This is a genomic window from Cellulophaga fucicola (genome assembly GCF_900119145.1).
Taxonomy (GTDB): domain Bacteria; phylum Bacteroidota; class Bacteroidia; order Flavobacteriales; family Flavobacteriaceae; genus Cellulophaga; species Cellulophaga fucicola.
Window position 1 is genome coordinate 115343 of the sequence record NZ_FPIY01000002.1, and the last position, 57671, is coordinate 173013.

A 57671-nucleotide genomic window follows, 5' to 3' on the forward strand; every position below is an offset into this window, starting at 1 on the left:
TTATAATGGTTTTCTTATATTTAACTTAGAACTATTGTAAAAAACCTTAAAACAGCCTAGTCAATAAATCCCAAAAATTTATGAGTAATAGCCCCAATGTTACTGTAGTAGATTTAGAAACATACAGATCTAATCCCGACTTATACACTAACAAACATTATTATAAAGTCTGCATTATACATCCAAAAAGCATATTGCATTACCCTAATAAATCTGTAACAATAGATAAAACAGCACTAGTATTTACAAACCCTTTATTAGTATATAACTGGGAACCTGTTTCTAAAAAACAGATTGGTTACTCTTGCTTATTTAATCCTACTTTTTTAGCAACTAACACAACAGAGTTAGAGAAAAACAACCCATTATTTAAGGTTGATGCAAATAATGTTATTTATTTAAATCCTGATCAAGAAAAACATATAACCAGTTTATATCTAAAAATTAAAGAAGAATTAAATAGTAGTTACAAAAATAAAGAAGCCGTAGTAAGCAACTATATTAGCCTAATACTGCACGAAGCTCTTAAAATAAATTCTGATTTTGGCACAAATTCTCCAAAATGCGCAGCAAGTAGAATTACCTCTTTATTTATAGAGCAATTAAACAGACAGTTTCCTATAAAAGATGCAAACAAGACAATTTCTCTAAAAACGCCTAATGATTTTTCTACGTTTTTATCTGTACATATAAATCATTTAAACGACTCCGTAAAAAGCATAACAGGGAAATCCACATCTACCCACATAAAAGAAAAAATTATTGTTGAAGCAGAAAATATGCTCTACAATACAGATTTAAATATATCCGAAATTGCATTTTGCCTTGGATTTAAATACCCAAATAACTTTAGCAAGTTTTTTAAAACAAATACAGGTAAATCTCCTTTAGAGTTTAGAACTGTTACCCTTTGATATGCATATATTATAGTTTGATTTAGATACCTTTTTACGGATATGATTAAATAAATTTACTTTACAAACCAAAGTAAACCTATTTATGATTAACAAAATTAAGCTTGAAGGAAAAAGTAAAGACGAAATACTTAATCTTTTTGGCCAACCAACAAAAGGAGGTATTACTGATGTATGGACTTATAAAATTTCATCTAAACTAGCAAATGAAAATATAGATTCTACAGTTGTTATCTATTTTGACCCAGAAAATGGAGAAGTTGTTTTATCTGAAACCGAAGAAATAGCATCTTAAAATTAAAAAACCCGGGAACAACCCCGGGTTTAACGCACTAATATAACTAAGATGTTAGGTTTAACGCAAACGATCAACAGATTTTACAAGATCTTCATCCTTTTTAATGAACCTATTGGCTAGCACTAAAAATACGATAGAAAATAGTGGAATCAACATCCCAATACCCTTCTCAGAAACAACAGTTCCTCCGGATAAGTTTAGCGATCTGGAAACGAAAAATCCTAGTATAAAAAGATTACATATCATATTCAACCTGTTTACTACAAATTGATTTTTTCTACTTTTAAACAATAAAATGGCAATAAAAGCCAATGCTGCGGAAACATAAAACGCGATTGAAATATACGTTTCATTTTTGGCAAAAACAACAGTTCCGTCGTCTAATGTCCATAAACTTGCAAAAAAAGGAAGTACAGCTGCTAGTATAGCAACTATTAATAAAAACACAGTTTGTACTCTCTGAATCATATTTCTTTTTTCTTCTGACAAAAATAGCGTCTTTTTAAGATTTATCAATGAAATATTAAAAATAATTTGTAATATTGTCATATAATATTAGTAATATCGCTTACCGACAGGGACTTTCAAGTCCAAATAAGTACCCAAATTACACACTTCATTATTACATATTTTTTCAAAAAAGTATAACTTATTCAACATTACATGTTTGAGATTTCCGATTTAAAAGCAAAAAAGCTTCCTGAGTTACAGGATATTGCAAAAGGTTTAAATGTTCCTAAGTTTAAAACATTAAAAAAACTAGATTTAGTATACCAAATTCTAGACGTTCAAGCAGCTAACCCTAAAGCGGTAGAAGAAGTTGTTATAAAGGAACCAAAACTAAAAGAACAAGCACCTACAGCTAAAGTTAAACCTTCTGACAAGCCTAAACCACGTCCTGTAAAAAGAGAACGCGTTTTAAGAGAAAAGCCAAAACCAAAGGCTAAAGAAGAAACCACCACTACCTCTTCTACCGAAGAAGTTCAAAAAAAACAACCTGTTGCTAAAAAAGCTCCTATTGCAAGTAAAGCTCCAGAGGCTAAATCTGAAAAAGTAGCTTCAGCACCAGAAAAAAAGCCTATACACAAGAATAACAACACACAACAAGGGCAAAAAAATAATCAGCATAAAAATCAGCCTAAAAAACCACAACATCAAAAAACTCCAAGAGACAAAAGTAATTTTGACAAGGATTTAAAAAATAGATACAGAGAGCCTGAATTTGAGTTCGACAGTATTATTGCTAGTGAAGGTGTTTTAGACATTATGCAAGACGGTTATGGTTTCTTAAGATCGTCAGATTACAATTACCTTTCTTCTCCTGATGATATATATGTATCTCAGTCTCAAATTAGATTATTTGGATTAAAAACTGGCGATACAGTATTAGGAAATATTCGTCCACCAAAAGAAGGTGAAAAATATTTTCCTCTTATTAAAGTAAATAAAATTAATGGTATAGATCCACAAGTAGTACGTGATCGTGTTTCTTTTGAGCATTTAACACCATTATTTCCTCAAGAAAAATTCAATTTATCAGGTAGACAGGGTACTATATCAACAAGAATAATAGATTTATTCTCACCTATAGGAAAAGGACAGCGTGGTATGATTGTTTCTCAGCCTAAGTCTGGTAAAACTATGCTACTTAAAGATATTGCAAACGGCATAGCAGCAAACCATCCAGAAGTTTATCAAATTATATTATTAATTGATGAACGACCTGAAGAAGTTACAGACATGCAACGTAATGTTCGTGGAGAAGTTGTTGCTTCTACTTTTGACAAAGAACCAACAGAACACGTAAGAGTTGCAAATATCGTTTTAGAAAAAGCAAAAAGATTGGTGGAATGTGGCCATGATGTAGTTATCTTATTAGATTCTATTACACGTTTAGCACGTGCATACAACACTGTACAACCTCCTTCTGGAAAAGTGTTAAGTGGTGGTGTAGATGCCAATGCACTACACAAACCAAAACGTTTCTTTGGAGCTGCCCGTAACATAGAAGGCGGTGGTTCTTTATCTATTATTGCAACTGCATTAACAGAGACAGGCTCTAAAATGGATGAAGTAATCTTTGAGGAATTTAAAGGTACAGGTAACATGGAACTACAACTAGATCGTAAAATTGCTAACCGTAGAATATTCCCTGCTATTGACCTTACTTCTTCTAGTACACGTAGAGATGATCTTTTATTAGATGAGTCTACTATACAACGTATGTGGATTATGCGTAAATACCTTGCCGATATGAACCCTGTAGAGGCTATGGAGTTTATAGAACAACGTATTAAACAAACTAAAAACAATGAAGAGTTTTTACTAACAATGAACCAGTAATACAAACTTCTTGTACATATAAAAAAAATCCTGCTAATTAATTTTTAGCAGGATTTTTTATTTCCTGATTTTCAAATTAGTACAAAAAAGTGACTATATTTATGCGACCGTAAAATCCTATTAATATGACAACCTCCAAAAAAAAAATACTTCACTTTATTTTTCCTCTAGCACTTTTAGCAATTATCAGTAGCTGTAATGAACAAAAAAAAGAGCATGAAGAACAACCAGAACCAGTAACTGAAGTAAAACCACCGGCTCAAATAATTAGCACAAAAAAGGCGCAAGTACTTTTTGACACTTATTCCGAAAGAAGAGCTCCGCTAATACAAGAATATGAAGACAAACTAGATCCTAGTACAACTTTTGATGTTGCCAGATATGGTTATTACGACCTTGAAACTTTAAAAAACTACATCACTTTTATAGAGCAAGAAGCCAAAAAAGCAAATGTAAAAATTAGCAACTTACGTTTTTACCTGGCTAATTACCCAGATAGCAAAGAATACAAGCACCCTAAACAAAATACATTTTTTATAGCACCTACAACTACTGTAGACGGTAAAGACTACGCGTTTTCCGTAGTTACAGATGGCAAAACATACAAACCAAAGCTTTTAAAAGATAACTTTATTATAAAACCATTTAAGAAAACCACAACAGAAGAGGCTTCATTTTTTCCTAAAATTTCATTTTTTAATGACGATAATGAACAGAGTTTAATTCTGAACGAAACTCATATGGTCCCTCCTCCTTATCAAGAATAAAAACAATAAAACAACCTCAAAACTATTCTTTTTGAAGTTGTTTTATTTTTAAACCAAACTTATGCCAACATGGATTTCATTTATCATATTTTCCTCATATAGCATCACCCTAATTCTAGCACTTTGGCGATACCCTAAATATTATGACACAGAGTTAAAATATTATCCTGCATTAATTGCATATACCCTATTTACAGAGATTTTAGGCGCATTTTTCATGAAGTATCCAGATGCTTTTACCCTACCTATATCCAATTTTTACAACAACTACAACATCGTTATCTATAACATTTACAATATTGTGTTTTTCTTATACTTTTTTAATTTATACAAAAAATTTACATTAAACAAAACTCACAAAAAACTTATAAAGGCAGGAATAGTACTTTTTATTTCTTTAAGCATCATAAATATTTTTACACAAAATATACTTAAAGAAGGCCAAATTCTAACCTACATAACGGGAGGTATAATTCTAGTTATCATAATCTTAAATTATTTAAATCAAATAGACTGGCATCAAAACAAAAAAGAACCCATTAAAAATTTTATGTTTTGGTTAAGCTGGGGGTTACTTATTTTTTACTCCGGATATATGCCCATAAAATTATCTTATCATTTCAGAATAATACACAACCAAGAGAGCTATCTATTAATTAGAACATTACACTTATCTTTAGCTCCAATAATGTATCTCTGCTTTATTATCGGCTTTCTAAAAATGAGACGAAAATTAGTTAAAGGCTAAATTTATAAATGTAATATTGATCAATTACCGTATTCATTTTTTTACAGCGGAAGATTTGCAGTAACACTATACAGATATAGCAAATACTACAATACATAATTAAAGCATTACCCCATTTTAAATGCATTCAGCTTATCAATAGAAGATCTAGGTTGGCTTATAAAATACTATCCAGGCTTTTAACCTAACCATTACCATCATCTAACAATACTACAATATCTTTATTTACTACATATATAATATTGTGTTTTTTCTATACAAGCTCTACATTAAAAATAAAAGCAATATAAAAATAGGCATAACACCATTTTGCGCAGTCAGTATTTTAAATGTTTTTTTTTAATATTAGATAGTCAAACAATAACCTTGACCACTAGAAGTACAATACTTACACTAACCACACTTAGTTATTTAAAACAAATAAATTGGTAGCAAAACAAAAGAGCCTATTAAGAATATCTTGTTTTAGCTAAGCTGAGGATTGTTTATTTTTCTTATACAGGCTACTTACTAACAAAACCAACCTATTAGTTTTAGATCGATAAAAGATAAAGAGAGTTGTGAAATAATTAGAAACCTATACTATATCTCAAAAAGCATTAATGTACACTTGTTTTATTTATCGTTTTATTAAAATGAAGAAAAAATAAAAAAGAATAAAACACAAAAAGCGCTCTATAAAAGAGCGCTTTTTAATATGATTACTAAAAACTACAACTTATAAAGCTGCTATTTGCTTAGTTAATTTACTTTTAAGGTTAGAAGCCTTGTTAGCGTGTATAATGTTACGTTTAGCTAACCTATCTAACATACTAATAACTGTAGGCAACATAGTTTCGGCAGATTTTTTATCTTCCTCAGCACGTAATTTTCTCAATGCATTACGCATTGTTTTGTGCTGGTACTTGTTACGTACACGTGCTGCTTCGTTTCTTCTAATTCTTTTTAATGCTGACTTGTGATTTGCCATTTTATTTTTGTTATTATGTTTTTAACGGGCTTTCACCCAAAAATTGTAGTCCGTAGGGGAATCGAACCCCTGTTACCAGGATGAAAACCTGGCGTCCTAACCCCTAGACGAACGGACCATTATTACTATCTGCATAGTGGCTTGCAAAATAAAGAAAACTTTATGTAACTACCAAAACTATACTTGCTTAAAAAACTTGTAGTCCGTAGGGGAATCGAACCCCTGTTACCAGGATGAAAACCTGGCGTCCTAACCCCTAGACGAACGGACCATTAACTTTTTGCGTATTGCGGATGCAAAAATACAACTATTTTTAATTATTGCAATACCTAAGTCAATTTTTTTTGAAAATTAATACGCTTTAGCAAACAACACCCTATATTTAGAGGGCTTACCCGTTACCATACAGCTTCCATTTTCTTCTTTTGCATCTATAGGAATACACCTAATAGTTGCTTTTGTATCGTTTTTAATCTTTTCCTCTGTCTCTTCTGTACCATCCCAATGAGCAGATATAAATCCGCCTTTGTTTTCTAAAACATCTTTAAACTCTTCATAAGAGTTTACTTCTGTCATATGAGACGCTCTGTGCTCTATTGCTTTGTTATAAATATTTTTCTGAATATCTTCTAATAAAAATTCAATTTTAGCAACAACATCATCTGCATTAACAATTTGCTTCTCTAGAGTATCTCTACGCGCAACTTCGTAAGTACCATTTTCTAGGTCTCTTTTTCCTATTGCAATACGTACAGGAACACCTTTTAGCTCGTACTCGTTAAACTTAAATCCTGGTTTATGTGTATCTCTATTATCATACTTAACAGAAATTCCTTTAGCTCTTAACTCCTTTACTAATGGATTTACTCTTTCAGAAATAGCATCTAATTGCTCATCTCCTTTATAGATAGGCACAATAACAACTTGTATTGGTGCTAATTTAGGAGGCAGTACTAAACCGTTATCATCACTATGTGTCATTACCAAAGCTCCCATTAAACGAGTAGACACACCCCAAGAAGTTGCCCATACGTGCTCTTGCTTACCTTCTTTAGTAGCAAACTTTACATCAAAAGCTTTTGCAAAATTTTGACCTAAAAAGTGAGATGTACCCGCCTGTAAAGCTTTACCATCTTGCATTAATGCCTCTATACAATAAGTTTCTACTGCACCTGCAAAACGTTCACTAGCTGTTTTAACACCTTTAATTACAGGCATAGCCATAAACGTTTCTGTAAATTCAGCATAAACATTCATCATTAGCTCCGCTTCAGTTATTGCCTCTTGCTCTGTTGCATGTGCTGTATGGCCTTCTTGCCATAAAAATTCTGCTGTACGTAAAAATAAACGTGTACGCATTTCCCAACGTACTACATTAGCCCATTGGTTAATTAATAATGGTAAATCTCTGTAAGATTGTATCCAACCTTTGTATGTATTCCAAATAATAGCCTCACTAGTAGGTCGCACAACTAGCTCTTCCTCTAATTTAGCATTAGGATCTACTCTTAATTTACCAGGTTTATCTGGATCGTTTTGAAGTCTATAGTGTGTAACTACTGCGCACTCTTTTGCAAAGCCTTCTGCATTTTTCTCTTCAGCTTCAAACAAGCTTTTAGGTACAAATAATGGAAAATAGGCATTCTCATGTCCTGTTTCCTTAAACATCCTATCTAACTCGGCTTGCATCTTCTCCCATATTGCATAACCGTATGGTTTAATAACCATACAACCACGCACTGCTGAATTTTCTGCAAGATCTGCTTTTACAACCAACTCATTATACCATTTGGAATAATCTTCGTCTCTTTTAGTTAACTTCTTGCTCATTATTAGTAGTTTGGCACAAATATTGTGTTTTTATCAATTAAAAAGTATTAGTTCGACAAAACTAACTATTTTTACATTGTACAACAATTAAATTTAATATGATGATACATTCCCAATCCATCCAGAAAATTAAAAAAGTTGCTTTTAGTCTACTAGTAGGCTCATTAATTGTTTCTTGTGGTTCTTACCAAGAGGCTTCTTATTACGATAATGACGGTATTTATTCTACTGGCACTAGACAACAAGTCACAGAAGCTGAAGCTGCACCTAACAACCAAGCTAACGAGTACCAAGATTACTTTAGCCAACAGGCAAATGAGTATGGTGCTATTTTAGATGGTGAGGTTTTTACAGATGTAGACGAATATTATAGTGATGCAGATGTACAAGATGACAATATAGCAAATAATTACAACGGAAATCCAGGATGGGGAGATAACCCAACACAAATAAGCATTAACATACACGACAACGGTTGGAATAATTACGGTGGTTTTTATGATCCATGGGGATATGGGTACGGAAACTTCGGGTATTACAATTCATGGAGAAGTCCTTGGGGATGGAACAACTGGGGATATAGAGGATACAACAACTTTGGTTGGGGTGGATTTGGTTACAGCTACGGATGGGGCAACCACTACTACAATAGAAGATTTTACAACCCTTACTACGGGGGTAGATATTATAATAACTACGGTAGAAACTCTTATACCTATAACAATAGCAGAAGAGGTCGTTATGACAACGTTATTTACGCAAACAACAGAAACACATATGCACGTTCTAGTAGATCTAACTTAAACACAAGTACATCTAGATCTAATGTAAGTTACAGATCTGGGAAGTCTGCAACATCATCAAGAAGCAACACAAGCTACAGAAATTCTGGAACATACAGTAACCGATCTAATGTTAGCGCAGATGGCATAGACCGTAATAGATCTTACAGAACTAGCCGAAGCACAAGAACACAACCTAGATATAGCTCATCTAGAAGTAACACATATAACAGAGGAACATCTACTTCTGCTAACAGAGGCTCAACATACAGTCGCAGCAACTCTAGCAGCACTAGACCAACATACAGAACATCTTCTAGCTCATCTAGATCTAATTCTACGTACTCTAAACCATCATCATCTAGAAGCACTGGAACTAGCACAAGAAGCTCTGGAACAACAACTACAAGAAGTAGTAGTTCTTCTTCTAGATCATCATCTGCAGGTAGATCTTCTTCATCTAGTAGTAGGTCATCTTCTAGCGGAAGGTCATCTTCTAGTAGTAGATCTTCAGGCGGTAGATCATCTGGCGGTAGAGGGTAAACTATAAAATTTAATAAAGAAATAACTAAAAACTCAAAGGATGAAAAATTACATCGTCTTAGCGTTTGGGCTGGTATGCTCTATGGCTACTGCTCAAAATATAAATGACGCATTACTATATAGTCAGCAAAACACACAGGGAACAGCGCGTTATCAAGGAATGAGTGGTGCTTTTGGAGCTTTAGGAGGAGATTTATCTGCCCTAAATATTAACCCTGCTGGTGCTGCAGTTTTTAACAATCACTTGTTCTCTGCAACCCTATCTAACTACAATAAAAAAAATAGTTCTAATTATTTTGGAACCAATAGAGAGTCTAAGGAAAATTACTTAGAAATTAATCAAGTTGGTGGAGTTATGGTTTTTAAAGCCAACAACTCTAACTGGAAAAAAATTGCTATTGCTGCCAATTACGATTTAGTTCAGAATTTTGATAATAATTTTACTATTTCTGGAAATAGCAATCAAGGTATAGACCAGTACTTTTTAAGCTATGCAGACGAAACTCCTTATGGACCTTTAAAAGTAAGAAGTGGCGAATACCTAGAAGAAGCTTATTTAGACATTGGTAACTCTTTAGGATTTAGAGATCAGCAAGCATTTTTAGGTATTGAAGGAGGCATTATAAGCCCCGTAAGTACTAATGACAATAATAATTCTTATGTTAAAAACGCAGATTACACTACAGTAGACCAAAATTATTTTGAAAACACAACTGGTTATAACAGTAAATTTATTTTAGATTTTGCAACACAATACCAAGACAATTTATACTTAGGAGCATCTTTAAATTTTCACAGTATAAATTACGACAAATACACTGAGTTTACAGAAACAGGCTATGCTTCTGGATCTCCTATTTCTAGAACTACTTTTGATAATTATTTACACACAGAGGGTAACGGTTTTTCTTTTGCTTTAGGAGCAATTGCTAAAGTAAACGAATTTGTAAGAATTGGAGCAAGTTACGAATCTCCTACTTGGTACAGGTTAACTGATGATACTGCACAACGTATTTCTTCAGACTTAGCTAACCCCGACATTAATTTTATCAACTTTAATATTGTAAATCTATATGAAGAATACAAAATTAAAACTCCAGCTAAAGCTACAGGTAGTTTAGCTGTAATTTTTGGAAAATCTGGATTATTGAGTTTAGATTACGGTTACCAAGATATGAGTAATGCAGAAATAAGACCAACAAATGATCCTGGCTTCGCAAGTGCTAATGAAGATATTTCTAATGAGTTAGGAGCTGTATCCACACTAAGATTTGGTGGTGAGTACAGAATTGATGACGTAAGCCTTAGAGCTGGTTACAGATACGAACAAAGTCCTTACCTAGACGAAGAAACTATTGGAGATTTAAATGGTTTTTCTTTAGGGTTTGGATATTCTTTTGGTCCTAACAGAATAGATTTAGCATATAACAGAGTAGAACAAGATGTTAACAAACAATTATTTAATACTGGTTTAAATACACCTGCATTTGTAAATAACGTAAACACTAATATTACTGTAGGCTATACAGTAAACTTCTAAGTCATATTTTTTCAACAATAAACAAAAAAGCTATCCTGTTGGATAGCTTTTTTTGTTTAATATATCTTTTTTTTGATTTTCTATTCACTCTTTTTACTTCATCTATCTCTTTAAAGTAAAATGATTCTGCAATGTCTTAGCTACAATAACACCACCCTCTGTTTCCGCATATTCCATACGAAACCAATAATCAGATTCTGGCATATCCTTACCATTAAAAGTACCGTTCCAGGTTACGCCGGCAGCCAACTGCTTCAATAACTTTCCATACCTATCATAAATATATACTCTTGCATCTACTAATTCTTCAATTCCAAGAACATTCCAACCATCATGAAAACCATCTCCATTAGGTGTAAAAAACTTTGGATATCCTATTACTAAAAAAGGAATCTCTTCTGTAATACCGCAACCATTTTTATCATTTACAATTAATGTATTTTGTCCTGGTGGCACATCATGAAAAAGTGTTTCATCTTGAAATTCTCCCCCGTTAATTGCATACTCATAATCGCTATTACCATTAACAAGAACTTCTATCTTATTTCTATCTACCAGATAATCTACAACTGTAATTTCTATATCTGATACAATTGGTGCTGCGTGAAAATATATTAAAATATCATCTACAACAGTAGTTGGAGTTCCTGATATTGTTGTAATTTCTACAAAGTATCTTCCTGTGTTTGGACTAGTAACCGTATATTCTGTACCTGTTGCTAAGTTTGCATTATCAATTACTCCATCATCTTCATAATCTACAGACCAAACTACACTAGCAACATCTGGACCAACTGGAGAACGAAAAGCACTTAAAACTACATCTGGATCACCTTCGCAACCAACAATATCTAACCCCAAAAACTCATCTCTAAAAGTACAATCTAAAGCATCTACATCACCTGTAAAAGTTAAAGTAAAAGGCTCTGGATCACCATCAAAATTTGTATTGTAATTATTTATAAGAATATAGTAAATTTCACCTGCCGCAATATCTAATAACTCGTCGTACGTATTTTTACTTCCTTTAACAAATTCAAAACCATCTTGCCCAGATTCAGGATTTGTACCTAAACCAGTAAAAGATGTATTATTAGCCTCATAGTTACATCGCAAAGGTTGCGCCGTACCATTACTTATACTTGCACAATCTGTATCTGGTCCATAAATAGCAAAATCCCACTCGGCCGTATCCGTAGTGGCCTCAATATCAAAACCAATACTACCATCTTCTAATGCCCTAAAAGCATACCAAGAGGTGTTATTTTCTATATTTGCAGAACTATTACTGCCCTTTTCTAAACAACCAGTTTGACGTATATCATCAGGGTCAAAATCGTCTATATCTCCACGGCCATCTGCTATACCAGAGATAGGAGCATCACCACAAACGGGTATTGCCGATCTACAATCTGGAGTAAACTGCGCGTTGCTAATTAGAGTAAAAAAAAGAAATCCTACTACTATTTTATATTGTAATCGCATAAATTTTATTACTGTATGGAATGTTACATAACCATATTATAAGCGTCAAGTAATAAAATTTATTGCATTACATCGAATATTTTTTTTTATAATCGACGAAATACCCTTTTGACTTCTAGTTAAAAATTTATCGTTTTAAGGTAAAGTGACTCCTTATATGTTTTGCATACACTTTATCTCCTGTAGTATTTATGTAGCTTAACTTAAACCAATAGTCTGACTCTGGAAGCAATTTACCTCCGTAAGCACCGTTCCAACCTTGATTACCGCTCAGTTGCTTTAATAACTTCCCATATCTATCAAAAATATGTACAACTGGTTCTTGTAAAGAAGACATTCCTTTTATTTGCCAAGTATCATTTATTCCGTCTCCATTTGGAGTAAAATAATTATCAAAACCAACCACAACAATATCTTCTGTCACAAAACCACAACCATTTTTATCTATAATAGAAACGGTATGCGCACCAGCAGAAACGTCTGCAAAAACATTACTATCCTGCACAGGCATACCATCAATTTGGTATTCAAAATTACCAATAATATCAGTCTCAACCGTTACCTTATTATTTGCATTAAAATCTTCTATAACAACATTAGATATTGTTGGCGTCTGCCAAACTACAACAGAAATTTCCACCGTATTTACACAAGTTAAACCTGCATTAGTAAACATAATATCTAAGACATATGTACCCGCAGAAAACACTTCTATAGCTGGAGTGGTTTCTCCACTACTCCAACTGTAACTATAATTTACATTTGGACTTGTTTCTCCTATTGTTTCAGACGTAGTTCCTTCACACAAAAACACTTCTGTTTCTGCAGTTGTTGTTGGCGTTTCAATTACAGTAAATTCAAATTCCTCAGAAACATCAAAGCATTTTGGATTTTTTGCTGATGTGGTTCTTACATATACAGTATGTACTCCAGAAGGAGGACTGTATTGCATTGGCAAACTAGCTGTATTATTAACTGCATCTATTGGGGTTGCGTGGTAGCTAATAATAAAATCGTCTGGAGATTGCGCACCCAAAGCTTCACTATTTTTAGATTCTAAGTTAAAAGGAAGAGTTTCTTCACATAAAGCAACATCGGTAACAACACTAGTTGTTGGCGCAGCTGAAAAAGCAACTTGTACATCACTAATTAAAACATCTGCTGTAATAGAAATAACCTCTGCTCTATACATAGCACCTGTGGTAACATCTATAGTTGCATTTGTTTCTCCTAAAATTTCTGTATATCCCAAGCCAATATCTCTATACCAAGTGTATGATGCTGTGTTTGGCGTAGTTGCATCTAACCGAACTATATCACCATCACAAGCAGCAATTGGCGGACCTAATAAATTACTTATTATAGAACAATCTAATGCCGTATTTGGATAATCTATAAATATTTGTCCAGAAAACTGAATTGAAAAACCTGAATTTAAATTACTAAAATTATTTATTAGCAAGTAATACTCTTCGCCTGCCTCTACATCTAACCAATCTTCATACTGTACATTTGTTGCTCCAGTTGGGTCTTCTCCTATTCCTGTAAACGAATTACTATCTCCGTTATCAAAAAAATTACAACGGACAGGATCACCTAAACTACTACAATCCGTAGCTCTATAAAGTGCAAAATCCCAATCTTCATTAACATCAAAACTAATATTAAATCCTAATTGCCCCGCTTCACCCGTTTTAAACCTATACCAAGCAGAATTAGATTCTATTGCTCCAGACAAGGTTTTTTCTAGACAACCAGTTTCATCTGCTCCTCCAAAATCATCTACTCCATAACCATCTGTACCACCATTAGTTGGCGTATTATTACAAATAGGTATAGCAGTGCTACAATCTGCAGATACTTGCGCACTAGCAGACAGCAACCCTAACGTATATAAAAAAAACGCTATTGCGTAAAACCTTTTCATAGATAGATAAAAGCTTGAGGTATGTAAAACTAAACCTTAACAAACTTTAGCACTAATTAATGTTGTCAAACACCTAAACAATGATATTAAATGCCATATTATGTATATCTTTGCTTTTCTAAAAAATTTAGGCTGATGAAAATAGGAAGCACTATAGAAGGGTTTGATGAAGATATGGATAATGACCATTTATCTGCAGCTGAAAACACCCCTTTAAGAGAAGACGCTTTTGATCTTAATGATGACCAAAAGATAGAAAAAATACAGGCCAGCGTTAGAGATATATTAACGACCCTTGGGATGGATTTAACAGACGACAGCTTAAATGACACTCCTAAGCGTGTTGCTAAAATGTTTGTAAAAGACATTTTTGGCGGTTTAAACCCAGAAAGAAAACCAAAATCTTCTTCGTTTGACAATAAGTACAAATACGGAGAAATGTTGGTAGAAAAGAACATTACACTTTACTCTACTTGCGAACACCATTTACTACCTATAGTTGGTATTGCACACGTTGCTTACATATCTAAAGGTACTGTTGTGGGTTTATCTAAAATGAACCGTATTGTAGATTACTACGCAAAAAGACCACAAGTACAAGAAAGACTTAACATACAAATTGTTAGAGAATTACAAGAGGTATTAGGAACAGAAGATGTTGCTTGCGTTATAGATGCAAAACACCTTTGCGTAAACTCTAGAGGTATTAGAGACATACAAAGTAGCACTGTTACCGCAGAATATGGTGGTAAATTTAAAGAGCACAATACTCGTAAAGAATTCTTAGACTACATAAAGCTAGACACCAACTTTTAATTACTTTCACCTATAATGCAACTTTACAAAAATCAAACAATAAAAGTTTACAATTCCCTTTCTGGAAAAAAAGAAGAGTTTAAACCCATAAACGACGGTCATATTGGTATGTACGTATGTGGACCTACAGTCTACAGCAATGTACACCTAGGTAACTGCCGTACGTTTATGTCTTTTGATATGATTTTTAGATACTTTAAGCATTTAGGGTACAAGGTACGCTATGTACGTAATATTACAGATGCCGGACATTTAGTTGATGATGCAGACGAAGGTGAAGATAAAATTGCAAAAAAGGCACGTTTAGAACAAATAGAACCTATGGAAGTAGTACAACGCTACACCGTAGATTTTCATAACACATTACAAAAATTCAATTTTTTACCTCCAAGTATTGAGCCAACAGCAACAGGACACATAATAGAGCAGATAGAGATTATTAAAGAGATAATTGAAAAAGGACTGGCATATGAAGTTAATGGTTCTGTTTATTTTGATGTAGTTGAGTTTAACAAAACAAACAATTACGGTATACTTAGTGGCAGGAAATTAGAAGATATGATTGCGAATACTCGTGAGCTATCTGCTCAGAGTGATAAGAAAAATCCGCAAGATTTTGCACTTTGGAAAAAAGCAGAACCAGAGCATATTATGCGCTGGCCTTCTCCTTGGGGAGATGGTTTTCCTGGCTGGCACTTAGAGTGTACTGCTATGAGTACTAAATACCTAGGAGAGACTTTTGATATTCACGGAGGCGGAATGGACTTAAAATTTCCACACCACGAATGCGAAATTGCACAGGCACAAGCCAGTAACGGAGCTGCTCCAGTAAACTATTGGTTACACGCAAACATGCTTACTCTAAACGGTAAAAAAATGTCTAAATCTACAGACAATAATATTTACCCTAACGAGATTTTTAGCGGAGATAATAAAATATTAAGCAAAGCATTTTCTGCTTCTGCTGTTCGCTTTTTTATGATGCAAGCACACTACACTAGTATTTTAGACCTTAGTAATGATGCATTGTTGGCATCAGAAAAAGGATACTTAAAACTAATGGAAGCAATTTCATCTTTAAAAACAATAGAGACTGGTAGCAAAACTGAATTTGGCGTAGCTGCTTGGCAACAAAAATGTTATGATGCAATGAATGACGATTTTAACTCGCCCATTCTAATTGCTCATTTATTTGAAGCCGTAAAGCATATTAACCTAATAAAAGACGACAAAGAAACTATTACCAAAGAAGACAAGGAATTATTAGAGAATACACTAAACACCTTTGTTTTTGACATTTTAGGACTTACCGGTGTTAATGAAGACGCTAATGGTAACTCAGAAAAACTAGAAGAAGTAGTAAACTTGCTAATACAATTACGTAATGATGCACGTAGCAATAAAGATTTTGCTTTATCAGACCAAATACGTGACCAATTATTAGCAATGGGTATACAATTAAAAGATGGTAAAGACGGTACTACGTTTAGCTTAAGTTAAGCGTAGTTTTAAATTTAGACTGGTATGCACTTGGTGATACCAGTTTTTCTCTTTTAAAAAGCCTATTAAAATAAGATCTGCTCTCAAATCCGCATTCAAAATACACTTCTTTTATTTTTTTATTAGGATTTTGCAGTAATTCAACAGCCAACTTTATACGCTCATTATTTATAAATTCTATAGGAGAAAGTCCTATTTCATTTTTAAACACCTTGTAAAAATGAGACTCACTCATACAAGCTTTTTTACTTAAACAAGCAATAGATAATGGTTCATCTAAATTATTTTTAATATACTCTACTATAAAAGATATTCTACTGGTTTTATACAGTTTATGATTTGGGTTTGTATGTATTTTTCTTGAGTTACATTGTAAAATGCGCATTATTAATTCTTGCAACATATTATCTACAAAAAAATCTTTAGAAGGATGATTCTCTGTAAACAAATACAACAAACGTTTTATTATACCATAAATTGATGGATCATTAATAAAATGAAAATTATAATCCATTACATCCCACTCCACTCCATCTGCCTTAGGCATTGTCTCATTCATTAAGGTGGTTATTTGTTTTATTTTATCATTAGAAATAGCCATTGCCAAACATCTAGTAGGACTATCACTTTTGGCCTCTGGAAAATCTATACACATAGGCTCATTAGCTGGTAGTATTAAAGATTCTCCAGGCAAAAAGTCAAAAGATTTTTCATTACTTAAGTGCATAATTTTTCTACCAACAATCATACTTGCTAAAACAGGGTCATTAAACTGCAGCAACACTTTTTCTGCTTCTACATATGTTTCAAAAACATGCATCTCTGCATTGTTTAGCGTATAGGAGGTTTGGTTTTCTACCAAGTTCTCTAGCTTTCTTCTCTTAAAAAAATCATTAGACAGGTTAAGCATAACTCACAACATATAATTAATACTTCATAAAACAACAACTAATATTATTAAAAATACAAAAATTAAGCTAACAAAATATCAATTTAACAAACCTAAATAGAATTGTACACACAAACAATAGAATAGGTCAGCTATTAATCTGTTTAAATAAATAATTTTGAAAAACCCACAAAGGGAACATTAACCTATTTTCTAATATTAAGTTAACACCCATTAATTATGAGTAATTTAAAGACCAGTGAAAAACAGCAAATACAAAAACCAGAATTTAAACAGCAATATGAAAACTATATAGGCGGTAAATGGACATCTCCTAGCAAAGGAAATTATTTTGAAAACACATCTCCTGTAGACGGTAATAGTTTTACAAAAATACCTAGATCTACAGAAGAAGATATAGAGTTAGCCATAGACGCTGCCTGGAAAGCAGCTCCCGAATGGAACAATTCTTCTGCTACTACCAGAAGCAATATGCTTTTAAAAATTGCAGATATTATGGAGCAAAATCTAGAGATATTAGCAAGAGCAGAAACTTGGGACAATGGTAAAGCCATAAGAGAAACTACAGCAGCAGATTTACCGCTAGCCATAGACCATTTTAGATATTTTGCTGGTGTAATAAGAGCAGAGGAAGGCTCTGTAAGTGAATTAGACTCCAATACTGTTGCATTAAATGTTACAGAACCTCTTGGGGTTGTTGCTCAAATAATTCCGTGGAATTTCCCTTTATTAATGGCAAGTTGGAAATTAGCTCCTGCATTAGCTGCTGGTAATTGTGTAATTATAAAACCAGCAGAACAAACACCTGTAGGCATACTTATTTTAATGGAACTTATTGAAGACGTTTTACCTGCTGGCGTATTAAACATTGTTAATGGCTTTGGCGCTGAAGCCGGAAAACCATTAGCTAGCAGCCCAAGAATTAATAAAGTTGCTTTTACAGGAGAAACTACAACAGGGCAATTAATTATGCAATACGCATCTAAAAACATAACTCCTGTAACACTAGAGCTTGGTGGTAAATCTCCAAATATTTTCTTTGAAAGCATTATGGAAGCAGATGATGATTTTTTTGATAAATGTATTGAAGGAGCAGTGATGTTTGCTTTAAACCAAGGAGAGGTGTGTACGTGTCCGTCAAGAATGCTAATTCAAGAAAATATTTATGATGCATTTATAGAACGTGTTATTGAGCGTACCAAAGCCATTAAGCTTGGACATCCTTTAGACAAAACAACAATGATGGGTGCACAGGCTTCTAATGATCAATATGAAAAAATATTAAATTACATAAAAATAGGAAAAGAAGAAGGCTGCGAAATACTAGCTGGTGGTGATGCTGCCTTTAACGAAGGGCTAGAGGGCGGCTACTACATACAGCCTACGATACTTAAAGGAAATAATAAAATGAGAGTTTTCCAAGAAGAAATTTTTGGACCAGTTGTATGTGTAACTACATTTAAAGATGAAGCAGAAGCTATAGAAATTGCAAACGATACGCTGTATGGTTTAGGTGCTGGTGTATGGACAAGAGATACGCACCAAGCATATAAAGTTTCTAGAGCAGTACAATCTGGCAGAGTTTGGGTAAACTGCTATCATTTATACCCTGCACACGCCCCATTTGGTGGATATAAAAAATCTGGAATTGGGAGAGAAAATCATAAGATGATGCTAAGCCATTACAGACAAACAAAAAATATGCTTATCTCTTACGACAAAAAAGCAATGGGATTCTTTTAAAAATTAGCATATGACAGTAAAAAGAATCTTAGCCACAAACGCAGCAGAAGAAGTAATAACACAATTACAAAAAACTCACGGTGACTTAATGTTTCATTTAAGTGGTGGCTGTTGCGATGGTTCATCACCTATGTGTTTTTCTAAAGGAGAACTACTACTCAACAACGCAGATATATGGCTAGGAACTATACTAAATTGTCATTTTTATATATCCAAAGATCAGTTTGAATATTGGAAACATACACAACTAACTATTGATGTAACCAAAGGAAGAGGGTCTAGTTTTTCTTTAGAAATACCTTTAGGGTTACGTTTTATTATAAACTCCAGGCTATATAACAAAGAAGAAGCCCTAAACCTATCTCCCATTAAAGAAGGAGAGCAGTTATAACAAGCATAAAGACTTACCTGTTGGTAAGTCTTTATTATTTAATGTAACAGTACTATAAATATTGTAAATTTGAAACTCAAACAAAGAAATTAAATTGGTGAAAAAAATTTTAATAGCTCCATTTCTTCTATTGGTAAAAATATATCAAACAATTATATCACCTTTAACTCCGGCTAGTTGTAGGTATTCACCAACGTGCTCACAATACACTTTAGAAGCTTTAAAAAAGCACGGTTTATTTAAAGGGGGTTGGCTAGCAACTAAACGCATTTTTAGTTGTCATCCTTGGGGTGGCAGCGGTTATGATCCCGTTCCGTAGAACGGTATTAAAAGAATAGGATAAAATTAACTTTTAATCACAGTTTCTTTTTTAGCCCCTTACTCAAAATACGTATATTAGCCATTCACAAAACGGAAAATAAATGCATTTTTTAAGTATATTATGGAATCCAAATGAAACTTTATTCAGTCTTGGACCAGTACAAATAAAATACTATAATCTACTATGGATTACCTCTTTTGCCTTAGGATGGGTAATTATAAAGAAGATTTTTTCTAACGAGAAAAAACCAATAGAACAGTTAGATTCTTTATTTTTATACACAGTTATTGCTACAATGCTAGGCGCTCGTTTAGGACACGTTTTCTTTTACGATTGGGCCTACTACCAAAATCATTTAATAGAAATACTATTACCAATTAGAGAAAACCCAAGCGGAAGACTTTTTGGTATTATTACAGGGTATGAATTTACTGGTTTTGCAGGTCTTGCCAGTCACGGCGCAGCATTAGGTGTAATTATAGGTATGTATTTATACAACAGAAAATACCCTGATTATAAAATATTATGGCTATTGGACAGACTAGTTGTTCCTGTTTCTTTAGGAGCTTTTTTTGTGAGGTTAGGTAACTTTTTCAATTCTGAAATTAACGGTAAAATCACAGAAAAAGCATTTGTATTTGCTACTAAATTTATAAGAGATTCTGATGATATGCCAGCTTCTAGAGCTATGGCTTTAACAAAAGAAAGAACTGCAAGCGCAGCTTACAACGCTATAGAAAACAATCCAAAATTTGCTTCAATTTTAGAAAGCATTCCTTTTAGACATCCCGCGCAATTGTATGAAGGCGTTTGCTATATTTTTGTTTTCATTATACTATCCTACTTCTATTGGAAAACAGATAAAAAGGACAAGGCCGGATTTTTATTTGGTTTATTTTTAATGCTACTATGGACCATTCGTTTCTTTGTAGAGTTTGTAAAGAAAAGTCAAGGTGGATTTGAAGAGTCTTTAGGCACATTATCTACAGGGCAATGGTTAAGCATTCCTTTTATACTAATAGGCGCATATTTTGTATTTAGACCTAAAAAAGCGTAATATGAAAACATTAAAGAATTATTCTTTTTTATTAATTACTATTGTTTCTTTAATAACAAGTTGTAAAGAAAACAAAACAGAAGTTATACAAACTCCTGAACCTGCTTTTACAAAAGAAGGCACTTTAACAATTACCAAAAGTACAGATAATAGCACAGCTCTAACATTAGACATAGAAATTGCAGAAACAGATTACGAAACGCAAACTGGTTTAATGGAAAGAACTAGTATGAAAGATAAACAAGGAATGTTATTTATTTTTCCTGATTCTAGAGTACATTCTTTTTATATGAAAAACACCAAAATAGCTTTAGACATTATTTATATTGATGAAAATCTACGTATTGCTAGTTTTCAAGAAAACGCAAAACCATTAGACGAAACAGGGTTAACTTCTAAAGTCCCAGTAAAATATGTATTAGAAATTAACGCTGGCTTATCAGAAAAACACCTTTTAGAAGTAGGCGATAAAATAGATTTTACCAGACTATAATACAACTATGAAATATCTTCTAAATGGCGAATCTACAGAAAGATTAATATTTAGAAATCTAAAAGAATCGGACTTTGATTCTTGGCTTCCTTTTCATAAAGACCTTAGATCATCTGAGTTTTGGAATGGCTTACCAAAAAACCCAAAGACAGCTTGCCAACAACAATTTAATCGTGTTTTTGAGCGTTACAAGCAAGACTTAGGAGGTATGAACGCCCTTATATGCAAAAAGACCAATCTCTTAGTTGGTTTATGCAGATTACTAATACAAACAGTAGATAACATAGAAGAGTTAGAAATAGGCTATTCTATATTGCCTGAACTTTGGCAAAAAGGCTACGCTACCGAAGCTGCTAAAAAATGTAAAGAATTTGCTTTTAACAACAATTTTAGAGATTCATTAATCTCAATTATTCACATAAACAACATTCCCTCTATAAAAGTTGCTTTAGCAAATGGTATGCAGTTAAGCAAAACCACAAAATACCACAACAACCCAGTACATATCTATAGAGTTTTTAATTAATGTTCTTATTAAGATGATTAAACACATTACAATATTTACCACAAATGAGTCTAATACCTCTTCATTTATTACATCACTTCTTAAAGATGAAAAACCAGAAGAGTTCAATTTTTTAAAAGGTATAGACACAGCGCTCTTTTCTAAATCTGAAGTATTAAAATTTATTAAAGAAGAAGAGATTCACGATATAAAGACGCTTACCGCAAATACAATGCAGAGTCTAAAATCTATGTCTAGTGGTGAGCAAAAAAGAGTTTTATTAAAATATCTTTTAGATCAAAAACCAAAATATATTATTTTAGACAACCCATTTGACAACCTAGACACAGCATATCAAACAAAACTAAAAGAACTTTTTCTAGAGATTTCAGAATCTATAGGAATTATACTTATTTGCAACAGACAAGAAGACAGATTACCAATAGCCTCTAAAATATACAAATTAGAAAAAGACTATTTAAAGCACTACTCTTCATTAACAGAGTACAATACTTCAATTAATAACCAAACGTCTTTAGAACGCCTAGAAATACCAAAAAACAACACTGCTATAAACTATGCTTACACAGAACTTATTCGATTTAAAGATGTTTCTGTTTCTTTTCAAACTAAAAAAGTATTACACCAAATAAATTGGCAAATAAACAAAGGTGAGTTCTGGCAACTAATAGGTAAAAATGGAAGTGGAAAAACTACTCTTTTATCTATGATAACAGGAGAAAACAACAAAGGTTACGGACAAGAATTGTATTTATTTGGACAAAAAAAAGGAAGCGGAGAAAGCATTTGGGATATCAAAAAAAAGATTGGCTACTTTACCCCTTCACTAACAGATAACTTTAAAGGAAACCACACCATAGAACATATGGTTTTAGCTGGTTTTACAGATGCTATTGGCTTATATACAAAACCAACAGAAACACAATTAAACTTGACTAATCAATGGTTAAAAATAGCTGGTTTATCAGAAATAAAAAATAAATTATTTAACCAGATTACCAGGGGAGAACAACGCCTTGTTATGTTATTAAGAGCAATAGTAAAACAACCGCTGCTATTAATACTAGACGAACCTACAGCTGACCTAGATGATAACAATGCAGCTTTATTTGTTTCTCTTGTAAACAAAATAGCTAAGAGCAAACAAACAGCTTTAATTTTTGTATCTCACAGAAAAGAACCAAACCTAGAACCTCTAGCAATTATAGAGCTACAAACAACACCCAACGGCTCTATAGCAAACATCTTAAAATAAAAAAAGCTGCTTACAAAATGTAAGCAGCTTTTTTATTTTATAATTAGGTATTAAGAATTATTCGTTGTCTTCAACTTTATCTTCTTTACCTGCTTGTATTCTTTTCTTTAAAGTATCAAACATAACTGGTGTTGCAATAAATAAAGATGAGTATGTACCTACAAGCACACCAATAATCATAGCGAACATAAATCCTCTTAAAGACTCACCTCCAAAAATAAAGATTGCCAATAACACCACTAAAGTAGTTAAAGAAGTATTTAACGTTCTACTTAATGTACTGTTTAATGCTAAACCAACATTATCTCCAGAACTCCATCCTCTTTCTTTTACAATCTCTCTAATACGGTCAAAAACAACCACGGTATCATTTAACGAGTAACCAATTACAGTTAATATTGCCGCAATAAATGCCTGATCTATTTCCATATTAAAAGGCATTATTTTACCAAATATAGAGAACACACCTAATACAACTAATACATCATGGAAAACTGCAACAACAGCTCCTAATGAGAATTGCCATTTACGGAAACGGAATAAGATATATAAGAACACTACTAATAATGATCCTAAAATAGCCCAAACTGCGTTTTTCTTAATATCATCTGCTATCGTTGGTCCAACTTTTTTAGACTTTACAATACCTATTGACACATCATCAGTACCTCCATTATTAAACTCAGCCAATGTTAAACCACTTGGCAATAAGTCTTGTAATGAATTAAATAATTTTTCTTGAATCTCTTCATCAACAGCAATACCATCTTCATCTACCTTATAAGAAGTTGTAATCATAATCTGATTATCATCTCCAAAAGTCTTAACATTTGTCCCTTTATCAAAAACAGTAGTTAACTTAGATGAAATTTCACTAGTACTTACACTATTCTCAAAACGAACTTGATATGTTCTACCTCCAACAAAATCTACACCTTGTTGTAATCCTGTAGTAAATAAAGAAACTAACGCAACTACTATTAAAGTTCCAGAAATAACGTAAGCTATTTTTCTTTTCTTTAAAAAGTCGATACTTAAATTCTTGAAAAGGTTTCTTGTTAAACCTGTACAGAATTCTAACACTTTTCCTTTACCTCCACTGTATCCTTCAACAAATAACCTTGTAACAAATATTGCAGTAAATAAAGATGTTGCAATACCTATTAATAATGTAGTAGCAAAACCTTTAATTGGTCCTGAACCAAATATAAATAAGATAACAGCAGTAAGACCTGTTGTAATGTTAGCATCTAATATAGAAGACAAAGCATTTCCAAAACCATCAGAAATTGCTAAAGCCTGACCTTTACCTTTTGCCAATTCTTCTTTTATACGCTCAAATATAAGTACGTTAGCATCTACAGACATACCTATAGTTAATACAATACCAGCAATACCAGGCAATGTTAACACAGCTCCTAAGCTTACCAACACTCCAAATATTAATAAAATGTTTAATAATAATGCAATATCCGCAGCTACACCAGCTTTACCGTAATAGAAAACCATCCAAAGCAATACTAATGCCATTGCAATTAAGAAAGACATTAAACCACTATTAATAGATTCGTGACCTAAAGATGGGCCAACAACTTCTGATTGAATGATATCTGCTCTAGCTGGTAATTTACCTGCTCTAAGAACGTTTGCAATATCTTTTGTTTCTGCTAGTGTAAAATCTCCTGAGATTTCTGTACTACCACCAGATATACCACCAACTACAGAACAACCTGGAGCAGTGTAAACTCTATTATCTAAAACTACGGCAATACCAGTTTGGTTTAAGTTAACCTCACTTGTAAATTTCTGCCATTGCTTAGCTCCTTTAACGTTCATATCCATTCCAACAGCCGGCCTGTTAAATTGATCGAACTGAGCACGAGCACCACTAACAACATCTCCACTCATTTCTGGAGCATTTTCTCTATTACCTTTTAAAGCAAATAAACCAATTACCTCAGAACCTTTTGCAGGACGCTCCCATACAAACTTAATGTGCTGTATAGCATTTGGAATTAATCTTTTAATTTCTGGCATTCTAAGGTATTCGTTAACCTTAGCTGTATCTTTTATTGCAAATTCTGCAACAGCATAACTATTAGGAATACCGGCAATTAAATCTCCTAAAGGGTTTACTTGACTAGCAACATCTAAAGAATCTTGTGTAACATCAGATAATAAAGAATCAATTTCAGATTCTGGCTTAGCTTCTGTATCAGCAACCGCAGCCTTATTATCTACTAAAGATCTTAATTTTTCGTTTGCAAGATTAATAAACTGCATTACGTTAGGGTCGTTTTTAGGATATGTTTCCCAAAACTCTAACTGTGCTGTACTAGAAAGCAACTCTTGTGCTCTTGCCTTATCTTTAGCACCCGGTAATTCTACCAAGATACGTCCAGAATTTCCTTCTCTTTGTATATTAGGCTGTGTAACACCAAAACCATCTATACGTTCTCTTAATACTTCAAAAGCAGATTCTACTGACTCATCAATTTTTCTACGGATGATAGGCTTCACCTCTTGATCAGAAGCATCCATACTTTTTATCTCTTCACTTAATGTTTTAGTAAAGAAAATATCTGGAGAAGCTAACCTTGTATCACCTTTATTAGCATCAAATGCTTCAAAGAATAAGTCTACATAAGTTTTATCACTGCTTTTAGACGCCTCATCAGCATCTTCTAATGACTTAAGAAAAACAGGGTTTTTAGTGTTATTTGCTAAGCCAGATAAGATATCTTTTATCTTAATTTGAAGCGTAACGTTAATACCACCTTTAAGGTCAAGACCTTTGTTTAATTCTTTTTTCTTAGCCTCGTTGTAGCTTGTGTATCCAAATACAGATTCACCTCCTATAGAGTCTAAGTATTTAGTTTCCAATGCTTCTCTCTTGTCTGCAAAATCTGAATCTGATTCAGATATTTTACTTGCTGCAAAAGTTGCCGCTTCATTTTCGATCTTACTACTTATAAAAGTATAGGATAACTGATAGATACTTACGATCCCAAATAAAAAAGCAAACAGCTTTATAAGTCCTTTATTATACATTAGTTTTTGTTTATTATTGGTAATTTTATATAGCGTGCAAATATATCATTTAAGATAAGAATTGCCAATATATTTACAATATTATATAAAATAAGGGTGTACAAATAAATTTGTCACCCTTATTATTATCGTTTTGTTGTAATATTATAATTCTAAAAGGCCGTTAGTTTTAGAAACTCCAGCAGCACTTTCTTGCATCTTTGCTTTTTCAGCATCACTCAACTTAATCTCAACAATTTTCTCTATACCGTTTTTACCTAAAATTACAGGTACACCAATACAAAGATCATTTAAACCATATTCACCTTCTAACAATGTAGAACATGGAAACATTTTTTTCTGGTCACAAGCAATAGCCTGTACTAAACCAGAAACAGCTGCACCAGGAGCATACCATGCACTAGTTCCTAACAACTTAGTTAATGTAGCACCACCTACTTTAGTATCTGCAGCAACTTGTTCTAATCTTTCTTCAGATAAAAACTCAGAAACTTTTACACTATTTCTTGTTGCGTGTGCAGTTAAAGGTACCATACCAGTATCACTATGACCACCGATTACCATACCGTCCACATCAGATATTGGAGCCTCTAAAGCTTCAGCTAATCTGTATTTAAAACGAGCACTATCTAAAGCACCACCCATACCAATAATTCTGTTTCTTGGTAAACCTGTAGTTTTATGCACTAAATAAGTCATAGTATCCATAGGGTTACTAACAACTACAAGAATAACATTTGGAGAATGCTTAATTAAATTTTCTGATACAGTTTTTACAATACCTGCATTAATACCAATTAATTCTTCTCTTGTCATTCCTGGCTTACGAGGAATACCAGAAGTAATAACGGCAATATCACTATCTGCTGTTTTAGAATAATCGTTAGTAGAACCAACAATCTTAGTATCAAAACCATTTAAAGATGCCGTCTGCATTAAGTCCATTGCTTTACCTTCTGCATATCCTTCTTTAATATCCAACACAACAACTTCTGATGCAAAATTTTTAATTGCAATGTATTCTGCACAACTAGCGCCTACTGCACCTGCACCTACTACCGTTACTTTCATAAGTATATATTTATTTAATTTTTAATAATTTTTTTAATGACTGTAAAAATAAAGAATTTTAACATTATAAATAAGGTATACAATAACTTTAATATTCTTTTATAAGTATTAAATAGATTGAAACGCTACCTAATGTTAAAGAAAAAGGTATTTAAACGAAAAACTACAAAAAAAGGCGTTATACATCGAAAAAAATGAAATACACAACAAAAGTCGACGTTAGAACAATATCCAAATTAATTAAAATACCTACTTATGAAAAAACCCCTACATTTTTTCATGGCAACATTTGTATTCAGTACAATTTTTGGTTGCTCTGAAATTCCAGAAAGCAATGATCCCATTCTTGGCATTTGGGCAAAAACCACAACTTTAGAATCAGGAAAAGATTCTAAAGAAGAATGGATTTTTAACGATGCTCACAAAGGTCGTTTTCACAGTTACACCAATGATAATGTTGCTTTTTTAACAGACTTTAGATGGACAAACGATGGAGACACCTACACCATTACATATCCAGGTACCGATATGCCAAATGACAATGTTTCAATTAAAACAACAGAACTAAGTAATAGCACTGAAAAAAATACAGAACAAGCTTCTAGTAATGTTATTCTAGAAGAAACTAATGGTGAAACATTAGCGTTTAGAGAATAAATAAAAGTTTACAACATTTAAAAAAGCCCTAGAAATTTATTTCTAGGGCTTTTTTTATATGAAAAAATTACAATACTATTATCTAAAACCAAAGTTAACACCAACAGATAAGTTGTTGTATTTAGCTAGAGAATAATCTGCATGCAATCTAAAGAAACCTAATTTAAGTTTAGCCCCTATATTACCCGTAACACCACTAGCATTTGTTTTTACAGAAAAAGGATCTGTTACAGGCTGTGTTAAAAAACCTCCACTATATGTTCCTAAGACATCTATAGTTGACTTTCCTGATAAGTAACCAACACCTCCATAAAAATTAATTATAGGCAACTTAGTAGACACTACTGCCTGAAAAACCCAAGTATTCATTTTAACATCTAGCCTCTGATTTTCTCCTGACACAACCCCTTGATCTGTAAAATCGTACGAGCCTGTTAAATGCGTATATCCAATAACACCAGATATTGCAACTGGCAATATTTTATCTGCTGGTAGTAGCTTAGTAAAATCGTGCTGAAGACCAATACCATACAAACCTAATTCTACATCATCTGTTTCTACTTTTGGTAAAAAGCGAGCTTTTATCTCAGTTCCCTTTATTAAACCTACACTCACTTGCAAAAAAGCCGTTGGCACAAAGTTTATATTTTCTGATGCTAAACCAGATGGAAGTTCAAACTCTTCTCGATCAACATCACCCGGCAAAGGTCCATCAACAAAAACATCTATACCATCTAGATCCCCTAAAGCAGAAGAAACTTCTTTTGAAACACTACCATCTACAAACTTTAAATTTTCATAATCTTCTGTATTTAGTATAAATGATTTTTTATCATTCGGAGATTGTGTCATATTACCAATAATAGATATTTCAAAACCACCTAATGGTTTTGCATCTGCAGTATTATACCAACCACCACCAAGGCCATATAACATTCCCTCAGAAACAGGAGACAAATAGCCATTAATAAACTTATTTGCATCTTCTATACCTGCAGCAAAAACTTCGTTTGCACTAGATTGAGCAGATGCATATGCACTGAATGCCAAGAAAATAACTAAACTAAATTTTTTCATAGAAATATTTTTTTTATAAAACTAAAAAACTCGCACCAATGGTGCGAGTTTTTGTTGTATAAACCTACTTTCTTATGCATCAATGTTTGCATAGACAGCATTCTTCTCTATAAATTCTCTTCTAGGAGGTACTTCATCTCCCATTAACATTGAGAATACACGATCTGATTCTGTTGCAGATTCTATAGTAATTTGTCTTAATGTTCTAAAGTTTGGATTCATTGTAGTATCCCACAATTGTTCAGCATTCATCTCCCCAAGACCTTTATAACGTTGTATACCTACACTACCATTAAAACTATCTGCAATTTCATCCCTTTCCTTGTCTGACCAAGCATATCTTTTCTTAGTTCCTTTTTTAACCAAGTACAATGGAGGTGTTGCTATATAAATATGCCCCGCCTCTATTAGCTCTTTCATATATCTAAAGAAAAAAGTAAGAATTAATGTTTCAATATGACTACCATCGACATCGGCATCACACATAATAACCACTTTATGATATCTTAACTTGTCAAGATTTAGTGCCTTACTATCTTCTTCTGTACCAATAGTTACACCTAAAGCTGTATATATGTTTTTTATTTCTTCGTTTTCAAAAACCTTGTGTTGCATTGCTTTTTCAACATTCAAAATTTTACCACGTAGCGGCAAAATTGCTTGAAAAGCTCTATCACGCCCTTGTTTTGCAGTACCACCCGCCGAATCTCCCTCAACAAGAAAAACTTCGCAATTAACAGGATCTTGATCTGAACAATCTGATAATTTCCCAGGTAAACCACCAATACTCATTACTGTTTTACGCTGTACCATTTCACGGGCCTTTGTTGCCGCATGACGTGCTTGCGCAGCCAAAATAACTTTTTGTACAATTACTTTAGCATCATCTGGATTTTCTTCCAAATAGTTAGTTAACATTTCTGATACAGACTGACTAACTGCCGCTGAAACCTCTCTGTTACCTAATTTTGTTTTTGTTTGCCCTTCAAATTGTGGTTCTGATACTTTTACAGATACAATTGCAGTTAAACCTTCACGGAAATCATCTCCTTGAATCTCAAACTTTAATTTATCTAACATTCCTGAAGCATCTGCATACTTCTTTAATGTACTTGTTAAACCACGTCTAAAACCAGAAAGGTGCGTACCACCTTCATGTGTATTAATATTGTTTACATAAGAATGTAAGTTTTCTGAGTAAGAAGTGTTGTAAACCATAGCAACCTCTACAGGTATGCCATTTTTTTCACCTTCCATAGAAATAACATTCTGAATAAGTTGCTCTCTATTTCCGTCTAAAAACTTGATAAATTCTTTTAACCCTTCATCAGAGTAAAAACGTTCTCCAACAAAACCGCTTTCGCTTTCTTTGTCTTCTTGTCTTTTATCTGTTAAAGTAATTGCCACACCTTTATTTAGGTAAGACAACTCACGCATTCTATTTGCTAGAGTTTCATAATTAAACTCTGTAGTTTGCGTAAAAATGGTATCATCTGGATAAAAAGTAACCTCTGTACCTCTTATTTCTGTTTCTCCAATACTTTTTACTGGATATAATGCTTTACCTTTTTGATATTCTTGCTCGTAAATAGTTCCGTTACGAAAAACTGTAGCTTTTAAATCTTTAGATAGTGCATTTACACAAGAAACACCTACACCGTGTAAACCACCAGATACTTTGTAAGAATCTTTATCAAATTTACCACCTGCTCCAATTTTGGTCATTACAACCTGTAAAGCAGATACACCTTCTTTTTTATGAATGTCTACTGGTATACCCCTACCGTTATCTCTAACAGTTATAGAGTTATCTTCATTAATAATTACACTAATAGTATCACAATGGCCACCCATTGCTTCATCTATAGAGTTATCTACAACCTCGTATACCAAATGGTGTAAACCTCTTACACCAACGTCCCCGATATACATGGACGGACGCATACGTACGTGCTCCATACCCTCAAGGGCCTGAATACTATCAGCTGAATAATTATTTTTTTTTGCTTCTTCGCTCATTATATATAAATTATCGTGCTTAATTTCATTATAAAAAATACAACCTAACAAATATAAAATAATGCTTCATTAATTTTAAACCGTTTTAAGACTGTTTCAAAATAGTTATCAACATTTTTTAATTACTCACAAAAGTCTCTTAAACAAGCTTAAATTAATTTTAAATAGCTAATGATACCAAAACAACAATTTTTAAAAATTCAAAAAAAATAAAAATGCCTTAGAAGAGCTGTAAACAAAAAAGGAGCACCAAAATTTGGTACTCCTTAAAGACTAATTATAATTAAAACTGAAAAAACAGTTGCTAATTCAGGCTAAAAAATTATTGCACAACGTAAGCATCTGTATGCACTTTAGCTACAGCTCTACCAGATGGGTCGTTCATATTCTTAAACGCTTCATCCCACTCTAAAGCAATTCTTGTACTACATGCTACAGAAGGTTCTTGAGGCACACATAATGCTGCTGCATCACTTGGGAAATGCTCTTCAAAAATAGACCTGTAATAAAACTCCTCTTTAGATGTTGGCGTTTGTAACGGAAATCTATATTTAGCATTTGCCAATTGCTCATCTGTAACTTCTTCTGCTACTACTTCTTTTAAAGTATCTATCCAACTATAACCTACACCGTCAGAAAATTGTTCTTTTTGTCTCCACGCTACACTTTCTGGTAACATATCTTCAAAAGCTTTACGAACAACCCATTTCTCCATACGTTCCCCGTTAATCATTTTATCTTTTGGGTTAATACGCATAGCTACATCCATAAATTCTTTATCTAAAAACGGAACTCTACCTTCTATACCCCAAGCAGCTAAACTTTTGTTTGCTCTAAGACAATCGTACATGTGTAGTTTATCTAACTTACGAACAGTCTCTTCATGAAACTCTTTTGGATTTGGCGCTTTATGAAAGTATAAATACCCGCCAAATAACTCATCTGCTCCTTCGCCAGACAATACCATTTTAATACCCATAGACTTTATTACACGTGCCATTAAATACATAGGCGTTGAAGCTCTAATGGTAGTAATATCGTAAGTCTCTAGATTATAAACTACATCTCTAATAGCATCTAAACCTTCTTGTATTGTAAATTTAATCTCGTGGTGCACAGTACCAATATGGTCTGCTACGATCTGTGCAGCTGCTAAATCTGGAGAACCATCTAAACCTACAGAAAAAGAGTGTAATTGCGGCCACCAAGCATCTTTAGTATCTCCAGATTCTATTCTTTTTTGAGAATATTTCTTTGCTATTGCAGAAGTTACTGAAGAATCTAAACCACCAGATAAAAGAACACCGTATGGTACGTCTGACATTAACTGTCTGTGAACTGCAGCCTCTAACGCTTCTTTAATTTCTTGTATGCTAGTTTCATTTTCTTTAACCGCATCATACTCCATCCAATCACGAGAGTACCATTTCTTTAATTCGCCATCTTTACTATGTAAGTAGTGGCCCGGAGGAAACAACTCTATTTTAGTACATGTACCCTCTAAAGCTTTTAATTCTGATGCCACATAAAAAGTACCATTTGCATCCCACCCCATATATAAAGGAATAATACCCATATGGTCACGAGCTATAAAATACTCGTCTTTATCTACATCGTAAATAGCAAAGCCAAAAATACCATTTAACTCATCTAAAAAAGATGTTCCTTTTTCTTTATATAACGCTAAAATAACTTCACAATCAGACTCTGTCTGAAATTCATAATTATCTTTAAGTTGCGCTCTTAATTCTTGGTGATTATATATTTCTCCGTTAGCCGCTAAAACCAACTTACCATCTTTACTAAATAAAGGTTGCTTACCAGAAGCTGGATCCACAATTGCCAAACGCTCGTGTGCTAAAATAGCTTTATCGTCTGCATATATACCGCTCCAGTCTGGACCTCTATGTCTAATTTTTTTAGACATATCTAACAATTGAGGTCTTAATGCCTCAGTGCTCTCTTTTACATCAAATGCACAAACTATTCCACACATATTATTATATCTTTATATCAATTTGATTACAAAGATGAATTAAATGTTTCGATTTAAAAACATATATAGTAATATTGGTTTCAATTTAAAACATTTTTAAGCTTATTACATTACAATTAAAACTACGAGTTAGTTTAATCATAAAAAAAATGATCATTTTGTAAGTTGGCATAATTTTAGCGACCATTAATTCTATTACTGCGAAATTGTCGCTAAATTTGAAAAAAACAAAAACAAACTTTATGAAAAGATTACTTGCATTATCAGTACTTGTATTAACAATGGTATTTTCTACTAGTGCCACTGCTCAAAAATTTCCTGGATTAGATAAGAGTCCAGCAGATATAGCTACACAACCATCTAGCTACAAAATATCAAAGAAGAACATTCGTGTTATATACAGTCGCCCTCAATTAAAAGGGAGAATGATAAAAGATTTAGCTCCTGCAGGAAAAGTATGGAGAACTGGTGCTAATGAAGCAGCAGAAATTACTTTTTACAACGATACTAACTTTGGTGGTAAAGCTGTAAAAGCTGGCACTTATTCTTTATTTACTATACCTGGAGATAAAGAATGGACAGTTATATTAAACAAAAACTTAAACCAATGGGGTGCTTATTCTTACGATAAAGCTGCTGATGTACTTAGAGTAACTGGTAAAGCAACTAAAAGCAATGAGTCTTTAGAAGCTTTTTCTGTAACATTTACAGAGACAGATATGGTAATGGGCTGGGGAACTACTTTAGTTTCTGTTCCTTTTGCACTTTCTATGTAAGCTAACAGCATACTATAAAATATAAAACCCGAAACTATTAAGTAGTTTCGGGTTTATTTTTACTGCTATTTTTAGTATTATTTACTTTACTTGTTTACCTCCTATAAAAACCTGTTCTGCAGTAATACTAGGTATTTTAGCCTCTTCAATTTCCATTATATTATCACTTAAAATAACAAAATCTGCTTTTTTACCTGCTTCAATACTTCCTTTTTCATTTTCTTCAAAATTAGAGTAAGCAGCCCAGATTGTCATTCCCTTTAAAGTTTCTTCTCTAGACAATGCGTTTTCTTTCTGAAAACCATTTTCAGGATAGTTCTTTGTATCTTTTCTTGCTACAGCGGCATAAAAAGTTAAAAACGGACTAACACGTTCTACTGGAAAATCTGTACCTAAAGCAATAACACCAGCAATGTCTAATAATTTTTTAAAGGCATATGCTCCTTTTACACGTTCTTTTCCTAATCTGTCTTCTGCCCAATACATATCGCTAGTTGCGTGTGTTGGCTGCACAGATGGTATAATACCTAATTTAAAATAGTCAAAATCCTGAGGTGCTATTATTTGTGCGTGCTCTACTTTCCAACGTCTATCTTCTTTGTTTTTTAAAGCCGATTTATAAGCACGTAAAACTGCTACATTGGCAGAATCTCCAATAGCATGCGTATTCATTTGATATTCTGTTTTTGCAATTCTGTTTGCAAGATTATTTATTTCTGCAACAGGAGTTACCATTGCTCCGTAATGATTATGCTTATCTGAGTACTCCGCTTTTAAGGCAGCTCCTCTAGACCCTAAAGCACCATCTCCGTATACTTTTACAGAGCGCACATTAAGTTTATCTGTTTTTACAATTCCTTTAGTTAAATAGTAGTCTAAGTTTTCTTTGTTTGCACTAATCATTGCGTAGACACGAATGTCCATTTCATTATTTTGCTGTAGACTATCTATAATCTCTATTGTTTGCTTATCTAAACCTGCATCGTTAACTGTTGTTAAACCATAATCTACACAGATTTTTTCCGCATCTTTTAATGCCTGTACCTGCGTAGCAACACTTGGCTTTGGCAAAACATTATCTATTAATGCCATAGGATTATCTACTAAAACACCTGTAAGCTTACCATTAACTTGTACAATTTCGCCACCATCTACAACAGTTTCAGTTGTAATGTTAGCAAGATCTAATGCATATTGATTAACAATATAAGCATGACCATCTATACGCTGTAGAACAACAGGTATTGCCGGGAACAATGAATCTAAAACTTCTTTAGAAGGAAATTCTTTCACTTCCCAGTCGTTTTGATCCCAACCTCTACCTGCAATAAATGTTTTGGTATTTGTTTTTTGAAAAGCAGAAACACGTGCTACTACCTCATCAAAACTTTTGGTATCCAGCAAATCTACCACTTGCTGGTTCATCCCTAAACCAAAAAAATGACAATGCGCATCTATTAAACCTGGAGTAATTGTTTTACCACCTGCATCTATAGTTTTTTCTGAAGTGTATTTTTCTGTTATTTCTTTATCGGTTCCAACAGCAATAAACACATTGTCTTTTACAGCAAAAGATTGTGCTTTTGTAAAAGTAGAGTCTACTGTGTACACATTTGCATTAGTCACAATAAAGTCGACCTTTTCTTTTTTAGGACTACACGCACTTATTGTTACGAGCAGTAATAGTATTAGTTTTTTCATTATTTCTGAGTTTCTTCAAAAATAATGAAAATAAAAAAAAGGATATAAAACAACTCACTTTATTAACGAGTCATTTATATCCTTTAAAAAAATAGCTTTTCTATTCTATTACCAATCGAACTTATAAGTTGCTCCGGCTAACACCTGAAAACCTTGTACCGGATAGTTAGCCCAACGCTGGTAACTATTACCTGTTATATTTGCTGTTTTTATAAAAAGTGATAATTTATCATCTAAACGATAGCCTACGTGTGCATTTGCATCAAAATAACTATCTAATGTTACTACAGTAGAAGCAAAGTCTTGCGGTAATGTACCAGTTGCTGCAATTGAACCTAAGTCTTCTCTTTCGCCAACAAAAAACAAGTTAGCCCCCATATACCATTTTTCATCTATTTGATAATCCATAAATAGAGATCCTTTTACTTTTGGCAAGTTCCAAGCTGGGTTATCTGTTTCTGTTGTGTAACTAAAAACTTCTGCATTTACGCCCAAAGCAAAGTTTCTATTTACATCTACATTAAGCTCTCCAAAGAATGAAAATGTTTTGATATCATCATAAAAAATATCAAACGTATTTCCTAAGTGATAATCTTTATCTTCATCTGCTCTAAATACATTTTCTGGATTTAACTTATACAATGCCGTATTGTTTTCTGCTTTGTAAGATGCTTTTACATTGTACCCTAAATTAGTTAACAACTGACCTTTTAAACCTACATATGCATTGTATTGACTATCTGTTGGCAAAATAGTAAGCGTTGGAGACACAAACGGATTCTCTTCTACAAAATCGTGATAAGAATTCTGATGTAAATCTCCCTCTAAACCACCATATGCAATAGCAGTTTCTCCTGACAATCTATAAGATGCCGTTACAGCAGGGTAGATATAAAAATTACTATTATTTGCCTCCGTATTTAAACCGTAAACAATATTAGCCCCCAAGTTTAACGTAAGATCATCTCTTAAAATTACCAAACTTGGATTTACACCAAACTGCACTTGGCCAAATTTAATTTCGCCAGTATTATCTGTACTATTTAAACTAGCGTTTTTAAACTTACCTCCAAGGTAGTCTAGCTTTACATTAAAATTTATAAGCTCATCAGAAATAGGAACCTCAACTGCTGCATTAATCACCGCTCTGTTTTCTCCAGATTCTGTAGCATCCCAAAAACGTCTTAATAATACATCACCACCTTTTATTAGGTAATCATTCATTATTAGTTCGCCTCCAACCTCAGCATCAAAATAATGCTGCTTTTCATCTATTAAACTTTCTGGTGTTGTACCTAAAGCATCTTCTGTAATACCATACCAACTGTATAATTTATGTTGCAATCCAAGATTAGCACTCCACTCTAAGTCTCTTTCTCTTCTTGTATATATACCTTTTACTTTGGTATCGTAAAAAACATTATCTACAAGAGCCTCATCTATATCTCCACGAGAAGAATGATGATTTAACCCTATGTCTAAAGTCTCATTTCTATTGATAGGTCTACTTGTATAAAAGTCTACTAAACCATTACTGTAATTACCCAAACCAACAGATACGTAAGAATTGTATAACTCTTCTACTTTTTTCTTTTTAACTGCTGTAGCCTTGCCTTTTGCAGGTGTAAAAGTAGATGCCACTGGCACAGAAAAAATGCTGTACTTAATTGGTTTTTTCTTTAATTCTACAGCACCATTAATAACTGGTGTAGATTTTATTTTAAAAGCATCTGCAATAGTAGGCTTATATGCTTTTACTACAGTTACCGTTTCTGTTCCTAAATCTTTTTCTTCTTTATCCTTGTCTTTATCTTGTGCAAAACCTACTTGCGATAGGCCTAAAAATAAAGTGAATGTTATATAGATATACTTTTGCATGATGTGTTCTTATTTTTAATTACCGTCAGGGTTTATAGATGAGTTGCTAAGAGATTCTTTTTGCTTAACAACACGTTGCTCTGCTTTTGCCTCTGCTACTATATCTGGGTAACTGCCAAAGTTTTTAATAATATTTTCTAAAATGTAATTTGCCTGGTATGCATCTCCCAATGCATCGTAATTCTTAGCCATTAACAGCAAGCCTTTTCCTGCCCATTCTTTATATCCAGAAAAATCTTTTACTAGCGCTTGTACTGCTGTAGAAGAAGCTTCAAAATCTTGTTCTTTATGCTTAAAGTATGCATTATAGTACCAAGCCTCTGCTCCTCTTTCTCCTGTAGCTATCTTTTGCACTGTAGCGTATGCTTCTTTTGCTCTAGACTCGTTATTTGTTTTTATTGCAGAACGCGCTATCATTATATGCGCATCACTCTTAATACGATTATCTATACTCTCTGTAGCTAACACTTTTTCTGCATAAGCAATAGTTTTACTATAGTTCTTCTGGTTATAATAGCCTTTCATTAAGTTAGACTGCGCAAAAGTTACATTTTGCTTAATGTTTGCTGTTTGTTCTAGTTTTTCTAAATACGGAAACGCACTAGTGTAATTGTCTTTACCTATGTAAATTTCGCATACACGTGCAATTGCTTGTTCTGTAAATTCTGCTGCTCCTTGATCTGCAACATATTTATAATGCGGTAAAGCATTATCTTTTTGTCCTTTACCAAAATACAATTGTGCCAATTTAAAATTGGCATCTAAAATATGAGAGCCGTTAGGAAAATCTTTTATATAATTATCATAACCTCGTATTGCTGCATCTGTTTTATTTTCTATAAACTGTTTTTCTGCCGACTCGTATGTAGCATTATCTAGCTCAGAATCTGTAACCTCTACAAAATCTAAATCTCTAACCCAATTAGCATACTCGTCTACCCTACCTAAATCTACATACACCAATTTAGCAGTTGCAACTGCTTGTATAGCTTCTTGCGTTTTAGAATGGTCACGTACTACAGTTTTAAACTTAGCTAAAGCCCGCTCATTTCTGTTTGCATTGTAATGCACCAAACCTTCACGTAATAATGCTCTTGGCACTAAACTACTACCTTTATATTCTTCAATTAATTTGTTATACGCTTGTAGACCTAACTCTTCTTTTCCTAATTTAATGTATGTATTACCAAGCTCATATAAAGCATCATCCTTTAACGTAGAGCTGTTGTATTTGGTCACAAAACTTTTTAACTCATCTATCTTAGTATCACTCTTACCAACAAAACCATAACTTAAAGCTCTTTGGTACGCTGCATAATCTTTTTGTCCGCCTCTATTCTTTAAAGCAACATTATATGTCTCTATAGCTGGCCAGTATTTACTTGTTACAAAATAACAATCTCCTAAACGCAGGTAAGCATCATTTAACTTAGCCTGGTCTTCTGGTTTACTTTCTGTATACTTTTTATAGTAAGCAGTTGCGTTAGTGTAATCATTAAGCTTAAAGTAAGTATATGCTAAATTATAGTCTAACTCTTTATTTTCATCTGTAGAAACAGACATTGGATTTTGCTGAAAAGCAACAAAAGAAACTAAAGCTTCTGAAAATTTATTTAATAAATACTCCGACTCCGCTTTCCAAAAATGTGCTCTAGCTTTAAACTTAGGATCTTCGGCATTATCTAAAGACAAATTAAAAATAGACAAAGCCTTCTCATAATCTTGTTCTAAAAACAACTCTACTCCTCTATAAAAAGCTACTTTTTGGTATGTTGCCTTACTAGCATAGTTCTTGTTCTTCTCTAACAACTCTAAAGCTCCTTTGTAATTTTTAGAAGTTATATAAGAATCTACCAAAAGCTCTTGAATTTCTTTGGTATGCTCTGTATCTGGATACATCTCTATATAATTTGTAAGTACAGATGGTACACTCTCGTAGGCATTACCAATCTCGTAACTTAACCTTGCATAGTTTAGATAAGCATCTTTTTTAATTCCCTCAGAATAATCCATCTGAGCCGCATTTTTAAATGCATTTAAAGCTTCTTGTTTTTTATCTAACTTTAGATAACACTCTGCCAAATGGTAGTATGCGTTTTGTGCTACACTATTATCTGCTCCAATAATATTATTAAACTGGTCTATACCATTAGTATAATCTCCCTGCTTGTAGTAACTGTAACCTAGTAAATAGTAATCTGTATTATTCCACTTACCACGTTTACCTTTATATTCCGTTAAATAAGGTATAGCATTGTTGTATTGTTTTAAGTTAAAGTAACTCTCTCCAATAATTTTATTTAATTCTGATACTTCGTTTCTATCTGCCTTTGGTAATTGCTCTTTAGCTAGTGCAATTGCTTTTTCAAAATTACCAAGCTTAAAATTCATATCTGCTTGGTAGTATGATAGTTTTTCTTTTAACTCATCTTGATCTGTAATCTGATCAAAACGTTCGTTTGCCTCCTCATAATCGTTTTGCTCATAAGAAATGTACCCTAAATAATATTTTGCCTGAGAACCGTAAGTAGCCGAGTTTGTAACACGACTTAAATAACGTTCTGCATCTTTGTATTTTTTAGACGAAAAAAGTGCGTAACCATTGTTAAACTCAAATCGTTCCTTATCCTTTCTAGACATAGAAGATTGGTCTACTTTAGAATACCACTTTAATGCGTGCGGATATTTACCCGTTTCAAAGTAATAATCTGCCACATCTAAATACGCTGTATTTCGTTTTGTAGATGTTGGGTAATCTGTAACAAATTGCTCCATTAGCTTATCTGCACCAAGCTGATTAAGACGTATAGCCGCAGTAGCAATGTAGTAATTGCTATTTGCTTTAGTCTCGTAATCGTTGGTGCTTTTGGCTACCTCTTTAAAAACAGCCTGCGATGCCTGGTATTGTTTGTCGTTATATAAAGACAGAGCCTTTACGTAATCTTTATTCTCGTGAGTGTAAATTTCTGTTTTTTGGGCATATCCATAGATAGACATTCCCATAAAACATAGGAGTATTGCTATTTTTTTCATTTTCATATAGACTTAGGTATTATAGTGAGATACCTCTAGTTAAATTATATAACGTTTAAAATGACTAAAAGTATATCTAGTACTAAGAAAAATATTTTTTACCAAAGCACGTTACTTTTAACCTTAAACTTATTACTTTTATATCAACAATAATACCAGTAAATTTATTTACATCAAAATTTATGCAAGACATCATTTTAGAACTTAAAGACGTAGCTGTATACCAAAAAGAAAGCCTTGTCCTAAACAACATTTCTTTAGAAATAAAAAAGGGCGAGTTTGTATACCTAATTGGAAAAACAGGGAGCGGAAAAAGTAGTTTTATGAAAACACTTTATGGTGACTTAGCACTTAGAGAAGGTACAGGGAATATTGTAGATGTAGACTTAAAAACAATGCAAGAAAAAGATATTCCTTTTTTACGACGTAAACTAGGTGTAGTTTTTCAAGATTTTAAACTTCTTCCAGACCGTACAATAAATAATAATTTACTATTTGTTTTAAAAGCTACAGGTTGGAAAGACCGCACTAAAATGGATTCTAAAATTGAAGAAGTTTTAGATAAGGTTGGTATGAAAACTAAAGGGTTTAAGTTTCCGCATGAGCTTTCTGGCGGAGAACAACAACGTGTAGCAATTGCTCGAGCATTACTTAACGACCCTGAACTTATTTTAGCAGATGAACCCACAGGTAATTTAGACCCACAAACCAGCGTAGAGGTTATGAAGGTGTTGCAAGATATAAACAAAACTGGACGTACTATTTTAATGGCTACGCACGATTATGCTTTAATTTTAAAATACCCTTCTAAGACTTTAAAGTGCGATGACAATAAGGTTTTTGAAGTTGTACAAAGAGCAGTTTAACTACTACTAAAATATTTAAATAAAAGCTATTTTTTGCTAAAAAATTAATAGCAATTATTATAACCTTATAATACAAAGAAACCAATAATTTAACAGTAATTCTGCTGTGGGTAAACACTGGTAAGCAGACCAAAATATCTACCTTTACGGTATACAAACAAACCTACTTAGGCATTGCAGAATATTATGAATATTGAAGATACAGCCATAAAAACCACTTATTTTAGCATCGTTGGTAACATCTGTTTGGCAATAATAAAAGGACTTGCTGGTTTCTTTGGCAACTCTTACGCATTAATTGCAGATGCAATAGAATCTACCACAGATATTTTTTCTTCGCTATTAGTATTGCTTGGCTTTAAATATGCAAAACGACCAGCAGATGAAAATCACCCATACGGCCACGGAAAAATAGAACCCTTAATTACATTTTTGGTTGTTGCTTTTTTAGTTACTTCTGCTACAATTATTGCATACGAGAGCATACAAAATATACAAACACCACATAAAGTACCAAAAGCTTGGACACTTATAGTTTTAGGTGTTATTATTATTTGGAAAGAAACACTATACCGTATTGTTCTAAAAAAGAGCAAAGAAATACAAAGTACATCTTTAAAAGCTGAAGCTTGGCACCACAGAAGTGATGCCATAACATCTATAATGGCATTTATAGGCATTTCTATTGCTGTAATTTGCGGTAAAGGATATGAGACTGCAGATGATTGGGCAGCTCTACTTGCTTCCGGCTTTATATTATATAATAGTTACTTAATTTTAAGACCTGCTTTAGGCGAGGTAATGGACGAACAGCTATATGACGATTTACTACTAGAAATTAGAAATAAAGCTTTAGAGGTTGATGGTGTTTTAGGAACCGAAAAATGCTTTATTCGTAAAGCCGGAATGAAATTCCATATCGATTTACACGCCATTGTAGACGGAAAAATTACAGTAAAAGAAGGTCATGACATATCTCACAAATTAAAAGATTACTTAATGGAAGAAATTCCTAATCTAGAGTATGTTTTAATACATATAGAACCAGACAAATACGAGTAGCATAAATACATTAAAAATGGATAACAAACAGCATCACAAAGGTAAACAGCTAGCAACATTTGGTATTTGCGGCGTAATAGGCGGTATTGCTTTACTTACACTACAACAAAAAATTATTGGTATTATATGTATTCTGAATGGCGCATTGCTTGCTTACACTGGCTACAAAAAAATGAAGACCGCCAAGAATAAATAAAAGTTCTAGATTCCCTAATAAAATTGAACAATCTATTATTGAAAGATGCGCAAGAAACATTCGTATTTTACATGTAGATTTTTTTATTTTAGCTATTTTATTAAGTATAGTTTTCTGGTATTTTACATACCTATCCTTTTATGAAAACTTTTTTCTGGGCGTATTAATTCTAGTTTTTGATATAGTATTAGCATTCTATACTTTGGCAATTTGGATAACCATCAAAGACGCTAAGGTAAAACCAACCTATCTAATAAATTCTGAAAAAGGACAATGGAAAATACTTTTAAAAGGAACAAATGCCAGAAATATGCACTACTCATCTGAAGTAGACGGAAAGAGAATTACTATAATTACTCCGGATATGATTACAATTCCTAAAAAAGAAGAAATAGTAAACATTGAGTATGAATATGTACCAATTTTTAACTCACCTCCACTTTATGGTTACAATAATATTTTTATATCTATTAACAAAAACAGATTTACAGAGAAGCACAAAACATATATTAACAAACTTAAACCCTTAGGAATACTGTCTGTTATACTAAGCATAGCATTTTGCGTCTTATTTACATTTTGTGTTATTATAGAATTTAATGATTCTATACTTTCATACATAAGCTTAGCTTTATCTTTTATATTTATAAGAACTGTTATTATTCTTATTTATAACAAACAATTGACAAGAAATTTGATGAAAAAAAATGAAGCAAATACTCATTTAAAAACATCAATGACAACACACAAAAAAACCCGATAAACGCTAGTAAAGTTTATCGGGTTTATATTTTATAAAAAGGGATGCTTATTTAATCTCTACTACTTCAAGATCAAAAATAAGGTCTTTACCTGCTAAAGGATGGTTTGCATCTACAACAATGCTCTCTTCTTTAACTTCTACAACAAGTAAATTCATTTCTCTTCCGTCAGGAGACTGAGAAACTAACCCCATACCAACTTTAGGTTCCATATCTTGAGGAAGTTCTGCCTTTTTTACTTCTTGTATTAAAGCTTCATTAACCTCACCATATGCTTCTTCTTTGGCAATTGTTATTGTCTTTTTTTCATTTACTTTCATATCAATTAACCCTTTTTCAAAACCAGGTATTAATTGTCCTTGTCCTAAAGTAAACTCTAACGGTTCTTTTCCTTCAGAACTATCAAAAACTTGCCCGTCAGATAACTTTCCTGTGTAATTTACTTTAACCGTATTGTTCTCTTTAACTTGACTCATACTCTTTATTCTTTTTTAAAAATATTCTTTGCACAACTCTTATGCAGCAAATACTTTATTTTAAACTTAAGTTAAGAGTAGCTGCCAAAACCACGCCAAAGGCTAAAAAGCAGAAATAAATTTAATTAAACCTATTAATTATCAATATTAAAAACAAAAAATAAGCTCTCAGTGCCCTGAACATAGTAAATCAACATTTTAAAAACCGATTGTGCCTAAATAACAAAAAAATAGCAAAATGCGCAAATATGTCAGTTATATATAAAAAAGACGATTACAAACTAGTAGCAAGCAGTTACAAAACGTTACTATTACACATCTAAATAATAGTTATTTTAGCTATTAATACAACTATATACTATGGACACAAACCTACAAGAGTTTTCTAGCACATTAAAAGAGTTTAAGCAAATTCTACAAACAACAAGGTTTGGAAGTCACAAAGATTTTACCACTAGAGAAAATACAAAACCACTTAGAGAATTAGAAGAACACCCTTTATCTCCAGAATTGAGGTATTTATACTCTAACTACATTACACTTTTAATTTTACCACACATACATATTAACACCTACTCTAGCCTGTTCCCTAAAATGCACATATTTGGTAAAACTGGAGCAATGTCATCAAAACACAATCCCTGGAAAGAAGGTAAAGTTGTTATTGGACATTCTTTTAATAAATCGAGCAGAAAAATATGGGCAGATACCACTCAAAACCTCACCCCTATTCACATTACAGATTTAGAAGGTAATTTTATGCGCCTAACATCTAGTATAAATTTGTTTTTTAAACTATTAATTGAGTTATGCCTTAGCTACAATGAGAATAGAGACAAAGAACCTAAATGTGGTAGCCATACAGATCTATGGGATTTACACAGAGAAGAAATAGTTTCTCCTTATTTTGCAAACCGAATAAAAGACTTAATACCAGCTAGCGATTTATTTATAGTAACTGCCGTTTTTACACAAGAATAAACTCCTAGCTACTTATACATTCTTAATCAATTTTATGTAGTATTTTTACCACGCCTTTTTACGCTATAAAAAAGGCATCATTTTTTTTACTGAACAAATCTACATTATGACTCTAGAAGAAAGAATTAAAAAATCTACAACTACAATTTTTAAAGCCGTTTTTCCTAACACCACAAACCATTACGACACTCTTTTTGGTGGTACTGCAATGCAACTTATGGACGAGACTGCTTTTATTTGCGCAACCAGGTTTAGCAGACAACAAATGGTAACTGTTAGTAGCGATAAAATAGATTTTAAAATGCCTATTCCGGCTGGTACAATTGTAGAATTGTCTGGTTACGTTACTCACGTTGGTAATACTAGTTTAAAAGTTGCAGTAGATATTTATATTGAAGAAATGTACTCTAACTACAGAGAAAAAGCTGTGTTTGGTGAATTTACTTTTGTTGCTATTGACGAGAACAAAAAGCCTGTTACTATTTTAAAGTAAATACAACATTTTTTTAGTTACCTTATAACTCTTATAAATAAGTTATAACTTTTAGTCCTTTATTTTTTTTATAGAATGACAATAGATTCAATACTAAACAATGTCTACCAACTTCCTGTTGCTTCATTAACTAAAATTAAAGACAACATTACAGAAGGTAACTATCCTAAGTCGCACATTGTAATAAAAGACAACACTGTAGAGCCAACTATTTATTTTATTAAAAGCGGAATTGTAAGAGCCTACTCTAATTTAGATGGCACAGAGGTTACCTTTTGGTTTGGTAAAGAATCTGAAGCTATCATATCTATGCGTAGTTATATTGAAAACAAAAAAGGTTACGAAACCATAGAGCTTCTTGAAGATAGCACGTTATATAAATTAGAAGCTAAAAAATTGAAACAACTTTTTTTAGAAGATATACACATTGCCAATTGGGGTCGTAAGTTTGCAGAGCAAGAACTTATTAAAACTGAAGAGCGTCTAATTTCTAGACAATTTAGAGCTGCCACAGAACGTTACACAGAACTTTTAGAACATAATAGCGATCTAATAAAAAGGGTTCAATTAGGGCACATAGCATCTTATTTAGGCATTACACAAGTTAGTTTAAGTAGAATTAGAGCTACCATAAAATAATTGTATTTTTTATCATTTGTAAAATTTATTGTCAACTCCATTTCAGAAATTTGCTATTCAAAATAATAGAAAAAAAAATGAATTGGATTATTTTAATAATAGCAGGTTTTTTTGAAGTTGCTTTTGCGTTTTCCTTAGGCAAAGCCAAAGAAGCTACAGGCACAGAAGCATACTTATGGTACACAAGTTTTTTTATATGCTCTCTAATTAGTTTTGCTTTATTAATTAAAGCAATGCAAACCATCCCTATTGGTACTGGCTATGCAGTTTGGACTGGTATTGGCGCTGTTGGCACCGTATTGGTTGGCATTTATGTATTTAAAGACCCTACTAGCTTTTGGCGCGTATTCTTTATTGTTACGCTAATTGCTTCTATTATTGGATTAAAAGTAGTTTCACATTAATAAAAAAAACTATGTCTAGTAACACAAATTTATCAGATTTAATAAAAGGAATGACCCCTAAATTAAACAAAGGGGAATACGTTTTCTGCACTATAGAAAACAGTACTAATCTAGATCGAGAACATATTTTATGTGAATTTAAAGAAGCAGAAGGCACAACTATTGTAACCACAAAAGAAAATGCAGATGCATTAGGCTACACCTACAGCTTTATTGCTAGCTGGATAACATTAAGCATACATTCTTCTCTAGAGGCTGTTGGTTTAACAGCTGCATTTTCAACTGAACTTACAAAGCACAATATTAGCTGCAATGTTATAGCTGCTTATTATCATGATCATATTTTTGTAGATAAAAATGATGCAAAAAAAGCAATTTCTGTGCTAGAAGAGCTTTCTAAATCTCACAAATAACTGTATTACAATTATTTCACTGTAAACAGGGTATAACATTTTGTGGTACTTTTTTAATTTTGGTTATTTACATAACTACATTAAAAAATACCACAAAATGACTATTGATTCAATTAAGCAAAAATTAAATACAGCAGGGATTTATCATTCTGATAGCCCTATACTAAACAGACCAACTGTTATTGGTTACGAGAAAAAATTTAAGTTAAGTTGGGCTGCCACACAATTAAATACATTTGTTGTTGCTACCGACTTTAAAGATGAAAAAATTACACCAGCAATAATAGACAAGCACTTAACTGATGCTTTTAACTTTACCAAAAAAAATTACACTGGTTGGCCAAGAGGTCTTCAATCTGCCATTGGTGTAATCTCAATTATAATATCTAATTCTGTAGATGAAGATGCTAAGGAATATTGCATCAAATTAAAGTCGGGTAAAAAATGGGCCGGATTTACAATTCCTGTAATTTTTAATCCAGATACAAAAGAAGTATATCAATTTACTAACAGTCCACTTTGGGGCAGACTCTATTATCCTCATTTTAAAAAAATGATAAACAATTTAAAGTAAAATTTACTTTAGACGTAAAATGTTTCACAAACGTTAAGTTATAATTGCATTTGTGCAAAGTACCTGTGTAGTCTTAAAAGAAGCTGTACTTTTTGCATCAAAAAAAATGAAAGAATTAAACGAGGATATTTACTTTACCATTTTACAACTATCTAAAGCCGCAGATAACCACTTGGAAAACGGAGAAAAATCTGCTGCTTTACTTAAATACTGGAATGCTTATGACCTAATTCCGGAACCAAAAAAGGACTCTGAAACAAGTACCTGGCTACTAACAGCAATAGGAAATATTAATTTTTTAAACGAAGATTATAAAGCCGGCGTAGCAAACTTAACTAGTGCTATGCGTTGCCCTGATGCGGTAGGTAACGCATTTATGCACTTAAGATTAGGACAATGCCAATTAGAGGTTGGTAATTTAAGAAGAGCAGAAAACGAACTAGCTAGAGCATACACCATTGATGGAAAATCTATTTTTAATAAAGAAGACAAAAAGTATTTTGAATTCTTAAAAACTAAAATTGATATTCAACCAAAGAAAAAAAAGTGGTGGAAGCTTTTAAAAAGCGAATAAAACCTTTACTAACTATGGTTTTGTATCTTTATGTAAGATTTTAAAAACTTACATAAAATGCCCAAAGAAGAGTCCAAAATAAAATTACGAGATGCCATTTCTATTGGTATTGGCGGTATGGTTGGCGGAGGAATTTTTGCTGTACTAGGTTTAGCTGTATCTCTTGCAAAAGGCGGCACCCCTGTAGCTTTTTTATTTGCTGGCATATTAGCATTAATAACATCTTACAGTTATGTAAAACTTTCTAAAACTTACCCAGACAGAGGTGGTACAGTAAAGTTTATAAATAAAGGTTTTGGTATTTCTATTTTTAGTGGTGCTATAAATAATTTACTTTGGGTTAGTTATATTATTATGTTATCTCTCTACGCTAGTGCCTTTGGTTCTTATGCGCCAAACTTATTAGAAATTACCGCACACAAAACCTTAGATTTTCATATTTACGCCAGTGGCATTATAATTTTAGCAACAGTTATAAATTATTACAGTATTACTGTTGTAGGCAAAATAGAGTCGTATGCTGTAATTATTAAGTTAGTAATACTTATTTCTTTTATTTTTATTGGTGCTTACGGTTTAATTGGCAACCCAAACATATCTCAACTTGCTGTTTCGCAATGGGAAAGCCCTATTAAATTGTTTGCTGGCGGTATGGTTATTTTTGTTGCTTATGAGGGGTTTGAGCTTATTGCCAATGCTGCACCAGACATTATAAACCCTGAGAAAAACATACCTCGCGCATATTACTACTCTGTAATCTTTGTAATTTTACTTTATATTATTATTGCATTTGTTACAGTTGGTTCTTTACCTTTTTCTAAAATAGCAACTGCTCAAGATTATGTTTTAGCAGAAGCAGCAGAACCTATGCTTGGTAAAATTGGATTTTCAATTATTACTGTAGCCGCTTTAATCTCTACTTTTTCTGCTATTAACGCATCTTTATACGGAGGCAGTCGCGTTAATTTTGAAATTGCTCAAGATGATGAACTTCCACATAACTTTTTATCACAACTATGGAATCAACCTATAGGCTTATTAATTACAGCTATTGCAACATTAGTCTTGGTTAACATATTAGACTTAGAAAGTATATCTACAGCTGGTAGTGTTGGTTTTTTACTCATTTTTGGAATTGTAAATTTAGCTGGCTATAGACGAGCCAAAGAAACAGGTTCTAAAAAAAGCATACCACTAATTGGTTTTATCTTATGTTTAATTGCTACCGCAACACTATTACAACAGCAATACACTTCTAATATTTTAGGGGTAATTATATCTTTAAGCATTATTATTTTTTGCTTTTTAGTAGAGTGGATTTATAAAAAAACTGAAAAAAAATAGCCCTAAAAAATAAGAGTTACATATTTATACAAGCCAGAGCAATAGATTAACAGAAATACATATATTAATAAAATAATATCCGTTATTTTTGTCGCTTAGTAAAATTGAACCGAATGAACTTAACTATTGAAAATATTTTATTGGTTGGCTCTATTTTGCTTTTTATAAGCATAATAGTAGGTAAAACATCTTATAAATTTGGCGTACCAACATTACTTTTATTTTTAATTATAGGGATGCTAGCCGGTTCTGATGGTATTGGAGGTATTCGTTTTGACGATCCCAAACTAGCACAGTTCATAGGTATAGTTTCTTTAAATTTTATTCTTTTCTCTGGAGGATTAGACACCAACTGGAATACGGTAAAACCTATACTTAGAGAAGGCTTTGTACTCTCTACCGTAGGTGTACTTTTAACCGCCATTACACTTGGCACATTTGTATGGTATGTAACAGACTTTACAATTTACGAAAGTATGCTGCTGGGTTCTATTGTATCTTCTACAGATGCCGCAGCTGTTTTTTCTATTTTAAGATCTAAAAGTTTAGCTCTTAAAAACAATCTAAGGCCAACCTTAGAGATGGAAAGCGGTAGTAACGATCCTATGGCTTACGTTTTAACACTTGCTTTTTTAACACTGGTTATTAATCAAGATAAAGATTTAGCCTCTATAATTCCTATGTTTTTACAACAGATGGCTTTTGGCGCTATTGCAGGTTTTGGCTTTGGTAAACTAAGTAAATATATAATTAACAAGATTAAATTAGATTTTGAAGGACTTTATCCTGTACTGGTAATAGCTTTAATGTTTATTACTTTTTCTGCAACCGATTTTGTTGGTGGTAATGGCTTTTTAGCTATTTATATCTGTGCAGTTTATTTAGGCAACCAAGACCTTATACATAAAAAAACTATTTTAAAAATGTACGATGGTTTAGCTTGGCTAATGCAAATTGTACTTTTCTTAACGCTAGGTCTACTTGTTTTTCCTTCTAAAATTGTTCCCATATTTGGAATAGGAATGTTGATTTCTGTGTTCTTAATTTTAGTTGCTCGTCCTGTAAGTGTACTTTTAAGCCTTATGTTTTTTAAAATGAAATTTAGAAGACGTCTATACATTTCTTGGGTTGGCTTACGTGGCGCTGTACCAATTGTGTTTGCAACATACCCATTATTGGCTGGTATAAATAAAGCAGATATGATTTTTAATATTGTATTCTTTATCTCCGTCTCTTCCGTAATAATACAAGGCACAACCCTATCTGTAATGGCAAAATGGTTAAACGTAGCATTACCAAATGAAGAGAAAAAATTAAATGCAACAGATTTATTATTTGCAGACAATCCTAAAGCTTTAATAAAAGAGATTCCCGTTTCTGCTAACTGTTATGCCGCAGATAAAAAAATAGTAGATCTAAGCTTTCCTAAGCACGCTATTATTGCAATGATCAGGAGAGACAACCAATACATTACTCCTAACGGCTCTACAATTATACTAGATAAAGATGTACTTGTTGTTCTTGCAGATAAGCAAGAAGCCATAGATAATGTAAAAGAATGCCTAAACAAGTAACATTTAATATAAATTAACATTTACCTATTTATTTTATAAAGTAACTTTGCAGCGTGAAAAAGAATATAAAACTTATAAGCGTAATTTTACTTACAGCACTCTATTGTTTAGCAATGGGAGCCGTAACACAATCGCTTGTTACCTATTCTGCAGACAATACAGCTAAAAGTAACGAAGTACAACTTTCTTACAACAAGCCTAACACTTCATTTTTTCAGAGAATACAAACAGAGAATACAATAGATATTCCGAGTAACACAAATGTACCCTCTGATTTTAAAAACCCGTTTCAGAATTTCTTAACTCCTGCTATTGCCATAGCGCAAACCACAGAGGTTTTATATTCTAAACACATAAACACATCTTTAAACTTTTTAATTCAACTTAAAAAATCGAGTTTATTATATCCTTTCCATTTTTTCTGGTAGAATAAATTGTTACCACAAGCGCTGTTTTACAGCAAATAACAATTTAACAAAAGGCTTTGCAAACGCATTGCCCACATACTACACACAATATTTTAAAAAAATGCAAATGGATTTAGGAACAGATATCATAGCTACTATAGTTGTAGTTGTATGCGTTATACCTTTTATATTAATAGCTAAAGGTCGAAAAAAAAGGGAGAAAAAAATGCTTGCCTCTTTAGAAGAAATAGCAAATAGAGATAATTGCACAATTAATGATTACGAAATAAATGCCGATTTTATTATAGGAATAGATCATAAACAAAATCAAGTTTTTTATTACAAGAATGAAGAAGGTGTAATAAATGAAGGATCTGTTAACCTATCTGGTATTGAAAAATGTAAGCTTGCTACACACAGCAAAACAATTAATGGTAAAAACCGAAAAGAATCTATAATTAAAGGATTAGACTTAAAATTTATACCTCGTTACAAACAAGATCCAGAAGTATCTTTTACTGTATATGATTCCGATTTAAAAATGCAACTTACTGGAGAGCTGCAATTAGCAAAAAAATGGGAAACGCTAATAAACAAAAAGCTACTACAGTTTAATTAATTTAAAAAAAGCCCTTTACTTTTGTAAAGGGCTTTTTCTATTTCATTTGTTTAAAGATTATTCATCTTTTAATTCCCAAGATCTAACCCAATCATAATAAGTTGTCCTCTCTGATTTAGTTCCTGTCATTCCCCCATCTTCAGGAACAGGATTCCAATCGTAAGTTTCTACGACCAACCTTAAGTACATTTGCAAACTAAACTCTGCTTTAGGAGTTATAGTATAAACTTTTTTACCATCAAGATAAAACTCTATTTCTGTTGGGCTCTTCCACCAAGCACCGTAGATATGATAATCTTCCCAAACCTTTTCACCTGTAGTTACATTTTTACCTTCAGATCCAACTGGAGTCTCATCACAAGCGGTATTTCTACTGTGCGTATTTGAATGCATTGTTTCATCAAAAGTTTTAGCAAAATTTGCCGATCCTGTAATTTGCCCTACACATTCTTGTATATCTAATTCTGTTACTCTCTTATTACAAGCTTCTCCCTCACCAACAACATTAATTAACCAAAATGTAGAAGACATAAAAGTTTTATTTGCTTTCATACTACACTCTACATAAGTACCAACCTGTACTGCGTTTTTAGAGTAAATATTAGAACCTGCGTGAGTAAAAGTGTCTCCATTAACTACTTCTGGTTCGTTTAACTTATATGGAGTAAGCATTAAATTACCATCAGCTTGTGAAACAGTATTTGCTTTAAAAATACCGGGAGCTCTACCTATCCAGCGTGTACTGGTATTTTCCCATTTGGCTTCATCAAAACTATTATTATTAAACTCATCTGATATGCTTTCTATTTTAGCCCATTTTTTACCCGAAGGAGTAGGACTGTTACCTTCTACAAAAAACGGAGTTTCTTTAGCAATGGCTTTTTCTAAAGCACTATTAACAGTATCATCATCACCAGAACTACTGCATGATAAACTACTAAAAATCATCAATACAACTACATATTTTAAATTCACCTTTAACATTTATAACTGTTTTTCTTACAAATATATAAAAAACAACTAGTGTAGATCTAAAATAGACTTAAAACCTACATCTAAATAATTGCTTGTAAACTTTGAAAGAATTTAAGAGTATCAATATAAAAATTCGTAAACAAATCATTAATAGTGTGTTATAAAAAATCAACCTTATTTTAATGAAATATAAAGTCCTTTTAATATTACATAGATTTATTTAATACACTCTCTTTAAAGTTTTTTTATTACTTTGTTAATCTAACTACAAAGAAACTACATGGAAGTTCTAGGTATAGACATTGGCGGCTCTGGTATAAAAGGAGCTATTGTAAACATTAAAACGGGAGAAAAACTTACCGAACGTTTTAGAATACCTACTCCGCCCACTAAAAAGCCTAAAGAAATGGCTAAAGTGGTACACAAAATAATAAAACACTTTAATTACAACGGTCCTGTTGGCTGCGGATTTCCTACTTTAATAAAGAAAGGAATTTGTAAAACACCTGGTAACTTACATAATAAATGGGTAGATACAGATGTAACTAAGCTTTTTTCTGAAACTACAGGTTTGCCTTTTACAGTTATAAATGATGCAGATGCAGCTTGCTATGCAGAAATGAATTATGGTATTGGCAAAGACCTAAAAGGTTTTGTTATAATGATAACTATTGGTACAGGTTTAGGAAGTAGCGCTTATTTAGACGGTAAGCTTATCCCTAATTTTGAACTTGGACAAATACCTTATAAAAAACACAAAAAAATAGAGCTTTGGGCAGCAGATTCAGCTAGACAACGAGAAGAACTATCTTTTAAAAAATGGGCTAAAAGATTAAACACATTTTTAGAATACATAGAGCTTTTAGTTGCTCCAGACACTATAGTTCTTGGTGGCGGAATCTCTAAGGAATTTGATAAATTTAGCAAACATATAAAAATTACAACTCCAGTTTTACCTGCCGTTTTAGAAAACCACGCTGGCATTATTGGCGCAGCTTCTGCTACATTAAAGAAGTAATTTTATCTAAAATTAAAAAGAGCCTTTATCTAAATCTAGATAAAGGCTCTTTTTATGCACTTAACTTACTGTTTTATTTTAATACCTCTGCTCCTTCTAGCTTAGAAAAGAAATTCTCTTCTACAGTTGATGAAAAGCTAATATCACTAACATCTATTTTAGTTATGTATTCTCCCAATCCGTCTTTATCAGCCGTAGACCAATATGTTTTAAAATCAGTTGCAAACACAATACCGTCTACAGTTGTTGTTCCTTGAGTTACCGTAATTTTTTCTGGTGCGTGACCTCCGTTAGGGAAATATTCAGGATAAGAAACAATGTACTTAAATGCATCTACTAAATTTGTTTTAGCATTAACGTACATAATATAATAATCATCTGGCGCAGAACCTACACCTTTGTCATACGTTACTTTTACTACGTTCTGCATAGCTCCTTTGAATTCTACTTGCGGCAACAATTCTAGATTTACACCTGTACCATCAAAAACAAAAGGTTGACCAGAAAAGTAAATAGGAGTTAATGCCCAAAACTTAGTATCATATGCAAAAGAAGTACTGTCTTTTGCTTTTATCCAAGACTCTTTACCATCCCATCCAAAAACATCGTTATTGTCTGTAATACTATTATGTCTTGCTTTATTGTTCCAAGTATCTATAGTTTGGTAAGAGTCTCTTATACCTTTACCATTTACTGGCTGGTAATTAAACCTAAGCGATAAAAAACCATTAGCATACCAATTTTTTAGTCCGCCGTGAGCTTCCATAGCACTCCATAAAACCTTACCTGCATCTGTTGCATTTAATCTTTTATTAGCAGCAGTAACTCTTTTTTCTATCCAAGAATTTGGTATTTGATAACCTAACTCTTCTGTTTGCTCTACTATAGTTTTATCAGCTTCTTTTTTACTTGTTTCCTTACAAGCTACAAAACTCAATATTGTAAATAAGCTTACAAGTTTTACTGTTATTCTCATTGTATCCTTAATTTATATGTTAATATGTAATAGTCGTTTTAACTTACAAAACATTTCAAAAATAAATAAAAAAAATCCCAAGACTTACGACTTGGGATTTAAGTATGTATAAAGCAATTAATTATGCTATTTTATTACGTTTACGTTCGTTTTCTGTTAAGTAAATTTTACGTAATCTCAAATGAGCAGGAGTTACCTCTACGTACTCATCTTTTTGTATGTATTCTAATGCTTCTTCTAAAGAGAATTTTATAGCTGGTACAATTTTAGCTTTATCATCTGCTCCCGAAGAACGTACGTTAGACATTTTTTTAGTTTTAGTAATATTCACAGACATATCATCGCCTCTAGAATTCTCACCAATTACTTGTCCTTCGTAAATATCTTCACCTGGCTCAACAAAAAACTTACCTCTATCTTGTAATTTATCAATAGAATAAGGAATAGCTTTACCCATTTCCATAGAAACCAAAGAACCATTTTGACGTTGAGGAATATCTCCACGCATTGGTTGGTATTCTAAGAAACGGTGTGCCATAATAGCTTCACCAGCAGTTGCAGTTAATAATTGGTTTCTAAGACCAATAATACCACGAGAAGGAATTAAGAATTCGCATACCATACGCTCTCCTTTTGCTTCCATACTAGTCATTTCACCTTTACGCATAGAAACCATCTCTACTGCTTTACCAGATACAGTTTCTGGTAAATCTATAGTTAATGCTTCTATAGGTTCACATTTAACACCATCAATCTCTTTTATAATAACTTGTGGCTGTCCAATTTGTAGTTCGTAACCTTCTCTACGCATTGTTTCTATAAGTACAGATAAGTGTAATACACCACGTCCAAATACTAAAAATTTATCAGCACTGTTAGTTTCATTAACACGTAATGCCAAGTTTTTCTCTAACTCACGTGCTAAACGATCTTTAATATGACGAGAAGTAACAAATTTACCATCTCTACCAAAGAAAGGAGAATCGTTAATTGTGAACAACATACTCATTGTTGGCTCATCAATAGCAATACTCTCTAATTTCTCAGGGTTTTCTATATCAGCAACAGTATCTCCAATTTCAAAACCTTCTAAACCTACAATAGCACAGATATCACCAGTAGCAACTTCTTCTACTCTTAATCTACCAAGACCTTCAAAAGTATAAAGTTCTTTTATTTTAGATTTAGTAATACTACCATCTCTTTTTACAAGAGAAATTTGTTGACCTTCTTTTAAGCTACCACGTTGTAATCTACCAATAGCAATTCTTCCTGTAAAAGAAGAATAATCTAAAGAAGTAATAAGCATTTGAGTATTTCCTTCTTCAACTTTAAAAGTTGGGATATGCTCAATAACCATATCTAATAATGGCTCAATATTTTCTGTTTCGTTTTTCCAGTCATCACTCATCCAGTTATTCTTAGCTGAACCATAAACTGTTGGAAAATCTAACTGCCACTCTTCTGCTCCTAACTCAAACATTAAGTCAAAAACTTTTTCATGTACTTCTTCTGGTGTACAGTTTTCTTTATCAACCTTATTAACAACAACACAAGGTTTTAAACCAAGGTCAATTGCTTTTTGCAATACAAAACGAGTTTGTGGCATAGGTCCTTCAAAAGCATCTACTAAAAGTAAAACTCCATCTGCCATATTTAATACTCGCTCTACCTCTCCACCAAAATCGGCGTGACCAGGAGTATCTATAATGTTAATTTTTGTGTCTTTATAGACTACAGAAACGTTTTTAGATACGATTGTTATTCCGCGTTCGCGTTCTAAATCGTTGTTATCTAATATAAGATCACCAGTATTTTGGTTCTCTCTAAATAACTGACAGTGGTACATAATCTTATCTACCAAGGTCGTTTTCCCGTGATCTACGTGGGCAATAATTGCAATATTCTTCGTTGTTGACATAACTGATTTTTAAATGCATTTACCTTACTAAATGCGCGCGCAAAGATACTCTATTTTTTTTAGCAAAAAGAAAAAGATTAAAATTTCTTATTATACTGATTTTGAGCTTGTTTACAAATGCTAAATTCCTAGTAAAAACTACTATCTTTGCAAACATAAATTATACTACAGATGAACTTAGATCTTATACCTCAAATAAAACACACAAAAAGCGACAATTTTTTCTTGCTATCTGGCCCTTGTGCTATAGAAGGTGAAGAAATGGCTTTGCGTATTGCTGAAAAAATAATGACTATTACAAACAAGTTAGAAATTCCTTATGTATTTAAAGGAAGTTTTAAAAAAGCGAACCGTAGTAGAGTAGATTCTTTTACAGGAATTGGTGACGAAAAAGCACTTAAAATACTAAGAAAAGTTTCTGAAACATTTAATGTACCTACAGTTACAGATATTCATGAAGTATCTGATGCTAGTATGGCTGCAGAATATGTAGATATATTACAAATACCAGCATTTTTAGTAAGACAAACAGATTTAGTTGTGGCTGCTGCTAATACAGGTAAGGTTGTTAACCTTAAAAAAGGACAGTTTATGAGTCCGGAAAGTATGAAACATGCTGTTACTAAGGTTACAGATAGTAACAACCAACAAGTTATGGTTACAGATCGTGGTACTATGTTTGGTTACCAAGATATGATTGTAGATTTTAGAGGTATACCAACGATGAAAGAATTTGCTCCTGTTGTATTAGACGTAACACACTCTTTACAACAACCAAACCAATCTTCTGGTGTAACAGGCGGAAGACCAGATATGATAGAAACTATTGCAAGAGCAGGTATTGTAACTGGAGCAGATGGTATTTTTATGGAAACTCATTTTGACCCAGCTAATGCAAAAAGTGATGGTGCAAATATGTTACACCTAGATCATTTAGAGAAATTACTAACAAACCTAGTTGCTATTAGAAAAACTGTGA

The 57671-nt window shown here is 32.7% G+C and carries 52 protein-coding genes and 2 tRNA genes (1 of these 54 cut by a window edge); 34 read left to right on the plus strand and 20 right to left on the minus strand.

What is annotated here, in order from left to right; all coding sequences use genetic code 11:
* The first annotated feature begins 80 nt into the window (after window positions 1-80).
* A complete protein-coding gene (locus BT107_RS06670; RefSeq protein WP_072303023.1) occupies window positions 81-914 on the plus strand; it encodes a helix-turn-helix domain-containing protein in 834 nt (277 codons plus the stop codon).
* 85 nt (window positions 915-999) lie between these two features.
* A complete protein-coding gene (locus BT107_RS06675) occupies window positions 1000-1209 on the plus strand; it encodes a hypothetical protein (RefSeq protein WP_072303024.1) in 210 nt (69 codons plus the stop codon).
* Window positions 1210-1269: 60 nt separating this feature from the next.
* Here the strand turns inward: BT107_RS06675 and BT107_RS06680 are convergent, their stop codons facing one another.
* A complete protein-coding gene (locus tag BT107_RS06680; protein ID WP_072303025.1) occupies window positions 1270-1680 on the minus strand; it encodes a DUF4293 domain-containing protein in 411 nt (136 codons plus the stop codon).
* 195 nt (window positions 1681-1875) lie between these two features.
* On the opposite strand from BT107_RS06680, the gene rho reads away from it, so the two are divergent.
* Both rho and BT107_RS06690 read left to right on the plus strand, forming a co-directional pair.
* On the plus strand, window positions 1876-3555 hold the full coding sequence (gene rho, locus BT107_RS06685; protein ID WP_072303026.1) for a transcription termination factor Rho: 1680 nt from the start codon (window positions 1876-1878) through the stop codon (window positions 3553-3555).
* Between the two features lie 125 nt (window positions 3556-3680).
* Window positions 3681-4322, plus strand: a complete 642-nt coding sequence (locus BT107_RS06690) for a hypothetical protein (RefSeq protein WP_072303027.1) — start codon at window positions 3681-3683, stop codon at window positions 4320-4322.
* Between the two features lie 1466 nt (window positions 4323-5788).
* On the opposite strand, the gene rpsT is transcribed toward BT107_RS06690, so the two are convergent.
* The 4 genes from rpsT to proS form a co-directional block, all read right to left on the minus strand.
* Entirely contained in the window at window positions 5789-6040 is a 252-nt protein-coding gene (gene rpsT, locus BT107_RS06700) for a 30S ribosomal protein S20 (protein ID WP_072303029.1), read from the minus strand.
* A gap of 46 nt (window positions 6041-6086) precedes the next feature.
* Window positions 6087-6158: transfer RNA gene (locus tag BT107_RS06705), tRNA-Glu, on the minus strand.
* 81 nt (window positions 6159-6239) lie between these two features.
* Window positions 6240-6311 (minus strand) — tRNA-Glu (locus BT107_RS06710).
* A gap of 80 nt (window positions 6312-6391) precedes the next feature.
* Window positions 6392-7870: a proline--tRNA ligase gene (gene proS, locus BT107_RS06715; RefSeq protein WP_072303030.1), complete on the minus strand. Its 1479-nt coding sequence runs from the start codon at window positions 7868-7870 to the stop codon at window positions 6392-6394.
* 98 nt (window positions 7871-7968) lie between these two features.
* Between proS and BT107_RS06720 the strand changes: the two genes are divergently transcribed.
* On the plus strand, window positions 7969-9195 hold the full coding sequence (locus tag BT107_RS06720; protein WP_170854712.1) for a hypothetical protein: 1227 nt from the start codon (window positions 7969-7971) through the stop codon (window positions 9193-9195).
* Between the two features lie 40 nt (window positions 9196-9235).
* Window positions 9236-10735, plus strand: coding sequence for an OmpP1/FadL family transporter (locus BT107_RS06725; protein ID WP_072303032.1), 1500 nt, complete (start codon window positions 9236-9238; stop codon window positions 10733-10735).
* A 102-nt stretch (window positions 10736-10837) separates the two neighbouring features.
* Here the strand turns inward: BT107_RS06725 and BT107_RS06730 are convergent, their stop codons facing one another.
* On the minus strand, window positions 10838-12220 hold the full coding sequence (locus BT107_RS06730; RefSeq protein WP_072303033.1) for a T9SS type B sorting domain-containing protein: 1383 nt from the start codon (window positions 12218-12220) through the stop codon (window positions 10838-10840).
* A 127-nt stretch (window positions 12221-12347) separates the two neighbouring features.
* Window positions 12348-14147, minus strand: a complete 1800-nt coding sequence (locus BT107_RS06735) for a T9SS type B sorting domain-containing protein (protein WP_072303034.1) — start codon at window positions 14145-14147, stop codon at window positions 12348-12350.
* 135 nt (window positions 14148-14282) lie between these two features.
* Between BT107_RS06735 and folE the strand changes: the two genes are divergently transcribed.
* Both folE and cysS read left to right on the plus strand, forming a co-directional pair.
* Window positions 14283-14963 (plus strand): GTP cyclohydrolase I FolE, encoded by a 681-nt coding sequence (gene folE, locus BT107_RS06740; protein WP_072303035.1) that lies wholly within the window; start codon window positions 14283-14285, stop codon window positions 14961-14963.
* Window positions 14964-14978: 15 nt separating this feature from the next.
* Window positions 14979-16463 (plus strand): cysteine--tRNA ligase, encoded by a 1485-nt coding sequence (gene cysS / locus BT107_RS06745; protein ID WP_072303036.1) that lies wholly within the window; start codon window positions 14979-14981, stop codon window positions 16461-16463.
* On the opposite strand, the gene BT107_RS06750 is transcribed toward cysS, so the two are convergent.
* Complete coding sequence (locus BT107_RS06750; RefSeq protein ID WP_072303037.1) at window positions 16450-17373, minus strand: AraC family transcriptional regulator; 924 nt, start codon at window positions 17371-17373, stop codon at window positions 16450-16452. The genes cysS and BT107_RS06750 overlap by 14 nt on opposite strands.
* Before the next feature lie 219 nt (window positions 17374-17592).
* On the opposite strand from BT107_RS06750, the gene BT107_RS06755 reads away from it, so the two are divergent.
* The 7 genes from BT107_RS06755 (at window position 17593) to BT107_RS06785 (ending at window position 23160) form a co-directional block, all read left to right on the plus strand.
* Complete coding sequence (locus BT107_RS06755) at window positions 17593-19116, plus strand: aldehyde dehydrogenase family protein (protein WP_072303038.1); 1524 nt, start codon at window positions 17593-17595, stop codon at window positions 19114-19116.
* A 10-nt stretch (window positions 19117-19126) separates the two neighbouring features.
* Entirely contained in the window at window positions 19127-19507 is a 381-nt protein-coding gene (locus BT107_RS06760; protein WP_072303039.1) for a DUF779 domain-containing protein, read from the plus strand.
* Window positions 19508-19601: 94 nt separating this feature from the next.
* Window positions 19602-19826: a membrane protein insertion efficiency factor YidD gene (yidD, locus tag BT107_RS06765; protein ID WP_072303040.1), complete on the plus strand. Its 225-nt coding sequence runs from the start codon at window positions 19602-19604 to the stop codon at window positions 19824-19826.
* Window positions 19827-19929: 103 nt separating this feature from the next.
* Window positions 19930-20886: a prolipoprotein diacylglyceryl transferase gene (gene lgt / locus BT107_RS06770; protein ID WP_072303041.1), complete on the plus strand. Its 957-nt coding sequence runs from the start codon at window positions 19930-19932 to the stop codon at window positions 20884-20886.
* Window position 20887: 1 nt separating this feature from the next.
* Entirely contained in the window at window positions 20888-21379 is a 492-nt protein-coding gene (locus BT107_RS06775) for a DUF192 domain-containing protein (protein WP_072303042.1), read from the plus strand.
* Between the two features lie 7 nt (window positions 21380-21386).
* Window positions 21387-21905, plus strand: coding sequence for a GNAT family N-acetyltransferase (locus tag BT107_RS06780; protein ID WP_072303043.1), 519 nt, complete (start codon window positions 21387-21389; stop codon window positions 21903-21905).
* A 13-nt stretch (window positions 21906-21918) separates the two neighbouring features.
* Window positions 21919-23160 (plus strand): ATP-binding cassette domain-containing protein, encoded by a 1242-nt coding sequence (locus BT107_RS06785; RefSeq protein WP_084639177.1) that lies wholly within the window; start codon window positions 21919-21921, stop codon window positions 23158-23160.
* A gap of 57 nt (window positions 23161-23217) precedes the next feature.
* Here the strand turns inward: BT107_RS06785 and secDF are convergent, their stop codons facing one another.
* Together secDF and BT107_RS06795 are read right to left on the minus strand one after the other, a co-directional pair.
* Entirely contained in the window at window positions 23218-26211 is a 2994-nt protein-coding gene (secDF, locus tag BT107_RS06790; RefSeq protein WP_072303044.1) for a protein translocase subunit SecDF, read from the minus strand.
* 144 nt (window positions 26212-26355) lie between these two features.
* Window positions 26356-27282 carry a malate dehydrogenase gene (locus tag BT107_RS06795; RefSeq protein ID WP_072303045.1) on the minus strand — a complete coding sequence of 309 codons (927 nt, stop codon included), beginning with the start codon at window positions 27280-27282 and terminating at the stop codon, window positions 26356-26358.
* Window positions 27283-27537: 255 nt separating this feature from the next.
* Here BT107_RS06795 and BT107_RS06800 point away from each other — a divergent pair, with 255 nt between their 5' ends.
* Window positions 27538-27939: a hypothetical protein gene (locus BT107_RS06800; RefSeq protein ID WP_244543107.1), complete on the plus strand. Its 402-nt coding sequence runs from the start codon at window positions 27538-27540 to the stop codon at window positions 27937-27939.
* Between the two features lie 78 nt (window positions 27940-28017).
* Here the strand turns inward: BT107_RS06800 and BT107_RS06805 are convergent, their stop codons facing one another.
* The 3 genes from BT107_RS06805 to asnB all read right to left on the minus strand — a co-directional run bounded on the left by BT107_RS06805 (window position 28018) and on the right by asnB (window position 33031).
* On the minus strand, window positions 28018-29016 hold the full coding sequence (locus BT107_RS06805) for a DUF6588 family protein (RefSeq protein ID WP_072303047.1): 999 nt from the start codon (window positions 29014-29016) through the stop codon (window positions 28018-28020).
* 72 nt (window positions 29017-29088) lie between these two features.
* On the minus strand, window positions 29089-31035 hold the full coding sequence (gyrB, locus tag BT107_RS06810) for a DNA topoisomerase (ATP-hydrolyzing) subunit B (RefSeq protein WP_072303048.1): 1947 nt from the start codon (window positions 31033-31035) through the stop codon (window positions 29089-29091).
* 322 nt (window positions 31036-31357) lie between these two features.
* On the minus strand, window positions 31358-33031 hold the full coding sequence (gene asnB, locus BT107_RS06815) for an asparagine synthase B (RefSeq protein ID WP_072303049.1): 1674 nt from the start codon (window positions 33029-33031) through the stop codon (window positions 31358-31360).
* A 242-nt stretch (window positions 33032-33273) separates the two neighbouring features.
* Between asnB and BT107_RS06820 the strand changes: the two genes are divergently transcribed.
* Window positions 33274-33807: a DUF2911 domain-containing protein gene (locus BT107_RS06820; RefSeq protein WP_072303050.1), complete on the plus strand. Its 534-nt coding sequence runs from the start codon at window positions 33274-33276 to the stop codon at window positions 33805-33807.
* 81 nt (window positions 33808-33888) lie between these two features.
* Here the strand turns inward: BT107_RS06820 and BT107_RS06825 are convergent, their stop codons facing one another.
* The 3 genes from BT107_RS06825 to BT107_RS06835 form a co-directional block, all read right to left on the minus strand.
* Window positions 33889-35508, minus strand: a complete 1620-nt coding sequence (locus BT107_RS06825; RefSeq protein ID WP_072303051.1) for an amidohydrolase — start codon at window positions 35506-35508, stop codon at window positions 33889-33891.
* A 108-nt stretch (window positions 35509-35616) separates the two neighbouring features.
* Window positions 35617-37386, minus strand: coding sequence for a porin family protein (locus tag BT107_RS06830; RefSeq protein WP_072303052.1), 1770 nt, complete (start codon window positions 37384-37386; stop codon window positions 35617-35619).
* Between the two features lie 15 nt (window positions 37387-37401).
* Complete coding sequence (locus BT107_RS06835; RefSeq protein ID WP_072303053.1) at window positions 37402-40425, minus strand: tetratricopeptide repeat protein; 3024 nt, start codon at window positions 40423-40425, stop codon at window positions 37402-37404.
* A gap of 176 nt (window positions 40426-40601) precedes the next feature.
* On the opposite strand from BT107_RS06835, the gene BT107_RS06840 reads away from it, so the two are divergent.
* The 4 genes from BT107_RS06840 to BT107_RS06855 all read left to right on the plus strand — a co-directional run bounded on the left by BT107_RS06840 (window position 40602) and on the right by BT107_RS06855 (window position 43306).
* The gene (locus tag BT107_RS06840; protein ID WP_072303054.1) at window positions 40602-41285 is read left to right on the plus strand and encodes a cell division ATP-binding protein FtsE; all 684 of its coding nucleotides are present in this window, start codon (window positions 40602-40604) and stop codon (window positions 41283-41285) included.
* A 186-nt stretch (window positions 41286-41471) separates the two neighbouring features.
* Window positions 41472-42347, plus strand: a complete 876-nt coding sequence (locus BT107_RS06845) for a cation diffusion facilitator family transporter (protein WP_072303055.1) — start codon at window positions 41472-41474, stop codon at window positions 42345-42347.
* A gap of 16 nt (window positions 42348-42363) precedes the next feature.
* Window positions 42364-42543, plus strand: coding sequence for a hypothetical protein (locus BT107_RS06850; RefSeq protein WP_072303056.1), 180 nt, complete (start codon window positions 42364-42366; stop codon window positions 42541-42543).
* A gap of 202 nt (window positions 42544-42745) precedes the next feature.
* The gene (locus BT107_RS06855) at window positions 42746-43306 is read left to right on the plus strand and encodes a hypothetical protein (RefSeq protein ID WP_072303057.1); all 561 of its coding nucleotides are present in this window, start codon (window positions 42746-42748) and stop codon (window positions 43304-43306) included.
* Between the two features lie 45 nt (window positions 43307-43351).
* Here BT107_RS06855 and BT107_RS06860 read toward each other — a convergent pair whose 3' ends face one another.
* On the minus strand, window positions 43352-43780 hold the full coding sequence (locus BT107_RS06860; RefSeq protein WP_072303058.1) for an FKBP-type peptidyl-prolyl cis-trans isomerase: 429 nt from the start codon (window positions 43778-43780) through the stop codon (window positions 43352-43354).
* 360 nt (window positions 43781-44140) lie between these two features.
* Here BT107_RS06860 and BT107_RS06865 point away from each other — a divergent pair, with 360 nt between their 5' ends.
* From BT107_RS06865 to BT107_RS06915, 11 genes are all read left to right on the plus strand, one after another.
* Window positions 44141-44761, plus strand: coding sequence for a hypothetical protein (locus tag BT107_RS06865; protein ID WP_072303059.1), 621 nt, complete (start codon window positions 44141-44143; stop codon window positions 44759-44761).
* A gap of 106 nt (window positions 44762-44867) precedes the next feature.
* Complete coding sequence (locus BT107_RS06870; RefSeq protein WP_072303060.1) at window positions 44868-45254, plus strand: acyl-CoA thioesterase; 387 nt, start codon at window positions 44868-44870, stop codon at window positions 45252-45254.
* A 75-nt stretch (window positions 45255-45329) separates the two neighbouring features.
* Complete coding sequence (locus tag BT107_RS06875) at window positions 45330-45893, plus strand: Crp/Fnr family transcriptional regulator (RefSeq protein WP_072303061.1); 564 nt, start codon at window positions 45330-45332, stop codon at window positions 45891-45893.
* Between the two features lie 77 nt (window positions 45894-45970).
* Window positions 45971-46297 (plus strand): DMT family transporter, encoded by a 327-nt coding sequence (locus tag BT107_RS06880; RefSeq protein ID WP_072303062.1) that lies wholly within the window; start codon window positions 45971-45973, stop codon window positions 46295-46297.
* An 11-nt stretch (window positions 46298-46308) separates the two neighbouring features.
* A complete protein-coding gene (locus BT107_RS06885; RefSeq protein WP_072303063.1) occupies window positions 46309-46710 on the plus strand; it encodes an ACT domain-containing protein in 402 nt (133 codons plus the stop codon).
* Between the two features lie 97 nt (window positions 46711-46807).
* Window positions 46808-47284, plus strand: a complete 477-nt coding sequence (locus BT107_RS06890; RefSeq protein ID WP_072303064.1) for a hypothetical protein — start codon at window positions 46808-46810, stop codon at window positions 47282-47284.
* A gap of 106 nt (window positions 47285-47390) precedes the next feature.
* Window positions 47391-47858, plus strand: a complete 468-nt coding sequence (locus BT107_RS06895; protein ID WP_072303065.1) for a hypothetical protein — start codon at window positions 47391-47393, stop codon at window positions 47856-47858.
* A gap of 57 nt (window positions 47859-47915) precedes the next feature.
* Window positions 47916-49202 carry an APC family permease gene (locus BT107_RS06900; protein WP_072303066.1) on the plus strand — a complete coding sequence of 429 codons (1287 nt, stop codon included), beginning with the start codon at window positions 47916-47918 and terminating at the stop codon, window positions 49200-49202.
* A 113-nt stretch (window positions 49203-49315) separates the two neighbouring features.
* Window positions 49316-50776: a potassium/proton antiporter gene (locus tag BT107_RS06905; protein WP_072303067.1), complete on the plus strand. Its 1461-nt coding sequence runs from the start codon at window positions 49316-49318 to the stop codon at window positions 50774-50776.
* 53 nt (window positions 50777-50829) lie between these two features.
* Window positions 50830-51204 carry a hypothetical protein gene (locus BT107_RS06910; RefSeq protein ID WP_072303068.1) on the plus strand — a complete coding sequence of 125 codons (375 nt, stop codon included), beginning with the start codon at window positions 50830-50832 and terminating at the stop codon, window positions 51202-51204.
* 106 nt (window positions 51205-51310) lie between these two features.
* On the plus strand, window positions 51311-51802 hold the full coding sequence (locus BT107_RS06915) for a hypothetical protein (RefSeq protein WP_139254292.1): 492 nt from the start codon (window positions 51311-51313) through the stop codon (window positions 51800-51802).
* Window positions 51803-51859: 57 nt separating this feature from the next.
* Here the strand turns inward: BT107_RS06915 and BT107_RS06920 are convergent, their stop codons facing one another.
* Window positions 51860-52786, minus strand: a complete 927-nt coding sequence (locus BT107_RS06920) for a family 16 glycosylhydrolase (protein WP_072303070.1) — start codon at window positions 52784-52786, stop codon at window positions 51860-51862.
* A gap of 271 nt (window positions 52787-53057) precedes the next feature.
* On the opposite strand from BT107_RS06920, the gene ppgK reads away from it, so the two are divergent.
* A complete protein-coding gene (ppgK, locus tag BT107_RS06925; RefSeq protein WP_072303071.1) occupies window positions 53058-53795 on the plus strand; it encodes a polyphosphate--glucose phosphotransferase in 738 nt (245 codons plus the stop codon).
* A 73-nt stretch (window positions 53796-53868) separates the two neighbouring features.
* Here the strand turns inward: ppgK and BT107_RS06930 are convergent, their stop codons facing one another.
* Both BT107_RS06930 and typA read right to left on the minus strand, forming a co-directional pair.
* Window positions 53869-54771: a DUF6503 family protein gene (locus BT107_RS06930; RefSeq protein WP_072303072.1), complete on the minus strand. Its 903-nt coding sequence runs from the start codon at window positions 54769-54771 to the stop codon at window positions 53869-53871.
* Window positions 54772-54892: 121 nt separating this feature from the next.
* Complete coding sequence (gene typA / locus BT107_RS06935) at window positions 54893-56692, minus strand: translational GTPase TypA (protein WP_072303073.1); 1800 nt, start codon at window positions 56690-56692, stop codon at window positions 54893-54895.
* 171 nt (window positions 56693-56863) lie between these two features.
* On the opposite strand from typA, the gene kdsA reads away from it, so the two are divergent.
* Window positions 56864-57671 carry the 5' portion of a 3-deoxy-8-phosphooctulonate synthase gene (gene kdsA, locus BT107_RS06940; protein ID WP_072303074.1) on the plus strand. It continues 14 nt past the right edge of the window, so 808 of the gene's 822 nt are visible here — the first part of the coding sequence; the start codon lies at window positions 56864-56866; the stop codon falls past the right edge of the window.

Excerpts from the sequence above, each read along its gene's own strand:
- BT107_RS06670 (WP_072303023.1), top strand. The coding sequence starts at position 81 with ATGAGTAATAGCCCCAATGTTACTGTAGTAGATTTAGAAACATACAGA.
- BT107_RS06675 (WP_072303024.1), top strand. The coding sequence starts at position 1,000 with ATGATTAACAAAATTAAGCTTGAAGGAAAAAGTAAAGACGAAATACTT.
- BT107_RS06680 (WP_072303025.1), bottom strand. The coding sequence starts at position 1,680 with ATGATTCAGAGAGTACAAACTGTGTTTTTATTAATAGTTGCTATACTA.
- rho (WP_072303026.1), top strand. The coding sequence starts at position 1,876 with ATGTTTGAGATTTCCGATTTAAAAGCAAAAAAGCTTCCTGAGTTACAG.
- BT107_RS06690 (WP_072303027.1), top strand. The coding sequence starts at position 3,681 with ATGACAACCTCCAAAAAAAAAATACTTCACTTTATTTTTCCTCTAGCA.
- rpsT (WP_072303029.1), bottom strand. The coding sequence starts at position 6,040 with ATGGCAAATCACAAGTCAGCATTAAAAAGAATTAGAAGAAACGAAGCA.
- proS (WP_072303030.1), bottom strand. The coding sequence starts at position 7,870 with ATGAGCAAGAAGTTAACTAAAAGAGACGAAGATTATTCCAAATGGTAT.
- BT107_RS06720 (WP_170854712.1), top strand. The coding sequence starts at position 7,969 with ATGATGATACATTCCCAATCCATCCAGAAAATTAAAAAAGTTGCTTTT.
- BT107_RS06725 (WP_072303032.1), top strand. The coding sequence starts at position 9,236 with ATGAAAAATTACATCGTCTTAGCGTTTGGGCTGGTATGCTCTATGGCT.
- BT107_RS06730 (WP_072303033.1), bottom strand. The coding sequence starts at position 12,220 with ATGCGATTACAATATAAAATAGTAGTAGGATTTCTTTTTTTTACTCTA.
- BT107_RS06735 (WP_072303034.1), bottom strand. The coding sequence starts at position 14,147 with ATGAAAAGGTTTTACGCAATAGCGTTTTTTTTATATACGTTAGGGTTG.
- folE (WP_072303035.1), top strand. The coding sequence starts at position 14,283 with ATGAAAATAGGAAGCACTATAGAAGGGTTTGATGAAGATATGGATAAT.
- cysS (WP_072303036.1), top strand. The coding sequence starts at position 14,979 with ATGCAACTTTACAAAAATCAAACAATAAAAGTTTACAATTCCCTTTCT.
- BT107_RS06750 (WP_072303037.1), bottom strand. The coding sequence starts at position 17,373 with ATGCTTAACCTGTCTAATGATTTTTTTAAGAGAAGAAAGCTAGAGAAC.
- BT107_RS06755 (WP_072303038.1), top strand. The coding sequence starts at position 17,593 with ATGAGTAATTTAAAGACCAGTGAAAAACAGCAAATACAAAAACCAGAA.
- BT107_RS06760 (WP_072303039.1), top strand. The coding sequence starts at position 19,127 with ATGACAGTAAAAAGAATCTTAGCCACAAACGCAGCAGAAGAAGTAATA.
- lgt (WP_072303041.1), top strand. The coding sequence starts at position 19,930 with ATGCATTTTTTAAGTATATTATGGAATCCAAATGAAACTTTATTCAGT.
- BT107_RS06775 (WP_072303042.1), top strand. The coding sequence starts at position 20,888 with ATGAAAACATTAAAGAATTATTCTTTTTTATTAATTACTATTGTTTCT.
- BT107_RS06780 (WP_072303043.1), top strand. The coding sequence starts at position 21,387 with ATGAAATATCTTCTAAATGGCGAATCTACAGAAAGATTAATATTTAGA.
- BT107_RS06785 (WP_084639177.1), top strand. The coding sequence starts at position 21,919 with ATGATTAAACACATTACAATATTTACCACAAATGAGTCTAATACCTCT.
- secDF (WP_072303044.1), bottom strand. The coding sequence starts at position 26,211 with ATGTATAATAAAGGACTTATAAAGCTGTTTGCTTTTTTATTTGGGATC.
- BT107_RS06795 (WP_072303045.1), bottom strand. The coding sequence starts at position 27,282 with ATGAAAGTAACGGTAGTAGGTGCAGGTGCAGTAGGCGCTAGTTGTGCA.
- BT107_RS06800 (WP_244543107.1), top strand. The coding sequence starts at position 27,538 with ATGAAAAAACCCCTACATTTTTTCATGGCAACATTTGTATTCAGTACA.
- BT107_RS06805 (WP_072303047.1), bottom strand. The coding sequence starts at position 29,016 with ATGAAAAAATTTAGTTTAGTTATTTTCTTGGCATTCAGTGCATATGCA.
- gyrB (WP_072303048.1), bottom strand. The coding sequence starts at position 31,035 with ATGAGCGAAGAAGCAAAAAAAAATAATTATTCAGCTGATAGTATTCAG.
- asnB (WP_072303049.1), bottom strand. The coding sequence starts at position 33,031 with ATGTGTGGAATAGTTTGTGCATTTGATGTAAAAGAGAGCACTGAGGCA.
- BT107_RS06820 (WP_072303050.1), top strand. The coding sequence starts at position 33,274 with ATGAAAAGATTACTTGCATTATCAGTACTTGTATTAACAATGGTATTT.
- BT107_RS06825 (WP_072303051.1), bottom strand. The coding sequence starts at position 35,508 with ATGAAAAAACTAATACTATTACTGCTCGTAACAATAAGTGCGTGTAGT.
- BT107_RS06830 (WP_072303052.1), bottom strand. The coding sequence starts at position 37,386 with ATGCAAAAGTATATCTATATAACATTCACTTTATTTTTAGGCCTATCG.
- BT107_RS06835 (WP_072303053.1), bottom strand. The coding sequence starts at position 40,425 with ATGAAAATGAAAAAAATAGCAATACTCCTATGTTTTATGGGAATGTCT.
- BT107_RS06840 (WP_072303054.1), top strand. The coding sequence starts at position 40,602 with ATGCAAGACATCATTTTAGAACTTAAAGACGTAGCTGTATACCAAAAA.
- BT107_RS06845 (WP_072303055.1), top strand. The coding sequence starts at position 41,472 with ATGAATATTGAAGATACAGCCATAAAAACCACTTATTTTAGCATCGTT.
- BT107_RS06850 (WP_072303056.1), top strand. The coding sequence starts at position 42,364 with ATGGATAACAAACAGCATCACAAAGGTAAACAGCTAGCAACATTTGGT.
- BT107_RS06860 (WP_072303058.1), bottom strand. The coding sequence starts at position 43,780 with ATGAGTCAAGTTAAAGAGAACAATACGGTTAAAGTAAATTACACAGGA.
- BT107_RS06865 (WP_072303059.1), top strand. The coding sequence starts at position 44,141 with ATGGACACAAACCTACAAGAGTTTTCTAGCACATTAAAAGAGTTTAAG.
- BT107_RS06870 (WP_072303060.1), top strand. The coding sequence starts at position 44,868 with ATGACTCTAGAAGAAAGAATTAAAAAATCTACAACTACAATTTTTAAA.
- BT107_RS06875 (WP_072303061.1), top strand. The coding sequence starts at position 45,330 with ATGACAATAGATTCAATACTAAACAATGTCTACCAACTTCCTGTTGCT.
- BT107_RS06880 (WP_072303062.1), top strand. The coding sequence starts at position 45,971 with ATGAATTGGATTATTTTAATAATAGCAGGTTTTTTTGAAGTTGCTTTT.
- BT107_RS06885 (WP_072303063.1), top strand. The coding sequence starts at position 46,309 with ATGTCTAGTAACACAAATTTATCAGATTTAATAAAAGGAATGACCCCT.
- BT107_RS06890 (WP_072303064.1), top strand. The coding sequence starts at position 46,808 with ATGACTATTGATTCAATTAAGCAAAAATTAAATACAGCAGGGATTTAT.
- BT107_RS06895 (WP_072303065.1), top strand. The coding sequence starts at position 47,391 with ATGAAAGAATTAAACGAGGATATTTACTTTACCATTTTACAACTATCT.
- BT107_RS06900 (WP_072303066.1), top strand. The coding sequence starts at position 47,916 with ATGCCCAAAGAAGAGTCCAAAATAAAATTACGAGATGCCATTTCTATT.
- BT107_RS06905 (WP_072303067.1), top strand. The coding sequence starts at position 49,316 with ATGAACTTAACTATTGAAAATATTTTATTGGTTGGCTCTATTTTGCTT.
- BT107_RS06915 (WP_139254292.1), top strand. The coding sequence starts at position 51,311 with ATGGATTTAGGAACAGATATCATAGCTACTATAGTTGTAGTTGTATGC.
- BT107_RS06920 (WP_072303070.1), bottom strand. The coding sequence starts at position 52,786 with ATGTTAAAGGTGAATTTAAAATATGTAGTTGTATTGATGATTTTTAGT.
- ppgK (WP_072303071.1), top strand. The coding sequence starts at position 53,058 with ATGGAAGTTCTAGGTATAGACATTGGCGGCTCTGGTATAAAAGGAGCT.
- BT107_RS06930 (WP_072303072.1), bottom strand. The coding sequence starts at position 54,771 with ATGAGAATAACAGTAAAACTTGTAAGCTTATTTACAATATTGAGTTTT.
- typA (WP_072303073.1), bottom strand. The coding sequence starts at position 56,692 with ATGTCAACAACGAAGAATATTGCAATTATTGCCCACGTAGATCACGGG.